Origin of the sequence: Ectopseudomonas alcaliphila (genome assembly GCF_900101755.1) — a bacterium.
GTDB classification, from domain to species: domain Bacteria; phylum Pseudomonadota; class Gammaproteobacteria; order Pseudomonadales; family Pseudomonadaceae; genus Aquipseudomonas; species Aquipseudomonas alcaliphila.
In genome coordinates this window covers 369,198-424,673 of sequence record NZ_FNAE01000003.1, presented here as the reverse complement: position 1 = coordinate 424,673, position 55,476 = coordinate 369,198, and the positions used below count along the sequence as shown (strand labels likewise).

Sequence of the window (55,476 nt, the reverse complement as noted above, 5' to 3'; positions counted from 1 at the left end):
CGCCTGCAACCGGAAGAAAAGCGTGTGGCGCGTATCGAGGTGGCGCAGGTCGAGGACATCGTGGCCAAGATCGCGCGGATTCCGCCGAAGCACGTGTCCAGTTCCGACAAGGAGCTGCTGCGTAATCTGGAGCGCGATCTGAAACTCACGGTATTCGGTCAGGACGCCGCCATCGACTCGCTGGCAACCGCGATCAAGCTGTCGCGTGCAGGCCTCAAGGCGCCGGACAAGCCGGTCGGCTCCTTCCTGTTCGCCGGTCCTACTGGTGTCGGCAAGACCGAGGCCGCACGGCAGTTGGCCAAGGCCATGGGTATCGAGCTGGTGCGTTTCGACATGTCCGAGTACATGGAGCGCCACACCGTGTCGCGCCTGATCGGTGCGCCGCCCGGTTACGTCGGTTTCGATCAGGGTGGCCTGCTGACCGAGGCGATCACCAAGCAGCCGCACTGCGTATTGCTGCTCGATGAAATCGAGAAAGCGCACCCGGAAGTCTTCAATCTGCTGTTGCAGGTCATGGACCACGGCACGCTGACTGACAACAACGGGCGCAAGGCGGACTTCCGCAATGTGATCCTGATCATGACCACCAACGCCGGTGCGGAAACCGCCTCGCGTGCGTCGATCGGCTTCACCCAGCAGGATCACTCCACCGATGCCATGGAAGTCATCAAGAAGAGCTTCACGCCGGAGTTCCGCAACCGCCTGGATACCATCATCCAGTTCGGCCGCCTGAGTCACGAGACCATCAAGAGCATTGTCGACAAGTTCCTCACCGAACTGCAGGCACAGCTGGAGGACAAGCGTGTCACGCTGGAAGTCAGTGATGCGGCGCGCGGCTGGCTGGCCGAGCGTGGTTACGATGTGATGATGGGCGCGCGGCCGATGGCGCGTTTGATTCAGGACAAGATCAAGCGTCCGCTGGCAGAGGAGATCCTCTTTGGCGAACTGGCCGAGCATGGCGGTGTGGTACACATCGACGTCAAGGATGGTGAGCCCAGCTTCGAGTTCGAGACGGCGGCAGAGGTCGCCTGATCGAATGGCCTCAGGTCACTGAAAGCCTTGATGGCTTTCGGTGAATCAACGAAAACGCCCGGCATATGCCGGGCGTTTTCGTTTGGTGCTTGGCTTAACGGGCGCGGTAGGTGATGCGGCCCTTGCTCAAGTCATAAGGTGTCAGCTCAACGCGCACCTTGTCACCAGTGAGAATGCGGATGTAGTTCTTGCGCATCTTGCCGGAGATGTGCGCGGTAACGACGTGCCCGTTTTCCAACTCCACGCGGAACATGGTGTTGGGCAGGGTGTCGACGACAGTGCCTTCCATTTCGAAGCTGTCTTCTTTCGACATGCAGTAAAGCCCTCGGTATCCAGGAAATGGCCCGGTGCAACTGGCGCCAGGCAAAAGCGGCGTGCATTGTGCCCGAAAACAGGGTGCTGCGCCAAGTGGCTTGGATTGTCGAGCTTGCCGGGTGGCTGGCAGAGGAGCTAGGTAAGCAGTGTCCAGCGCTGATTGACGAAGAGTTCGATCGGGCGGTACTGGGTCTTGTAGTTCATTTTTCGACAGTTTTTGATCCAGTAGCCGAGATAGACGGCCTCCAGTCCCAGGCGCTCGGCTTCGCCGATTTGCCAGAGGATGGCGAATCGCCCCAGGCTGCGGCGTTCTTCGGTGGGGTCATAGAAGGTATAAACCGCTGACAGGCCGTTTGGTAGAACGTCGGTGACCGCAATGGCGACCAATCTGCCCTGTAGGCGAAACTCGTAGAAGCGTGAGAATGGCAGGTCGCGAATCAGAAAGGTCGAGAACTGGTCGCGACTCGGTGGATACATGTCGCCGTCGGCGTGACGTTGCTCGATGTAACGCACATAGAGCGCGTAATACTCTTCAGTGAACGCCGGGCGCACGCAACGGACGACGATGTCTTCATTGCGCTTGAGAATGCGCCGTTGCTGGCGGTTCGGCGTGAAGCGCGCAGCCGGAATGCGGGCAGGGATGCAGGCGGTGCATTGCTGGCAATGTGGGCGGTAGAGGTGGTCGCCGCTGCGGCGAAAGCCCATTTCTGAAAGTTCTGCGTAGACCAATACATCCATGGGCTGACTGGGATCGAGAAACAGGGTGGTGGCCTGCTCCTCCGGCAGATAGCTGCATGGATGTGGTTGAGTGGCGTAGAACTTCAGGCGGGCCAGCTCGGTCATGGCGATGTCTCGGGAAAGCCTGCTAAAGAGTGTATGCCAGGCTGAGGCGCTCGACTAGGCGAGCCAATCTGCTCCGTTGGGCAGATCGAGATGGCGCTGCAGGTATTCGGCGAAGCTGGTGCGCGGTATGGCTCTGGCGCCGAAGCTGTGCAAGTGCTGCGTGGGCATCTGGCAATCGATGAGGACGAAGCCCCAGTCGCGCAGCTTGCCGACCAGTGTGGCGAAACCGACTTTGGAGGCATTGTCGGCGCGACTGAACATCGATTCGCCAAAAAACAGCTGTCCCATCGCCAGGCCGTAGAGCCCGCCGACCAGTTCGTCCCCGTGCCAGACTTCAATGGAATGGGCGATGCCGCGTTCATGCAGCTGCAGGTAGGCTTCCTGCATGCCGCGGGTAATCCAGGTCCCATCGGCATAAGCGCGTGGCTCGGCGCAGGCCTGTATGACGGCGGCAAAGTCCTCGTCGAAGGTGACGCGATAACGCTGCTGGCGCAGCAGTTTGGTCAGGCTGCGGGAAACATGCAGCTCATCAGGGAACAGTACCGTGCGCGGATCGGGCGACCACCAGAGAATCGGCTGGCCATCCTGAAACCAGGGAAAGCAGCCGTGGCGATAGGCACTGACCAGGCGGTCGGCGCTCAGGTCGCCGCCAGCAGCCAGCAGGCCGTTGGGTTCATGCATGGCTTTTGCCAGTGGCGGAAACTGCAGTGAGTCACGTTGCAGCCAGGTCAGCATGTGCGCTTGTCCAGCAGAGGAGGGGAGGGCGAGTGGTGGTGCTCGCCCTTGTCCATCAATTGCCGTCGAGAAATTTCTCGACATCCAGCGCGGCCATGCAGCCTGCGCCTGCTGAGGTGATGGCCTGGCGGTAGATGTGGTCGGCTACGTCACCGGCGGCGAACACACCTTCGATGCTGGTGGCAGTGGCATTGCCTTCGCTGCCGCCCTTGATCTTCAGGTAGCCGTCATGCATGTCCAACTGGCCGACGAACAGCTCGGTGTTGGGCTTGTGGCCGATTGCAATGAACACGCCAGCCAGATCCAGCTCCTTGGTGCTGCCGTCCAGGGTGCTTTTCAGGCGCATACCGGTCACGCCGGTCTGGTCGCCCAGCACTTCGTCCAGGGTGTGGTTCCAGTGCAGGCGCATGTTACCGTTCTCGACCTTGTCGAACAGTTTGTCCTGCAGGATCTTCTCCGAGCGCAGTTTGTCGCGACGGTGCACCAGGTGCACTTCCTTGGCGATGTTCGACAGGTACAGCGCCTCTTCCACGGCGGTGTTGCCGCCACCGATCACGGCGACCACCTGGTTGCGATAGAAGAAGCCATCGCAGGTGGCGCAGGCGGAGACGCCTTTGCCGGAGAAGGCCTCTTCCGACGGCAGGCCAAGGTACTGCGCGCTGGCGCCGGTAGCGATGATCAGGGCATCGCAGCTATAGGTGCCACTGTCGCCCTTGAGCACGAAGGGGCGGCTCTGCAACTCGGCGGTATGGATGTGGTCGTAGATGATCTCGGTGTCGAAGCGTTCTGCGTGCTTCTGCATGCGCTCCATCAGCGCCGGGCCGGTGAGGCCTTCGACGTCACCCGGCCAGTTGTCCACTTCGGTGGTGGTGGTGAGCTGACCGCCAGGCTGGATGCCGGTGATGACCACGGGCTTGAGATTGGCGCGCGCAGCATAAACGGCGGCGCTGTAACCGGCAGGGCCGGAACCCAGGATGATCAGGCGGGAATGCTTGACTTCGCTCATAAAAAAACCCCATAAGCCTTTGTCACAAAAGAGAATGCGTGCTCCAATTGAGCCGCATGGAAGCTGCTGGCGGCTATGCTACACCGAAGCGGGGTGGGTGCGGGAGCTTGGCAATTGGCCTGGGCGTCAGGCTGGCCCTACAATAGGCCGCTTCGCGGTTAACCATCAGATGGACGCGCCAAGGGCGCAGGAAATGGCTGTTTTGAAGAATTCCACCACCCAGATTACCGACTGGCGTCAGAAGCTTCAGTATCGACTGAAGGAAGGCGCATTGATCGCCCTGGGCGCTCTGTGCCTGTACCTGCTGATGGCACTGTTGACCTATAACGTCGCCGACCCGGCCTGGGACAACAGTGTGCAGGTCGAGCGCATCATCAACGCCGGCGGCAGCATTGGCGCCTGGCTCTCCAGCGCACTGTTCGGCGCGCTGGGTTACTTCGCCTACATCTTCCCGCTCCTGCTGGCCGCCAAGACCTGGCAGGTGTTTCGCACCCGCAATCAACCCTGGCACTGGAACGGCTGGCTGTTTTCCTGGCACAGCATCGGCCTGGTCTTCCTGATTCTTTCCGGTGCTGCGCTTGGCGATATTCATTTTGCAGCGGCCGCTGGCATGCAGGGCTCCGGTGGCGGCATGCTCGGTGCCAGCCTGGGCGATCTGGCCGTGCATGCGCTGAACGTACAGGGCAGTACGCTGTTATTCCTGGCGCTGTTCCTGTTCGGGTTGACCGTATTCACCGACCTGTCCTGGTTCCGCGTGATGGATCTGACCGGCAAGATCACCCTCGACCTGATCGAGCTGATTCATAGCGCCATCACTGGCTGGTGGAATGCCCGTAGCGAGCGCAAACAGATGAAGATTCAGCTGCGCGAGCTGGACGAACGGGTCACCGAGGTGGCTGCGCCAGTGGTGTCGGATCGTCGTGAGCAGGCCAAGGTCAAGGAGCGCCTGCTTGAACGCGAAGAGTCGCTGAGCAAGCACATGAGCGAGCGCGAGAAGCGTCCAGCGCCGGTAATTGCGCCGCCGCCAGTGGCCAAGGCGCCAGAGCCGAGCAAGCGTGTGCAGAAGGAAAAGCAGGCGCCACTGTTCGTCGACAGCGCGGTGGAAGGCACCTTGCCGCCGATTTCTCTGCTCGATCCAGCGGAAGCCAAGAAGGTCGAGTACTCGCCTGAGTCGCTCAAGGGCGTCGGCCACCTCCTGGAAATCAAGCTCAAGGAGTTCGGTGTCGAGGTCGCGGTGGACTCGATCCATCCGGGGCCGGTGATCACGCGCTACGAAATCCAGCCAGCCGCCGGGGTCAAGGTCAGCCGCATTGCCAACCTGGCCAAGGACCTGGCGCGTTCGCTGGCGGTGACCAGCGTGCGGGTCGTGGAGGTCATTCCGGGCAAGACCACTGTCGGTATCGAGATTCCCAACGAGAACCGTCAGATCGTGCGCTTCTCCGAAGTGCTGTCGACGCCCGAATATGACGATGCCAAGTCGCCAGTCACTCTGGCGCTGGGGCACGACATCGGCGGTAAACCGGTGATCACCGATCTGGCCAAGATGCCGCACCTACTGGTGGCTGGTACCACCGGTTCCGGTAAGTCGGTGGGCGTGAATGCGATGATTCTGTCGATTCTGTTCAAGTCGAGCCCGGAAGACGCCAAACTGATCATGATCGACCCGAAAATGCTCGAGTTGTCGATCTACGAAGGCATTCCGCACCTGCTTTGCCCGGTCGTCACCGATATGAAGGAAGCGGCCAACGCCCTGCGTTGGAGCGTTGCCGAGATGGAGCGCCGCTACAAGCTGATGTCGAAGATGGGCGTGCGCAACCTGGCGGGCTTCAACCGCAAGGTCAAGGACGCCATCGAGGCCGGTGAGCCGTTGACTGATCCGCTGTTCCGCCGCGAAAGCATGGACGACGAAGCACCGCTGCTCAAACCTCTGCCGACCATCGTCGTGGTGGTCGACGAATTCGCCGATATGATGATGATCGTCGGCAAGAAGGTCGAAGAGCTGATTGCCCGTATCGCCCAGAAGGCGCGTGCGGCGGGTATTCACCTGATTCTCGCCACCCAGCGCCCGTCCGTTGACGTGATCACGGGTCTGATCAAGGCCAATATCCCGACCCGTATGGCGTTCCAGGTGTCGAGCAAGATCGACTCGCGCACCATCATCGACCAGGGTGGGGCCGAACAGTTGCTCGGCCACGGTGACATGCTCTACATGCCGCCGGGCACCAGCTTGCCCATTCGTGTTCACGGCGCCTTCGTCTCGGACGACGAAGTGCATCGTGTGGTCGAAGCCTGGAAGCTGCGCGGTGCGCCGGATTACAACGAAGACATTCTCGCCGGCTCCGAAGAGGGTGGCGGCAGCTTCGAAGGTGGCAGTGGTGAAGGCGGCGAGGGCAGCGAGGAAGACCCGTTGTACGACGAAGCGGTCAACTTCGTGCTGGAAAGCCGTCGCGCTTCCATTTCCGCCGTACAGCGCAAGCTGAAGATCGGCTACAACCGTGCCGCGCGGATGATCGAGGCGATGGAAATGGCTGGCGTGGTCAGCTCGATGAATACCAACGGATCTCGCGAGGTGCTTGCACCCGGTTCATCTCGCGACTGAGTGTTACGCCTCGTGGATAAACCGCTGAATTCGCGGTCTACAGGATTCACGGCAGCCAAGGTGCTGCCGATCAGTGCGAGGTACGCAGTCGCCTCGCCATTCTCATACGGACTCAAGGGGTTTATATGCGTGTTATTCGCCTGCTGATGCTGGCTGCTTTGAGCTTTACCCTGCTGACCGCCCAGGCTGATGAAGAGGCGGCCACTAAGCGTTTGAGCGAATTGCTCAGCCAGGCGCAAACTATCAGTGCGCGTTTCTCTCAGCTGACCCTCGACGCCAGCGGCACTCAGCTGCAGGAAACCGCAGGGCAACTGGCACTCAAGCGTCCGGGCATGTTCCGTTGGCACACCGATCAGCCCATGGAGCAACTGCTGGTTTCAAATGGCGAGAAGGTCTGGCTTTACGATCCGGACCTGGAGCAGGTCACCATTCAGACGCTCGATCAGCGCTTGACCCACACCCCGGCGTTGTTGCTATCCGGCGATGTCTCGCAGATCCGCGAAAACTTCGAGATCGACTACAAAGAAGGCGGTAGCGTGGTCGACTTCATCCTCAAGCCCAAGGCCAAGGACAGCTTGTTCGACAGCCTGCGACTGTCCTTCCGCAACCGCGTGCTCAACGACATGCAACTGATCGACAGTATCGGCCAGCGCACCAACATCCTTTTCCTCAATGTGAAGATGAACGAGCCGGTCGAAGACCACCTGTTCACCTTCGACATTCCGGAAGGCGCTGACGTCATCCAGGAGTAAGGCGTGGATCTGTTCGGCCGCCAACCCGTCGCGCAGCCCCTGGCTGCGCGTTTGCGTGCTACTAGCCTGGACGAGTACGTCGGCCAGGAGCATGTACTGGCACCGGGCAAGCCGTTGCGCGAGGCGCTGGAGCAGGGCGCTTTGCACTCGATGATCTTTTGGGGGCCGCCCGGCGTAGGCAAGACCACCCTGGCGCGCCTGCTGGCCAAGGTCACCGACGCGCATTTCGAAACCATCTCCGCCGTGCTCTCCGGGGTCAAGGAAATTCGTCAGGCAGTCGAGGTCGCCCAGCAGCACGCGGCTCAGTACGGCCGTCGCACCATTCTCTTTGTCGACGAAGTGCACCGCTTCAACAAGAGTCAACAGGATGCCTTTTTGCCCTATGTGGAAGACGGCACACTGATCTTCATAGGTGCCACCACCGAGAATCCTTCGTTCGAACTGAATAATGCGCTGCTGTCGCGTGCGCGTGTCTATGTTCTCAAGAGCCTCGACGAGGCCGCGATGCGCAAGCTGGTCAATCGTGCGTTGAGCGACCCGAAAGGCCTGGGCGAACGCCATCTCAGCCTGCCAGACGAGGCCTTTCAGATTCTTCTGGCCGCTGCCGATGGCGACGGCCGGCGCTTGCTCAACTTTCTCGAGAACGCCGCCGATCTGGCCGAGGACAATGGCGAGATCGGCATGGAGTTGCTGCAGAACCTGCTGGGCGATAGCCGGCGTCGCTTCGACAAGGGTGGCGAGGCTTTCTACGACCAGATCTCCGCGTTGCACAAGTCAGTGCGCGGCTCCAGCCCGGACGGCGCAATGTACTGGTATGCGCGCATGCTCGACGGTGGCTGCGACCCGCTGTACATCGCCCGCCGTGTGGTGCGCATGGCCAGCGAGGACATCGGCAACGCCGATCCGCGCGCGCTGACCTTGTGCCTCAATGCCTGGGACGTGCAAGAACGGCTGGGCAGTCCGGAAGGCGAGTTGGCCGTCGCGCAGGCCATCGTCTATCTGGCCTGCGCACCGAAGAGCAACGCGGTGTACACGGCCTTCAAGGCTGCCATGCGCGATGCCGCTGAGCAGGGTTCGCAGGAAGTGCCGCTGCACCTGCGCAACGCGCCGACCAAACTGATGAAGCAACTCGGTTACGGCGATGAATACCGCTACGCCCATGATGAGCCGGATGCTTACGCCGCTGGTGAGGATTATTTTCCGGAGAATCTGCAACCGCGTCAGTATTACGATCCTGTGCCTCGCGGTCTGGAGCTGAAGATCCGCGACAAGCTGCAACATTTGCGCAATCTGGACGCCAGCAGTCCAAGGCAAAGGAGAAAATGATGATTCGTGTGGCGCTTGCCGTTGCCGTGGGCGGCGCGGCTGGTTCGGTTATGCGCTTTCTGGTTGCCAACTGGGTAGCGGGCAACTGGCCCCGGCATTTCTACCTGGGCACCTTTGCGGTAAACATCATCGGGTGCCTGCTGATTGGCTTGCTGTCCGGTCTGTTTCTCACGCGTACCGACCTGCCACTGGAGCTGCGCACCGGGCTGATCACGGGTGTGCTGGGCGGTTTCACCACCTTTTCATCCTTCAGCCTGGAAATCATGAAACTGGTGGAAGGTGGTCGCGCCCCTGAAGCCCTCGGTTACCTGGCGTTCAGCATCATCGGCGGCCTGCTGGCGGCCTGGGTCGGTTTGAGCCTGGCCCGATTGGCATCCTGACCCGCTAAGGCTTTACACTTCACAACCCGCGCCAGACTGCTGGTGACAACCATTTCGCCGTTGTATTGAGACCCAAACATGCTCGATTCCAAACTCGTCCGCACGCAACTCACCGAAATCGCCGAGCGCCTCGCTACTCGCGGCTTCGCTCTCGACGTCGCCCGTTTCGAGGCCCTGGAGAGTCAGCGCAAGTCGGTGCAGGTGCGCACCGAGCAACTGCAGGCCGAGCGTAACAGCCGTTCCAAGTCCATCGGCCAGGCCAAGGCCCGCGGCGAAGATATCGCGCCGCTGTTGGCAGAAGTCGACCAGATGGGCAGCGACCTGGAGGCTGGCAAGCGTGAGCTGGACGCCATCCAGAGCGAGCTGGACAACCTGCTGCTGAACATCCCCAATCTGCCGCACGAATCCGTGCCGCTCGGTGCCGACGAAGACGGCAACGTCGAGGTGGCGCGCTGGGGCACGCCACGCAGCTTCGATTTCGACATCAAGGACCACGTGGCTCTGGGCGAGCAACACGGCTGGCTGGACTTCGAGACCGCCGCCAAGCTGTCCGGGGCGCGTTTTGCTCTGCTGCGTGGCCCAATCGCCCGTCTGCATCGCGCCCTGGCGCAGTTCATGATCAATCTGCACACCGGCGAGCACGGTTACGAAGAGGCCTACACGCCGTATCTGGTACAGGCCCCGGCGCTGCAGGGCACCGGTCAGCTGCCGAAATTCGAAGAAGACCTGTTCAAGATTGGCCGTGAAGATCAGGCCGACCTGTACCTGATTCCGACTGCCGAAGTGTCGCTGACCAATATCGTCGCTGGCGAAATCCTCGACGCCAAACAGCTGCCGCTGAAGTTCGTCGCCCACACGCCATGCTTTCGCAGCGAGGCCGGCGCCTCGGGTCGCGATACACGCGGGATGATCCGCCAGCACCAGTTCGACAAGGTCGAGATGGTGCAGATCGTCGAGCCGTCCAAGTCCTTCGAGGCGCTGGAAGGCATGACCGCCAACGCCGAGCGTGTGCTGCAACTGCTGGAGCTGCCGTATCGCAAACTGGCCCTGTGCACCGGTGACATGGGCTTCTCCGCGGTGAAGACCTACGACCTGGAAGTGTGGGTGCCGAGCCAGGACAAATACCGCGAGATTTCCTCCTGCTCCAACTGCGGCGACTTCCAGGCGCGTCGCATGCAGGCGCGCTACCGCAACCCGGAAACCGGCAAGCCGGAGCTGCTGCATACGCTCAACGGCTCCGGCCTGGCGGTCGGTCGTACCCTGGTTGCAGTGTTGGAAAACTACCAGCAGGCCGACGGCAGCATTCGTGTGCCTGAGGTGCTGAAGCCCTATATGGGCGGCATCGAAGTGATCGGCTAAGCCGCGATCATTTGCATAATACGGGGTGGCAATGGCCGCCCCGTTTTTTAGGCGGCAGGCCTGGCGATGATCGCCACGCGTAGGGTGCGCCGTGCGCACCAGCATCGACGTCGATAGATGGTGCGTGGCGCACCCTACGAGCCAACCGTTCGCTTTCCCACCTCTTGCGAGGCTGATTCATGCAATTCCTTCCGCTGTTCCACAAGCTGCAGGGTCGCCCGGTACTGGTGATTGGCGGTGGTGAAGTCGCGCTGCGCAAGGCGCGCCTGCTGAGCGATGCCGGTGCTGTTTTGCGAGTTGTCGCTCCGCAGATTCGTAGCGAGTTGCAGGAGCTGGCCGGCCCTGACGGCATCTTCCTGCGCGGCTACGCGAGCAGCGACTTGCAGGGCGTTGCCCTGGTCATTGCCGCGACCGATGACGTGCCGCTCAATGCGCAGATTTCCGCCGAGGCCCAGGCGTTGGGCATTCCCGTCAACGTGGTGGATGCGCCGGCGCTGTGCAGCGTGATCTTCCCGGCCATCGTCGATCGCTCACCCCTGATTGTGGCGGTCAGCAGTGGCGGCGATGCGCCGGTGCTGGCGCGGCTGATCCGCGCCAAGATCGAAACCTGGATTCCGGCCACCTACGGCCAATTGGCCAATCTGGGCAAGCGCTTCCGGGAGCGGGTCAAGCAGCTGTTTCCCGATGTGCAGCAGCGCCGCGTGTTCTGGGAGGACGTCTTCCAGGGGCAGATCGCCGAGAGCGTGTTTGCCGGCAAGCCGGAAGAGGGCGAGCGCCTGTTGGAAGAGCGCATTGCCGGTGCCGCGCCGCGCGCGCTGGGTGAGGTGTATCTGGTCGGTGCCGGACCCGGTGACCCGGATCTGCTGACCTTTCGCGCCCTGCGCTTGATGCAGCAGGCCGACGTCGTGCTGTACGACCGCCTGGTAGCGCCTGCCATCATCGAGCTGTGTCGTCGTGATGCCGAGCGCATCTATGTCGGCAAGCGCCGCGCCGATCATGCCGTGCCGCAGGAGCAGATCAACCAGTTGCTGATCGATCTGGCCCGTCAGGGTAAGCGTGTGCTGCGCCTGAAAGGTGGCGATCCGTTCATCTTCGGCCGTGGTGGTGAGGAGATCGAGCAACTGGCGGCAGAAGATATTCCGTTTCAGGTGGTGCCGGGGATCACCGCTGCCTCCGGTTGCGCGGCTTACGCGGGCATTCCGCTGACCCACCGCGATCATGCGCAGTCGGTGCGGTTCGTCACCGGTCACCTCAAGGACGGCAGCAGCAACCTGCCGTGGCAGGATCTGGTAGCGCCAGGGCAAACCCTGGTGTTCTACATGGGCTTGGTCGGCCTACCGGGTATCTGTGAGCAGCTGATTGCTCACGGCCGTTCAGGCGCCACGCCTGCGGCTTTGGTGCAGCAGGGCACCACGCAGAACCAGCGGGTGTTTACCGGCACCCTGGAAACCTTGCCGCAACTGGTGGCCGAGCACGACGTGCACGCGCCCACGCTGGTCATAGTCGGGGAAGTGGTCACTCTGCGTGACAAGCTGGCCTGGTTCGAAGGCGCTCAGGGCGGCATCTGACGCTTTACGACTGAAGCCTCGCCATCGAGGCTTCAGTCATCATCTGCCGTCACTTTAACGCTGAAATACGCCTTTGCTTGGCAGGCGCTGGCGATCATGTGCGCGAGTGAAATCCTGCTGCGGCCCTTTGGGAACCACACCGGTAGGGTTGATGGTGGTGTGGCTGGCGTAGTAATGCGATTTGATGTGGGTGAAGTCCACGGTCTCGGCGATACCCGGCCACTGATACAGCTCGCGCAGCCAGTTGGGCAGGTTCGGGTAGTCCTCGATACGCTGCAGATTGCACTTGAAATGCCCATGGTAGACGGCATCGAAGCGAATCAGCGTAGTGAATAGGCGAATGTCCGCCTCGGTCAGGTATTCGCCGGCCAGGTAGCGGTTCTCGCCCAGAAGCGCTTCCAATTCATCGAGCATGGCAAACAGCTCGTCAAAGGCCTCTTCGTAGGCTTCCTGAGTGGTGGCGAAGCCTGCGCGATAAACACCGTTGTTCACCGCCGGGTAGATGCGCTCGTTGAGCTCGTCGATACGTTCGCGCAGCGGCTCGGGATAGAAGTCCAGGCCGTTGCCGGTCAGGCCGTCGAATGCGCTGTTGAACATGCGGATGATCTCCGCCGACTCGTTGCTGACGATGCCGCCGGTCTGCTTGTCCCACAGTGCGGGTACGGTGACCCGGCCGCTGTAGTGGCTGTCATCGGCGGTGTAGCGCTGATGCATGTAGCTGAGGTTATCGAGGGAGTCACCGCTGGAGCCGAAGTTGCGGTCGAACGTCCAGCCCTGTTCACGCATCAGCCAGCTCACCACGGATACGTCGATCAACGATTCGAGGCCTTTGAGTTTGCGCAGAATCAGGGTGCGATGAGCCCAGGGGCAGGCCAGCGAGACGTACAGGTGATAACGCCCGGCTTCAGCTTTGAAGCCCGCATCTCCACTTGGACCGGCGCTGCCGTCGGCGGTCACCCAGTTGCGCCGTTGTGCGCTTTCGCGCTGGAAGCGGCCACTGTTGCCGGTGTTGTACCACTGGTCGTGCCAGCGTCCATCGATCAACAAGCCCATAGCACTTGCCTCCGTTCTGAATGAATCTGGAGTCTAACGCTATGAACTTGATTGAACGGTGGAAAAAGCTGGCTTAAATAATCGATTGATTAGATTGGAGGCGCGTATCCCAGCGCTGCTTAGCTTGCTGGAACGCCTCTTCGCGGGCCAGGCCAAGACCACGCAAGGCGATTGCCATGGTGGCAATCACGGCAAGGCGACCGTATGCATCATCATGCTCACCGCGCCAGAAGGCGCCCAGCACGGCCGGCTCGAGTCGCTCGGGCTTGACGTGGCGCTGCGCCGAGAGTGCGGGCCATTCTTCGTCCCAGTTCTCGCCCTCGAGCGTGCCGTGGAGATGGCATGCACCGTCCGGATTGACCTCGATCTCGCCGCCTTCGCCCTTGATCACGATGGCGGGGTCACCCAGCAGTCGACTGGCCTCACGGTGCACGGCCTGGTAACCGGGATGGAAGATGCTCTGCAACCCGCAGCGGGCACCGAGCGGGTTGATCACGCGCGCCAGGGAGTGGATCGGCGAACGCAGGCCCAGGGTGTTTCGCAGGTCGATCATCCGTTGCAGCGCTGGCATCCAGTTGCCCAGATAGCTGTATGCCAGGCTCTGCTCGTCGAGCGCTTTTCCCACTGCCTGCCAGTCGTCGCAGTTGGGGATATCCAACTGCTCCAGCAGTTGCTCGGTATACATGCGGCCTGCGGTATGGGCGCCGCCGCCGTGCATGAAGATGCGCACGCCGCTGGCAGCCAGTGCCTTGGCGGCCAGCAGGTACCAGGGCAGGTGGCGTTTCTTGCCGGCGTAGCTGGGCCAGTCCAGGTCGACCTGGATGGCGGGCGCGGAGAGTCTCGGGCGGATGGCTTCGGTAAAGCCGGCGAGCTCCTCGGCGCTTTCTTCCTTGTGCCGCAGCAGCATCAGAAAGGCGCCGAGCTGGGTGTCCTCGACCTTGCCATCGAGCAGCAGGCCCATGGCTTCACGGGCTTCCTCGCGGGTCAGACCGCGTGCGCCACGCTTGCCCTTGCCAAGAATGCGCACGAACTGGGCGAAGGGGTGTTCGGTGGGCGTGATCAGGTTCATAGGCAATTGGTCGGTTTCGGCAGGCCGGCGAGCTTGGCGGCGAGTTTGGCGGGTGTGCCCTTGAACAGGCGATTGAGATGAAGGCTATTGCCTTTGTCCGGGCCCAGTTTCAGGGCCGCGTACTTGGTCAGCGGACGGTTGGCTGGCGATAGCTGAAACTCGGCGTAGAAGGCACGCAGCAGTTCGAGAATTTCCCAGTGTTCATCGCTCAGCTGCAACTCTTCCGCTGCGGCCAGTGCCTCGGCTACGGGGCGTGACCAATCCTGCAGGTCGACCAGGTAGCCGTCCTTGTCCAGGGCGATTTCGCGTCCGGCGACATTGAGCGTGTTCATAGCCAGCTGTTGACCTTGGTGTAGCGGGTGCACAGTTCGACGAACCCTGGATAGTCCACGACCTGCGCGCGCTCGGGCGCCTGCAGGCCGCGGGCGGCGAGGTCTTCCTCCAGTGCGTAGAGCGCGACGCTGGCGGGCATCAGTTGCAGCGCCTGCAGGTTGGCTGTATCGGGCTGCAGCGCGTAGACCGCATCACCGCTGAGCAACAAGGCATCGGCGGCGCCAAGCAGGCGCAGGCAGCTGGCCAGGCGGCTATCGGCAAACGGCGAATGGGAAAGAATGTGCATGGTGGCCATCAGAGGGTGATCACCTGGTCATAACGATCGAGGAGGGTGGTCAGCGCGCTGTCGTCCAGTCGCTGGACCGTCAGATTAAGTTCGGCATCGCTCAGGCCGCGCTCGTCCAGGCTGCGCTGGCTGGCGTACAGATCTTCCACACCGAACATCGGCAAGGCCTGCAGGTTCGCGCCAAGGTCTTTCTGCTGTAGTGCGCCTGGTTGCTGGGCTTTGCTCAGCTGGAATACGCCGTCATCGAGAAACAGCATGCCGATGGGCAGGTCGAAGGCGCCGCCGGCCAGGGCAATATCCAGCGCCTCGCGTGCGCCGGGGCCGCTCCAGGGGGCCTGACGGCTGATGATCAGCAGGGACTTGCTCACTATTGGCCTCCAAAGCAGATCAGTCGGTCGGCCTGTTGCGCGGCTTCATGCAGCTGTCCTAATCCGGATAGCTCCCAGGGTGCTTCCAGATTGGCAGCCGGCCTGGCATAGCGCTGTGCTTCTTCGGTGTTGAGCACACCGCGACGCAGGGCTGCGGCGATACAGACCACAGCGTCCAGCTTGTTTTCGCTGACGAATTCGCGCCATTCCTTGGGCAGATCCAGCTCGTCCTGCGGGCTGACCACGTTGCTGGCGGCACTGTGCACGCCGTCCTGATAGAAGAACAGGCGAACGATTTCGTGGCCGCCGGCCAATGCTGCCTGGGCAAAACGCAGTGCGCGTCGTGAGGCGGGCAGGTGAGGGGCGGCAAACAGGGCGATAGCAAACTTCATGGGGCGTCCGGCGAGGCAAAACTGGGCCAATGATAAGGCCAGGGTGCCCGGCAAACAAAGAATCACTGCAGTAGGGGCAGGCAGGCGCGCAAGAAAAAGCCCGCCGAAGCGGGCTTTGAGGAACAGGAACGCTATCAGTCGTCGCCGCCCATGATGCCGAAGATCTGCAGCAGGCTGATGAACAGGTTGTAGATCGACACGTACAGGCTGATGGTGGCCATGATGTAGTTACGCTCACCGCCATGGATGATGGCGCTGGTCTGGAACAGGATGCAGGCCGAGGAGAACAGTACGAAGCCTGCGCTGATCGCCAGTTGCAGGCCGCTGATCTGGAAGAAGAAGCTGGCAACCACGGCGCCCAACAGAACGAAGAAGCCGGCGGTGATGAAACCGCTGAGGAAGCTCATGTCCTTGCGGGTGGTCAGCACGTAGGCAGACAGGCCGAAGAACACCAGTGCAGTCATGGTAAAGGCGGAGCTGATGACTTCAGCGCCGTTGGCCATGCCCAGGTAACGGTTGAGGATCGGGCCCAGGGTGTAACCCATGAAACCGGTCAGCGCGAGGGTGGAAAGCAGGCCCCACGAAGAGTTGCGCAGCTTGGCGATAAGGAAGAACAGGCCGTAGAAACCGATCAGCACGACGAAGATGTTTGGATAAGGAACGTTGGCGCGCTGCGAAATGAAGGCAACCAGGCCGCTGAAGGCCAGGGTGATGGCCAGTAGGCCATAGGTATTGCGCAGAACGCTGCTGACTTCCTGTTGCTCAACCTGAGAATGGTTGAGTGCATAATCTCGCTCTTGCATGGCGACGCTCCTGTTGTACGAGGCTTTCAAATTCGAATGTACCGGATCATAACAGAGCAGGATTGCCTGCCAAGACTTAGAGTTTGACAGTGTGTTGCGTTCCGGTAAGATTGCCGCCCGCACAGCTGCGGAGGCAACAGTCTTGGCCTCCGCACTCAGAATCTGGAAGCGTGGCCGAGTGGTTTAAGGCAACGGTCTTGAAAACCGTCGATGGGCAACTATCCGTGAGTTCGAATCTCACCGCTTCCGCCAATTTTCTAAATTGCTACGGCGCAATTGCTGATCCTAATCTGGCGCTTGCTTTTTGACTTCCGTGCGCCAAGCTAGGTCATGCCCTGGCTTTTTGCTAAGGTAACCAGCAAGTTCAATCTCACCGTCGTTGCACGGTGGCTGACAAGGTGCAACGAGGTGGCGATTGATTAGGGTCCTGGTTGTCGACGATCACGATCTGGTTCGCACGGGCATCACCCGCATGCTGGCTGATATCGACGGTCTGCAAGTCGTGGGCGAAGCCTGCACCGGCGAAGAAGCCCTGCTCAAGGCTCGCGAACTCAAGCCCGACGTCGTCCTGATGGACGTCAAGATGCCTGGCATCGGCGGCCTGGAAGCCACCCGCAAGCTGATGCGCAGCCATCCCGACATCAAGGTCGTCGCCGTTACCGTATGCGAGGAAGATCCTTTCCCGACGCGTTTGCTGCAGGCTGGGGCCGCCGGTTACCTGACCAAGGGCGCGGCGCTGGATGAAATGGTGCAGGCCATTCGCCTCGTATTCGCCGGCCAGCGCTACATCGATCCGCAGATCGCTCAGCAATTGGCGCTGAAATCCTTCCAGCCGCAGACCAATGGCTCGCCATTCGATCTGTTGTCCGAGCGCGAAATTCAAATCGCCCTGATGATCGCCAACTGCCACAAGGTGCAGAACATCTCGGACAAGCTGTGCTTGTCGCCGAAGACGGTCAACACCTATCGCTACCGCATCTTCGAAAAGCTCTCCATCACCAGCGATGTCGAGCTGGCTCTGCTCGCGGTACGCCACGGCATGGTCGACGCCGTCAGCTGAAAATGTCCGCGCCATTCGATTCGAGTGCCTTCCTGGCGACCTGCAGTGGTCGCCCCGGTGTCTATCGCATGTTCGATGGCGAGGCCCGGCTGCTTTATGTCGGCAAGGCGAAAAACCTCAAGAAGCGTCTCTCCAGTTATTTTCGCAAGACCGGCCAGGCGCCCAAGACGGCAGCTCTGGTCGCACGCATCGCGCAGATCGAAACCACCATTACCGCCAACGAGACCGAGGCGCTGCTGCTCGAGCAGACCCTGATCAAGGAGTGGCGGCCGCCTTACAACATCCTGCTGCGCGACGATAAATCCTATCCCTACGTGTTTCTCTCCGACGGCGACTTTCCGCGCCTCGGCATTCACCGTGGCGCGAAGAAGGCCAAGGGCCGCTATTTCGGTCCTTATCCCAGCGCCCTGGCGATTCGCGAGAGTTTGAGTCTGTTGCAGAAGACCTTCCTAGTTCGCCAGTGCGAGGACAGTTACTACAAGAATCGCACGCGCCCCTGCCTGCAGTACCAGATCAAGCGCTGCAAAGGCCCCTGCGTTGGACTGGTCAGCCCGCAAGAGTACGCCGAGGACGTGCGTCACTCGGTGATGTTCCTCGATGGCCGCAGCAACGCGCTGAGTGAGGAGCTCTCTGCCAATATGGAGAAAGCCTCCATGGCGCTGGAGTTCGAGCGGGCTGCTGAGCTTCGCGATCAGATCGCCTTGCTGCGCCGCGTGCAGGATCAGCAGAGCATGGAAGGTGGCACCGGCGACGTTGACGTGGTTGCGGTGATGCTCACCCCGGGCGGCGCCTGCGTGCACCTGATCAGTGTGCGTGGTGGGCGTGTTCTGGGCAGCAAGAATTTCTTCCCGCAAGTCGCTATCGAAGAGGAGGGCGGCGATGTGCTGATGGCCTTCCTTGCCCAGTACTATCTGGGCAATGCCGAGCGCGACCTGCCGAGTGAGCTGATCGTCAATGTGCAGCATGAAGACTTCGCCACGCTGATCGAGGCCATCGAATCGCTACGCGGCCGTAGCCTCAGCATCAGCTTGCGTGTGCGCGGCACACGTGCGCGTTGGCAGCAGCTTGCCGTCACCAATGCCGAACAGGCGCTGGCCGCGCGCCTGGCCAATCGGCAGCATTTGGCCGAACGCTTCGAGGCGCTGGCCACCGTGCTGGAAATGGACGAGCCGCCGCAGCGCATGGAGTGTTTCGACATCAGCCACTCCAGTGGCGAGGCGACCGTGGCCTCCTGCGTGGTATTTGGCCCCGAAGGCCCGCTGAAATCCGATTATCGTCGCTTCAATATCGAGGGCGTGACCGCTGGTGATGACTACGCCGCGATGCATCAAGCGCTGACCCGGCGCTTCAGCAAGATCAAGGATGGTGAAGGCAAGTTGCCCGATGTGCTGCTGGTGGACGGTGGCAAGGGTCAGCTGGCCATGGCGCGCGAGGTGTTGCAGGAGTTGGCTGTGCCGGACCTTATCCTGCTCGGTGTGGCCAAGGGCACGACGCGCAAGCCCGGTCTGGAGGTGCTCTACCTGAACGACGCCGAGCATGAGTTCACCTTGCCCGGCAATTCGCCGGCGCTGCACCTGATCCAGCAGATCCGTGACGAGTCGCACCGTTTCGCGATTACCGGGCACCGCGCGCGCCGCGGCAAGACGCGGCGTACCTCGACGCTTGAAGAAGTAGCCGGGATAGGCCCGAAGCGGCGGCGTGAGTTACTCAATCACTTTGGCGGCCTGCAGGAACTGTCCCGTGCCAGCGCCGAAGAAATTGCCAAAGCGCCTGGAATCAGTAAAAAGCTCGCCGAGTTGATTTATGACACTCTGCACAGCGAGTAGAATGCCTGCTCACCTCGCAGCCTAGTTGTGCCGATGAATATCCCCAACTTGCTTACCGTGCTCCGCGTCGCACTGATCCCGGTTTTCATTCTTTTGTTCTATTTGCCGTTCTCCTGGAGCTATTGGGCTGCCAGCGGGGTGTTCGCGGTAGCCGCAGTGACCGACTGGCTCGACGGCTATCTGGCTCGCCGCTGGGAGCAGGGCACGCCATTCGGCGCCTTTCTCGATCCGGTAGCGGATAAATTGATGGTGGCGGTGGCATTGGTGCTGCTGGCTGCCGAACACTCCAATCTCTGGCTGACCCTGGCTGCTGCGACCATCATTGGCCGTGAGATCGTCGTATCCGCACTGCGTGAGTGGATGGCCGAGCTCGGTGCTCGTGCGCATGTTGCGGTGTCCAACCTCGGCAAGTGGAAAACTGCAGCGCAGATGCTGGCGTTGGTCATCCTGCTGGGCAATCCGCCGGTATTTACCTTCTGGGTCGTGTTCGGATACATCCTGCTGGTGATCGCAGCGGTGCTGACATTGTGGTCGATGCTGCAGTACCTGTTGGCCGCCTGGCCGCACCTCAGCACTACCTCGGAAAAGAAATAAGTATTTTTGAATCAAAGGGTTGACGGCGCGATTCGATTCTATAGAATGGCGCCCGTCGACAAGACAAGCGGGAATAGCTCAGTTGGTAGAGCACGACCTTGCCAAGGTCGGGGTCGCGAGTTCGAGTCTCGTTTCCCGCTCCAGTTTTACACGAGTCGCCAAGGCGGCTCGTTTGCTTCATGGCTGAGTTGCAGAGTGGTTATGCACCGGATTGCAAATCCGTGAACGCCGGTTCGATTCCGACCTCAGCCTCCAATCTAAAAGGCCTCGTAGATCCATGATTTACGGGGCCTTTTTCATTCTCCCTGATGTGCTTTTGCATAACTTGCGAGGACAGAGAGGGCTGTATATAGTCCGGTCCTTCGCACAGCGCTAGCGCCCGAATGGCGAAATCGGTAGGTGCAGGAAGCTTGAAATTACAGCGCTTTGGCTGCTGATGAGCTACGAAGACGTTGTAATCCAGCGCTGCCGCGTTGGGCGGGAAAGAGGTGAGACGGGGTGCAAAGCCCTGTAAATATAGGCCTGGGTGGTGAAATGGTATACACAGCGGACTTAAACTCCGCCGCCGCTAAAACGGCATACGGGTTCGAGTCCCGTCCCAGGCACCATCAATAAAACCGTCCAGCGACCGTCTGGGCTGTCGCTACCCCCTCAGGCTCAAGCCGTCTCTATTAAATTCGACTCTTCGGCACAATGCCAACTTGCATCCCAAATGGATTGAACACGCTATTCAGGGTCTGCACGGTTGGATTCGACTCATCATGTTCCAGTTGGCGAAGGGCGCGCAGGGATAGTTTGCACATCTGTGCGAAACGGGCCTGCTGCAATCCGGTGATTTCCTTCCGTAATTTGCGCACAGCCTGGCCGATGGTCAATTCGCCCGATGCCAGTTGGGTCTGTATTTCAGTCAGAATGCGGTTGCGCTCGATGATATCCATTCAGATGAGCTCCCATCGGTTGAGTCTTTGATGAAGGGTCCGCAGCGCAATACGCGGATGATTCATGGTGGAGTTTGGCAACCCCTGATCGCTCAGTAGGTCGGGAAGGGCTAGGAAGTTTTGTGCTGCGCCTCTGAGTCTTTCATAAAGAACATCGGTGTCGGTCCATTGCGCTAGTGCAGCACAGGCTTGGCGCCAGTTGACCTCGCCGGCAACCTCTATGGGTTGAGGCCATTTTGTGGTGCGAGTGATGCCTTCATCATCCATCACCATGGGGGCAAGGTCGTAGATTGGGGCGAGTTTCAGGCCTGTGCTGTTGCGCAAAATTGAAGTATTGCGGCCATGGTTGTCTGAGTTGCCAAGGATCTGGTTGAGCAAGTCTCGCTGTAGATACTCAAAGATCATGTCGCCAACTTGCGCGCCTTGCCCCGTCTGCTGCCACAGCCTGACCAAGTGATTCAGGGCGTCGGTATGCAGTAGGTAGCTGCCCGGCACCGTTACTCCTGCGAGTGAGTACAGGGACTCCATGGCGCTGCGCTCTACGCCTGCGGCGCTAAGGTGACGATCAAAACGATGCATCCACAGGCTAGGCTTGCGGCCTTCCTCTAGCGCCAGGCCTTCTGCGGGTACGGTATCCAGACCAAGCCGCTGAATGGCCCTGTAGTAGCAGAACTCGCTACGCAGGATGTCTTGGTCGGTCTGCCTGGCCTGGTTTCGCGCGAACTTTACAAACCAGTGGCGGGTTGCAGACTCATCCGGCAACGCCGCATCCGGGTGCAGGGCGCCTTCTCGGTCTTCAGTCAGTAACAGTTTGGGCGCTTCGCCACCTGCGCCTGTGGCGCCACCGATAGCTGCACCCTGCTCGTAGGCGTATTCGAGAAAGCGGGCATCGCGATTGATTACATCCTCGCGAGAGAAACCTAGCAGCGGATTTCCTTGAAGTGCTAATGCCGCCTCCTTGATACGCAGGTTTCCCACCGGCGCCGGTGCGCACCGACTTAGCAAAAATAGATCCAGTCCAAGATTCTCGGACTTTTGGTGACCCAGGCGCTGGAGGAGGAAGCGCCTTGCTGCTCCAGCGGGCAGTATGTCGTGAAGGAAGGCAGGTGCCTCGCTGGCTCGATAGGATTCCCAGTCCAGCGGCACTGTGGCGCTAGCTGCATGCTCAAGGCGACTGCCGATGTGCTCCAGCGTCTCAAGCAGATATGTCTGCGCATAGCCAAAAGAACACACGCCTGCCAGCCCAGCCTCGGGCTGTTCGAAGCTGAAGTGCATGGCATCGTGCCAGGCATGGCCACTGTACAGTTGCAGGGTGAGAGAGTGCATATGGGCTCCGGCACTTTAATGCCTTTAAAGCTACTGGCTGTTGTAAGTAAAGGCAATAAAATGCCTTAAATTACTCCAGGCACACGCTTAAAGGGTACTTTAGTGCCTATTTTTTGGGGCTGATCAATGGCAATTTCCATGCCTGATCGCAATGGCTGGCTGCGACAAAGCCTTCAACTGCAATGAAGTGGACTCCGTGGTTGCCCTCCTGAACACCAGGTCCCTCGCCATGAAGGCCACCAGCATGTGGGGGCGCGTCAGGGCATCGACTTCTTCACCATAGGTTTGCGAGTGCAGCGCCGCATAGCACTCGAGGTCGGCCTTCAGGCTGGCGGGGCAGGTTTCAATTTCGGCTGCGGGCCAGGTCGCAGCTTGGTTGTGCTCATCGTGCCTGGCGAGGTTGTACCCAGAATCATGGGGGCAGTTTGAGCGTCACCGGTGGATGCGATGCTCAATCTCCTCGTGCTACCGGTCTGAAAAAACACCGAGGACAGTGCCGCCTCTTCGGTTTCCTTACCGTAAGGCGCTGAGCGTGATTTGACCGGGATGATCTTCTCCGGCTTGACCGCTTCGGGACGCTTAGGCAGGGAAATCTCCAAGGCGCCTTTGCTGAAGCTGGCTTCGATGTTGTCCACGTCGATGCCCTTGGGCAGGCTGAAGGTGCGCGCGAACGATCCGTGATGCCTCTCCGAGAGGTGGTAGTTCTTGCGCGTTTCTTCTCGCTCATCCTTCTTCTTGCCGCTGATGGACAGGTTGCCATTGGCGAGCCTGATCTGAATGTCTTTTCCTCCATTTCGGGCAGTTCGGCGGTGATTTCGAACGACTTATCCTTCTCTGCGATATCCAATGCCGGGATGTCGTGCCCGATCATGCCGCGCTTCCAGAACGGCTCGATGTCGAGCGAAGTGCGGCCGAAGGAGCAGTGCAGCGGCGTCCGGGTGAAATCCTCGAATGGGCGATCCACCTGATTGCGCAGATTCTCGAGCGGTCGCCACGCTTCGTTGAGCGCGGGAGGTGCGCTGGGTTCTGTCGCGGGTTTGTCGAGTATTTGCTTGCCTCCTTAACGGATTGATCAGGATCAATTTGCCGATAGGCATCGCCTGCCTGTGTCACCAGTGAAGGTGACGCAGGTATGCCTGGCTGAGGTGCGATGGCCAACGTCTAGATAGACGCTACACCTGCAGTCTTTCCCTGCCGGCACAGCGCCCGAATATCCAGTAACTGCACCTCGTGCCCGTGTCCGGCAATCAGGTTCAGATCACGAAAACGCGTAAAGAGCCGGCTGACCGTCTCGGTAGTCAGCCCCAAGTAGTTGGCGATGTCTCGGCGGCTCATCGGCAGGGCGAAGTTGGAAGCGGAAAGTCCGCGCCTGCTGTAACGCACCGAGAGATTGAGCAGAAAGGCAACCAGGCGTTCTTCGGCACTTTCGCGCACGTGGCCATGATGCTCGTGTTCCTCATGGATTTCCCGACCAAGGGTTCGCAGCAACTGTTTGCGCAGCCCTGGCATTTGCCCGGTCAGTTCTTCCAGTTTATTGCTAGGAATGGCGCAGATCATCGAGGTTTCCAGTGCCACCGCGTAGCTGGGATGCCGCTGTCCACCCAGCGCGTCCAGGCCTATCAGCTCACCAGGGAAATGAAAGCCTGTGACCTGGTCGGTGCCATCCGGGCTCAGCAGATAGCTCTTCAAGGCTCCGGAGCGCAACGCATAGACGTTCTGTACCGGATCGCCTGCACGGATCAGGTACTCGTGCTTGTGCAGCGGTCGGGCTCGCTTGACGATGCCGTCGAAGCGGCCGAGCTCGTTCTCGTCGAGATGGAATGGGAGACATTGGTGGGCCAGGGAGCAGTCCTGGCAGGTAATGCGAGCGGCGCGCGAAGTAATGGCGCTGTCAATCTGACTGTCAACCATCACAGAAGCCTTTCTGAAGACGGAGGACGCTAAATGTATAAGAAAATGTTGCATGCGTCTTGGTATTTCGTCGGAACCATGACGCTTACGCCATGGCTGCTTTTTTTACTTACATAAGCTGTTGTAAATATTAATTTTTTGTTTGAAATCATATTGCCATCAATGCGCCAAATTCACGTCATGTGACAAGGAGGGTACATATCGATTTGCTCAGGCTGCCTGGTCTCAGTCTCTGCGCGAAGAAGCTTGACCGGGCCATGACTGGCATTGGGTTTAGAAGAGCCCTCTGGTCGACCATAGCGCTCAGCCAGGTTTGCTGCGTTCCACAGGCCTGATATTGGCGATGACGCTTGCTCTCTTGCAATCGGGGGCTTGGGCGAGCGCCCACCCTGAGCTATTGGCTTGATCAGCGAGATAGAGGAGCGAATACCTCTTTGTCATGTTGGCCAGGAATCTTGTGCCAAAAATGATGCAAATCAATTTCCGGGAGCCCTTTCAGTCGCAGGCTTCGCTGCATGACTGCGCCCTGAGACCGTCCATCACCATCCAAACGCATTAAGAAGTATCTGGCGTGGCGCAAGCGTGACAGGTGTTCGATCCCATCGCCGGAATAGGCCCCGCGGTTACCAGTCGCGCAGGAGATAGGTTCACCCCAAAACGACGCTTTTCAGATCGTGCATCTGCAGTTTCGAACGAATCATTGGCAACACGCCGGAGAAGGCGTGAAGGACATATCCATGTTGGAAACATTGGCGCGCAGTGAAAGAAAGCTCCTTATCGTGGACCCCTGCAGCGAATGCGAAGAGATTCTCCCCACCCTCGGCAGGGCCGGATGGTCGATAGAGTTGAGCAAGCTGTCCAACGCTCGCGAACACCGCTGTGACGTCGGCCTGATCCGCCTGCAGGCGTCCCATCTGGATCATCCCGAACCGATCAAACAACTGATTCAGGCAAGCGGCACGGAATGGGTGGCCGCAGTCGATCACGACCTGATGCGCAGCGCAGGTGGCAGCGAATTGATCGGACAATGGTTCTTCGACTTCCATACTTTGCCATTCGACTCCGAACGTTTGCGTGTTGCCCTTGGTCGTGCATTGGGCATGGCGCGCATCAGGCGTCACGGCAGCATGCATGCACCCGCCGAAGAGCCTGACCTGATGATCGGGCAGAGCCCCGATATCCGCGCCTTACGTGGCCTACTGGCGAAGCTGGCGCCTACCACCTCGCCGGTGCTGATCCAGGGTGAGAGCGGCACGGGCAAGGAACTGGTGGCGCGTACGCTGCATCGTCTGTCGAAGCGCAGCAAGGGGCCTTTTGTCGCCATCAACTGCGGCGCGGTGGCCCTGAGCCTGATCCAGTCGGAGCTGTTCGGTCATGAGAAAGGCGCCTTCACCGGTGCGCACCAGCGCAAGATCGGGCGGATCGAGGCCGCCGACGGCGGCACCCTGTTCCTCGATGAGATCGGCGACCTGCCACTAGAGATGCAGACCAACCTACTGCGTTTCATGCAGGAAATGACCATCGAGAGAGTGGGGGGGCATGTACCCATCAAGGTTAACGTGAGGGTACTGGCAGCCACCCACATCGACCTGGAAAAAGCGGTGGCGGAGGGCCGCTTCCGGGAAGACCTCTACTACCGCCTGAACGTGCTTCAGGTTCAGACCACGCCGCTACGCCGTCGCCCCCAGGACATAGCCAAACTGGCAGAGCATTTCTCCTCGATCTACGCCAGCGAGGTAGGCCGTCGCCCACGTCGGTTCAGCGAGGCGGCGATCACCGCGATGCTGGGGTACCCCTGGCCAGGTAACGTGAGGGAGCTGGCCAACCGCGTCAGACGCGGGCAGGTGCTGGCCGAAGGCCGGGTGATCGAGGCGGCGGACCTGGGGCTGGGGAGCCTGCTGGAGGACGACAGCCAGGCCATGACGCTGTACGACTGTCTGTTCCAGGCGGAGCGCAAAGCCATCGATGCGGCGTTGATCCGCTGCTCCCGGCACATGACCAAGGCCGCCAAGACCCTGGGCGTGTCCCGCCCGACCTTCTACAGGCTGCTGCACAAGCACCACATTCTGGAGGACGACCCAAGTAGTGCTTGAGCGCCTCAGAAGTAGTAGGGAAACTTGACGCTGAACGAAAAATCCGGGGCGTCCGGCGTCAGTCCGATGGACAGATTGGGGACGATGGTCAGATCGTTGCTGACGGCGTAGGTCATGCCGATATTGAAGTAGGCTGCGTTGGCGTCGCTGCCGGTCACAGTCTGCCAGTCTTCTCCTTCGGGCCTGATCTTGCTGCTCTGGCTGATCAGCTCGGAGAAGGACATCGACATGCTGGCACGCTCGTTCAGAGCGAAGGCCACGCCCACACCGAACTGGAACCAGTTGCCGAGTCGTACTTCGCCCGGCACCTTCACGCCGCGCTGCGGGCTTATGTCGTCGAAGCTTTCCTTGAGGTTGTAGGTATAGGAAAGATTGCCGAAGACCACCGCAGGATCCATGGTCTTGACCAGGGCGATACCGGGTGTCACCGACCAGACACCGTTGCCGGTGGGCAGGTCTTCGGGCACGTTGAGGTTGTTGTTGCCCGGAACCGGATCGAGTTTGATGCCATAGGGTTCCACTCCGGTCGGCGCCTTGATTCTCAGGCTGAGCACGGCGTCAGGGCGCCCGGGGCCTTCGTCGAGGAACTTGTAGGAAACACCGGCGCTGACATCTCCCAGGCGTGGCCCGGTATTTACCGTGGCTTCGCTGATCTGCGCTGTGGAGCCACCTGCGCCGGCCGATTGGTAGGTGGTTTCGCGATAGATCCAGGGGGTGTTGACGTCCAGCTGCCAGCGATTGCCCCAGTTGTAGCGACCAGTGAGATCGAAGGTATAGGTGTCGGCATTGATCTGATCCACCCCCAGGTTGCCCAGGAAGATCGCGTCCAGGGCGAGGAAACCGTTCAGGAAAAGCTGGCGTGAGTCGTAATGGCTATAGGTGATACCCGGTTCGATGCTGAAGGTGCCACTGCCGAAGAAACCACTGGCCTCCTGATACAGAGCCTCGACACTCGCAGGCGGCTCGGCGTTTTCCCGCAGCTGGGTGCCGTAGCCGCTGCCGGCACTGCCAGCCTGGGCGATCTGCGTGCCGGCTGCGCCGCTCTGGCCTCGCTCCTCGATCTGTCGCAGGCGTTGCTCCATCACCATCAGCGCGTTCTGCTGCACCTGATAGCGCTCCTTGAGCATGCGCAGCTCATCGAGCAGGGCCTGCACCTGTGGATCGTTGGAGGCACCCAGCGCCGGCAGGCTCAGGGCGACAGCCAGTGGAAGCAATGCGAGGTTTCTGCATGGAACCATGTGCCTTGTACTCCTCATGAACCCTCAGCGGGTTGGATTCAGGACCCGAAGTTGGTCCAGGCAACCGCGCAGGTCGACCGAGCGGGACAGGTCACGCAGCCGGATATCGAGGCTGGCGAGGTTGCGTACGGTGTTCAGATTGCCGCCGATGGCGCTGTGCTGCCCCATGCCGCCGGCTCCGAGCTGCTGGTTGGCGATGCCCTGGCCATTGCTTGCCTGGATGGCGATGGCCAGGCCGCCGTTCTGGCTGGAAAGACGCACGGTTCCGGCGCCGTTGCTCCACACCTGACCGTTGCTCCAGGCCTGGGCGCCGCTGGGCATATCGCCGCTGGGGCCGCTGGAGATACGGATTTCCATGCCGTTCTCGCCCTGGTTGCCATCGCCGGCCACGCGTACGCTCTGGACGATGCCGCGTACGCTATCCAGGCCGGCCCCACCCAGAATCTGGCCGTTGCCGGCAGTCACCGTCCCACCGTTGCCAGCTCCCTCGATGGGCATGGCATAGAGCACCGGTTGTGGCTGGCCGGCGGACATGCTCATGCCCACCTGAGCGCCGATGACCTGGCCGGCGGCGTTTTCCCAGGTGGAGGTCATCACCACGCCGAAACTGATGATGCGGTCGGGTAGAACGTAGCGGCCGCGCAACTGCGCCAGCTCGCTATCGCTCAGCTCGGTTGGTCTGAATATCTCACTGGCACTGAGTGGCAGGCTGAGTGCCAGAAGTGCCGGTAGGCACCAGGTTCGCTTTTTCATTACCGCCTGCCTTGGGGCAGTCTTGCCCGTCGTGATCTAGAAGAAATCGCTCTGGATGAAGCCGAAATCCATCAGCTCGGCATCTCTGACCGGGCTGAAGGTGTGAATCCGGGTTTTCGTCGTCAACGGTTCCGGCGGCGAGAGCAGGGCGTTGTTGCGGTCGTAGCCAGGGCCGATGAGAGCGAAGATGATGCCGTTCCAGCCCCTGGTGAATTCCTCGAGTGGCATTTTCTTGTGCCCGAGCACCGAATCGCCGAGATAGACGTAGCCCTTGAAGGTCCGCTGCAGAATGACGAAGTGCTTGTAGCCGCGTACGTCGAGCAGAACGATGCTGGGCACTTTGAGGCTCTCCAGCTTGTCCGGCTCGATACGGTAACCACGGGCGCGCAGGCCGAGGCTTTCGGCATAGCGCTTCATGTCGAGCATGGAGAAACCCTGGGTGCGCACGACCTCCGGGTCGGCGGTGGCGAGCATGCCCCGGATGACATCGTCTTCTTCCAGGTTCCAGCCGTAGGCCTTGTTGAGGATGGTGGCCATGGCAGCTGCACCGCAGGAGAAGTCGGTCTTCTGTTCCACCAGGTCCTGGAAGCGGCGTTCGCGGATGCTCACCACTTGCTTGTAGGCGAGGTTACCGCCGGGTAGCGCGGCGAAGCGGATTTCCGCGGCGTACGTACCGTCTACGCCGATCAGCAGGAGGGTGATGCTCAATAGCCAGGCCAGGCTCTTCATGGCGATGATCTCGAAAGATGGACGGGACTCGGCCACGCCGGCCCCGTCCGTTTCAACCGCTGCTTAGCGACAGGCATTGCATCCTGCGGCGATCGCCAGAGCGTTGCTCTGCTGGTTGCCACCACCGGCCGCTACGTTCACGCCGACGTTGCCGGAAGCGTTGTTGAGCGAGGCAGTGATGGAGGCGGTGTTGACCACCGGGGTCTGCGGTTTTTGCGGGACAGGGAACCAGCCCAGGCCGCTGGAGACGCCATTGAGGCCAGCTGCGACCTCGTAAACGTCGCCGATCTTGTTCTCGGTGAAGTTGCCGTGGGAGTCCTGCAGCATGTTCACCGATGCGGTGGCGGTGGTGGCCTGCTCGGAGGAGGCGATCGACAGGTCGTTCTTCTGCTGGTTGAAGTTGCCAGCAGCCACGTTCATCCCGACGTTGCCCTGCGCGCCATTACCCGAGTCGTTCACGCTGGCCGAGTTGGGGTTGCCATAGTTGACCAGATCGTTGTCGTGGGCCTTCTGGGTCACGCTGATGCTGGCGCTGGCTTCCTGCCCCAGGTACTGGCCGAAGACGAACAGGGCGTCAGCGGTGGCGATCGCCGCAGCGTTGGCCTGCTGGTTGTTGTCGCCAGCAGCCACGTTCGCACCCACGTTGCCGGTGGCGCCGTTGAGCGAACCATCGATGGACGCGGTGTTCTTGGTCTCCTTGTTGATCACCTGGTTGTTGTAGTTGTACTGCGTGTCGTTCACGCTGGCGGACGAGCCGCTGGCATGGGCGCCGGGCAAGCCGGCGGCGTATGCACCGGAGGCCATTACTGCTGCCATCGCCAAGGCGAGAGGGCTGAAGATCATCGATGTTTTCATGGTCTTTCTCCTATCGGATTGTGAGGTATCGTCTACATGAGGGTCAGTCCGTGACCCGTATGCTCAGGCTGTTGGTCGTTCTATTACCAACGCCGGCACTCTGGTTCAGCTGCACCACGCCACGGCTTCCCGAGAAGGCCTGGTCGCTGATCTCGACGATTCTTTCCCCGTCCACCGTGGCGCCGCCGAGCGTTGCCGAGGTGATTGCCGTGCTCTGGGAAAGAACGGCGTCGTCGAGGCTTTCCGGGATGACGCCGACCGCCATTCGGAAAGCATTGATGTTCTGGTTGCCGATGCCGGCGCTCTGGTTGATGCCGCTGATTCCACTGGCCTGGCTGAAGGCCGCTCCCTGGATACGGGCAGCGGCATCGATACCTTCGGGTAGGGCGATGGTGCCGCGGACCTGCTCGACCCGCAGGCTGGTGGCCGGTTGATCGCCGATGCTGATCACCCGCACATTGGTTTGCTGGTGGCCATTGCCGGCTGCCTGGTTGAGGCTGGCGTTGCCGCTGAAGTACTTGAAGCTGTCGTTCAGTTGCACCTGCGACCGGGCGCCGGGTTCGGCGGCGAGCAGCGGCCCGCAGGCGAGCAGCAGCAAGAGTGCGAAGCTGCGCATGTCAGCGTCCTCCCAGCTGTTGCAGTGGACGCAGCCCTTGCTGCAGTGACCGGTTCACCTGACCGGATATTCCGCCGTCCGCACCCCGGGCACCGCCATGCACGGCGCTCATGCCTGGCAGGTTCTGAGAGGGCATGCGTTCGATCTGCCGTTGGCCGCCGGTCTGCGGGCTACCGACCACGAGTCCCGGCAGGACCGAGCCGGTGGATACGTCGGCGAAGTCGCCATCGCTCAGCTCGACCATTGCGCCTGTGGTGATGGCGCCCGGGTTCACGGTTTTTGGATTGGGATCGGGAACGACCGCTGGCCGGGTGGCGCTGCGCGGCTGCACGTCGCGAGTGATGATGATCTGTCCCGGCTCGGCCATGGCCAGCGGCGCTGACAGCGCGACGGCCGTGCACACGAGAAGCACCTTGCTGCTGTAGCGAGTGTAAAGGCGCATGACCTACCTCCCCCGAGACCTGTGAGCCTGCTTCAAGCGCTGGCACTGCGGTAATGCGCTTCGCGTGCCAGAACTGAAAAATTCTTTTATTTCAATGAGTAAGGGATTATTGCGGGGTGCGAGAGGGGAAGATTTGTTGCAGTCTTGAGACAATTACTGGACAGAGTCTGCGCTCGTACTATCGGGGGAGGCCTTGGCCTGCGGGGCTTTGCAGCCCGCTGCGCGACAGTCTCTGGACTGAGACAGCGGGGCGAGATGCCGAGAGAGGAGGGCGGTGCAGGTGGCGCGGCCCTGCTCAACGCCCGCCTGGTTTCCCAACTATGTGACCAGTGCCCCATCAACAGGATTGGCAGACTGCCGCTCCCGAAATATTCTCCGGTCTCTGGGCTAACGAAGTGTGAACAGGCAGGATGCTGACTCTGCACTCCGTTAGCTCAGAAACCTTACTTCCTGGCCTGTTTTAACAGGCCACTTCATTGGCATTTGCAATGGCTCAGGTCAGCCCTGACAGCTCGCTCTGGCGAGCGTCAGGGTCTTTTTGCGCTCGGCGATCATCACTGCCCAGAGCCATCCGCTGCGAGCATTATCGAGCTAGGTCTGGGCCAGCTTCACGCCTTGGTTGAACGCCTCCCTGCAGTCGGCAGCCCAGGCGATCTCCATGCCTGGATGGCCGTTGTGAGGCGGAAGGTAGGTCATCACACCCTTGCTCACGCGTGAAGCACAGTAATGTGCGCGTTTCGATTGATACGCCTAGGAGTATCCAGATCCTGAGGGGGGAGCTGATCTACTCGTAGCGTCGTACTCGGAATAACAACCCAAAGCAGCCCCTTATCCTTGATCAATCAAAAGCTGCTATATACCTATGCCACTCCATTACTTGTTGATGAGCAACAGGGATGTCGCGCTCACTTTGCATGGGATCCAGCTTCGTTCATTGTGCTTGGCGCTGGCGTGCCAATCACTCGATTCGCCTGATTGCTAACGTCACGATGTAAATGATGTGATCTAGTATGTGACTACGACTCAGCACACTGGATTCATTTGTTCTTGGAGTACCCGTTGTGGCCCCGATGACATTTATCTACCTGATAGCCGGCCTAGTGCTTCTTGTTGCTGGCGCCGAAGTGTTGGTGCGGGGCGCGGCCAAGCTGGCGTCGCAGTTTGGCATATCTCCGCTGATCATTGGGTTGACGGTGGTTGCCTTCGGCACTAGTGCGCCTGAGACCGCAGTAAGCGTGCAGGCAGCACTTAAAGGCAGCGGTGATATCGCAATCGGCAACGTGGTCGGTAGCAATATCGCTAACGTCTTGTTCATTCTAGGCCTGACTGCACTCATTGCCCCCCTAGTCGTGTCTCGTCAATTGATCCGCCTCGATGTACCGATAATGATTGCGGCCAGTCTAGTCACCTATGCATTGGCATGGAATGGCACGCTAAGCCGTCTGGATGGAGCCTTGCTGTTTGCAGCGATAATCGGCTACACGCTGTTCCTGATCCAGAACAGTCGTCGCGCAAATGCCGAAGCCATTGCAAATGATGAGTTCGCCAAAGAGTTTTCTGCCGACGCGCAACCGAAGCCTTACTCCAGTTACATAAATGCAGGTCTGGTTGTTTTGGGTCTGGTATTGCTTGTGGTCGGCTCTAATTTTCTGGTTGAGGGGGCCGTATCGCTGGCGCGTGCGTTGGGGTTGTCAGAGCTGGTGATCGGCTTGACGGTAATTGCCGTTGGAACGTCGCTGCCAGAGCTGGCTACCTCGATACTTGCCGCTATTCGCGGGGAAAGGGACATCGCGGTTGGCAACATCGTTGGCAGCAACATTTTCAACTTGCTGTGCGTGCTGGGGCTGTCGGCTCTGGTCGCACCGCAAGCCGTTGCAGTGTCGGCCAGTGCCCTGGCATTCGATTTTCCGGTGATGATTGCGGTAGCGCTGGCTTGTCTGCCCATATTTTTCACCGGCTACAGCATCAGCCGCTGGGAGGGGCTGTTGTTCCTGGTCTATTACATCGCCTATACGGCTTACTTGGTGATGACTAGCTCCAGCGAGCCGTTTGCCGAAACCTTCGCCCATGCGATGCTCGGCTATGTACTACCGCTCACTGCGGTGACGTTGCTGGTAATTGCCATCAATGCCTGGAAAAGGCAGCGGTTTTAAGCGGAATGGGCACTCCGCTTAGCCTGGTCAAGGCGAGCACATACCATGCCTGTAGTAGTCAACCCAGTCCGGATGGTGGTTAAGTTTTTTCGGTCACCGCGGTTTGTAGCCCATGGTTGTATTGATGCGGCCTGATCCAGTTGTAGCGATGAATCAGGTAATGGCTGATATCCCGATGAGTTTCCAGGGCTGTCATTTAACCGGTCGTCGTATCCCCCTTGAAATCCAGGGACTGCAGCGAACCTGAGCTGTGCCGTTTGTGGAACAAAATCGACGTTAAGCAACTGTTTTTATGAGAGTCATTCTGAGAGCTTCTAAGAACTGAGTGTTGCAAGGCTGCCAACGATCAGTGCGTGCATGCCCTGGCTCAGCTCGGTTTCCATCTCTGCCTCCTCGGAGGCGCGTTGTGTCTCGTCTGCAGAGTCGCGGCCAGCAACCGAATACACCGTGTCTGCTACAGCGAAGCAGTGAAAAGCTACCGTCGCTAACAGTTGCCGGGCCTCCTGATCAGATATCGAGTAGCAGCGGGCGATGTGCATCTGATGTTCGACGATTTTCGTCAGCATCGATTCTGTCGCGACTGAGCGACGGATTACGTAAGGCGTCAGGCCGGGGTGTGCCTTTACAAAAGCCTGAATCGAGTCGGAGAAACGCAACAGGTAGTCCTTGAGTTCAATGCGCTCGCCTTCATCGGCTCGAGGGATCTGCCAACGGTTGAAGATTTCCTCGGCCACAAGAATCTTCAGTGCCTCCAGGTTCGCCACATGCTTGTACAGCGCCATGTGGCTCACCCCAATCGCAGCTGCGAGCCCGACGAAGGTGATGTTCGGCAGGCCTATGGATATTCCCGCGTCGGCGATTCGTTCGCGTGTGATGGTGCGGGGCCTTCCGCGAGTAGCGGGTTTTTGCGGCGCTTTCATTCCAGTTCCTTCCTTCTGCGGGAAGTGTCTTGTAGCTGCCTCATTGGCTTTTCGCAAATTAGTTTATAGCCATGCAACTAAATGTGATTATAATTCTCATGCGCAGTGGCATCTCGCCTTGCTCGTTCACTCGCTGTCTTGGATTCCTCTATTTATGAGCGCTGATCAACAGGCTTCTGCCACACCCAGGGAGCCCGGCTCGATAAGCCGATTGCTTGAACCCATACGTGGGCGTTTGTTGCTGGCAGGTGCTTTAACTGCCTTTGGGGCGATGCTCACGCTGCTGCCATTGGCCGGTATCGCTCATGTTGCCGCCTTGGTGTTTGCCGGCAGCGATACTGCCTCGGCAGGCCTGTCACGCGAGATTCTTTGGGGACTGGGGATATGCCTGATCGGTCTGCTCACAGGCATGGCGCTGATCTTTGCGGGTGAATTAGTGGCGCACAGGGCTGACAATCACTTCACTCATCATCTGCGCATGGCGATCACGCAGCGCTTGGTGCGAGTGCCGCTGGGTTGGTTCGATAGTCGCGCCTCGGCAGAGGTCAAGCAGGCAATGCAGGATGACGTCGCTACTCTGCACAGCCTGACGGCGCATTTCTTTACCACAGTTGGGCGTGCGCTAGGCGTCATCGTGATCTCGGTGATCTACTTGTTCGCCATGGACTGGCGCCTGGCCATCCTCGCGCTGCTGCCATTCCCAGGGTTCTTCCTGTTTTTCGGCAGGGCCATGAAAGCCAGTGGGGCGAACATTCAGACGTTCGTGGCCGGCATGGCGCGTATTGACAACGCAGTGATCGAGTTCGTCAACGGAATGCCGGTGGTAAAGGCGTTCGGCAGCACCGGCAAAGCCCATGCAAGTTACCGGAGCGCTGTCGACGATTTCGCCAACACTTTTACTGAGTTCACCCGCCCGTTGGTGGGCTCGATGGCGAGTGCAAATGCGTTCATTGCACCGGTTTCTGTGCTTGGTGTGGTTCTGCTCGCGGGGGCGTGCTTCGTCACGCTTGGCTGGATGACCCCCGTTGAGGTATTGCCGTTCGTTCTGGTGACGCCAGGGCTCTGCGCACCCTTGATGCTGCTGCACACCGTTAGTCATGATCTGAGCAACGCCACGGCTGCTGCTCAGCGAATTCAGGCTCTGCTGAAAACGCCGCTGCTTGCGGAACCGGCACCATCCGCTATAGAGCGCCCGAGGGACAGCGAGGTACGTCTGGAGCAGCTCAGCTATGCGTATGGCGAGCACCGCGTCCTCTGCGATCTAAGTTTCATCCTGAAGCCTGGAACCACTACGGCCATTGTCGGGCCATCCGGGGCGGGTAAGTCGACAGTGGCGCGCTTGTTGCTCCGGTTCTTCGATCCTAGTGAGGGACGTATCACCCTGGGGGGTGTTGATCTGCGCCGGATCGAGACTGCTCAGCTCTACCAGCATATCGGTTTCGTACTGCAGGACGTGCGGTTGATCCACGCGTCCGTACGCGAAAACATTGCTCTGGGGCGCCCAGATGCCAGTCAGTTGGAAATTGAAGATGCCGCGAGGGTCGCGAACATTCATCAGCGCATCCTTCGATTGCCACGCGGCTACGACTCGGTTGTCGGTGAGGACGCACAGTTTTCGGGTGGCGAACAGCAACGCTTGAGTATCGCCCGTGCCGTACTGCTCGATCCTCCTGTGCTGGTACTTGATGAGGCCACTGCTGCCGTCGACGCCGAGAGTGAGGCAGCGATTCAGGATGCGCTGTCGATATTTGCCACAGACCGTACTTTGCTGGTGATCGCACACCGCCTTGAAACCGTGATCAATGCAGAGCAGATCATCGTACTCGACGAGGGGCGTATCTGTGAGCAGGGCAGGCATGACGAACTGCTTCTGCGAGGAGGCCTCTATGCGAGGCTCTGGGCTTTGGGTGGTTGCGACCAACCTGAGGCGGTGCCGGCATGCTGAAGGACATGAAGCGATTGCTTGGCGAGGAAACCGCCGTGCTGAGCCGCTATCTGTACATGGCTGTGTCTTACGCTCTGCTCAGTGGGCTGACCATCATTACTCTGATACCGGCGTTGGGTAGGCTGCTTGCCGGCGATGCCCAAAGTGCCATGTCGTGGTTCGCCGTGCTACTGGCCGGCGTACTGGTTTGCTGGATATTGCGGCGACAGGTGGAGCAGGCCGGGATTGCGGTGGGTGTGGCGGTACTGCGTGGTGGGCGGCAGCGTATCGGTGACCATGTGGCGACGCTGCCGCTGGGCTGGTTCGACGCCACGAACAAGGCGCAGCTTGGTCACGTTATCAGTCAGGGAATGATGACAGTGGCGCAGCTTCCTGCTCACGTTTTCACTCCACTGATCAGCAGCCTATTAACTCCACTGGTGATTGTGGGGGCGCTGTTCGTGCTGCAGTGGCAGCTGGGGCTTATCGCATTGCTGGCATTGCCGTTTCTGGCCGGCATCCTAGGGTTCACCTCAGGGTTGGGTGCTTCGGTCGATGCTGCATTCCAACGTGATTTTGCTGCGACCAGCCAGCGCGTGGTCGAATTCGCCCAATCGCAGTCCGTGCTACGTGCCTTCAACGGCGAAGGCGGCGGCACCCGGCTGCTCGAAGAGGCTATCGAACAGCAGCGGCAGTCGGCCGCGCGCCTGATCTTCCGCTCGTCATTGTCGGCAGTGCTCAATGCTTGGGCGGTGCAGATGATTTTTGCCGTGTTGCTGCTCGTAGCGGGCCTCCTGCTCGCTGAGCAGATCAATGCCCAGGTAGAAACGTCGTCAATGATTGTGATGGTCGTCGCTTTGCTTTTGATCGGCCGCTATATCGACTCGTTGCTGGAGGTCGCCAGCTACGGCGAAATCCTGCGTAGCGCAAAGGGCCAGCTTGCTGCCGCGATGGAGATACTCGCGGCGCAAGCCCTGCCGGAAACTGGTCAGCCACAAACGCCGGCTGATAGCTCCATCGAGCTACGACATGTCAGCTTTGCATACGCACCGGGACAGGATGCGGTTCTCAACGATATCAATCTGCGGGTGGCGCCGGGCAGCATGGTGGCGCTGATCGGTGCATCCGGTTCCGGCAAGACCACTCTGGTAAGGCTGATCGCCCGCTTTTTTGACGTCAGCCAGGGCAGCCTGCTGGTCGGCGGGGTGGATGTGCGGCATATGGGCAGTGAACAGTTGGCCGGGCAGATCAGCCAGATTTTCCAGGACAGCTACCTCTTCCAAGGCACCATCGCCGACAACATTCGCATTGGCAGAACCAACGCCAGTGATGACGACATCCTCCAGGCTGCACGGCAGGCTGGTGTGACCAGCATTCTTGCGCGTATGCCTGATGGAATAAATACGCGGGTCGGCGAGGGTGGGGCACGTCTTTCCGGAGGTGAACGGCAGCGTATCGCCGTTGCCAGGGCGCTGCTCAAGGATGCACCGATTCTTCTGGTCGATGAAGCCACTGCGGCGCTGGATACCGAGAACCAGGCTGTGATCGCCGAGACACTGGCCAGAATGCGTGGTCGCCGTACTCTGGTGGTTATCGCGCATCAGCTGTCCACGGTTGCCTTGGCCGATCACATCGTGGTGTTGGAAAACGGTTGTATTGTCGAGCAGGGTGCTCCCGATACGCTGCGTGCTGCCGGTGATCGTTATGCGCTATTTCTGCATCAACGACAGATGGCCAAAGGTCGGCGTATTGCTGTTGGCGACAAGCAGGAGCAGGCGTGATGCGTGCAGGCTATCTGGGCTGCTTCACGGCGCTCTGCATGCTGTCGTTGATGATCGGCGCTGGTCAGTTGCACTGGTCTCAGCTGGTAGCGAATGAAAGCAGTGCCTGGCTAACCCTGACGGCGAGCCGTTTGCCTCGGCTTGCGGCACTGGTGCTGACGGGCGTTGGCTTGGCTGTTTGTGGCGTAATCCTGCAGCACATCGTGCGCAACAAGTTTGTCGAGCCGGCCACGACGGGCAGCCTCGACGCGGCAAAGTTGGGCATTCTACTGGCGATGGTGTTGATGCCAGATGCAGGAAGTTCTGGCCGCATGATTTTCGCGCTGATTTTCAGCTTTGCAGCCGGGTTGATATTCGTCGCGATTATCCGGCGAACACGCTTGCGCAGTAGCGCGTTGGTGCCGGTGATCGGCCTGATGTACGGCGGTGTGCTGAGCGCGCTTGCCGAGTTCTATGCCTACCAGCACAACATTCTGCAGAGCATGCAGGGCTGGCTTCTCGGTGATTTCTCCAAGGTCGTGCAAGGCAACTACGAGATCGTCTACCTGATCCTGCCCGTTGTGGTGCTTGTCTATCTATATGCCCAGCGTTTTACCGTGCTCGGAATGGGGGAGGGCATGGCCAGCAGCCTGGGTATGAACTATGCCGCCACGGTAGTGCTCGGATTGATGCTGGTGGCGGTGACGGTAGCCGTCACGGTAATCACCGTCGGCGCTATTCCCTTTGTTGGCCTGGTAATCCCCAATCTGGTCGCCCTGCTTTATGGCGACAACCTGCGACGCACATTGCCGATCGTGGCGTTGGGTGGTGCTTCGCTATTGGTGATCTGCGACATCCTTGGTCGCGTACTGATCTATCCGTTCGAGGTACCTATCGGTCTCACTGCCGGCAGCGTCGGTGGCGCGCTTTTGCTCTCCCTGATCATCCGGAGGGTCAGGTGATGGTGCGCCTCCATAGTTACGCGGCCTGGCTGCTGGTTTGTGTGCTGGCGTTGGTTTTCCTGTTCCTGGGTTCCGGGATGGATTTTGATTACCTCATTCCCAAGCGACTGGCCCGGTTGGCGGCGATGTTTATCGGCGGCGTTTGCGTGGCTTGCTCATCCATCGTTTTCCAGACAATTACAGGTAATCGCATCCTGACGCCGGCCATCATGGGTTACGAAGCGGTGTACCTGTTATGGCAGGCGCTTCTGGTGCTAGCCATGGGCACCTACAGCTTGGTCGCGCTGAGCAGTAGCGGCAACTTCGCATTGTCTGTGCTGCTGTTGCTTGGCTATTCCTGGATGATTCATCGCTGGTTATTCCGCGACAGCTCCAACAATGTCTATGTCCTGCTTCTGGTGGGCTTGGTGCTGACTATAGTGATCAGCACCTTTACCCAGTTCGTGCAGCTTCGGGTCAGCCCCGGCGAATTTTCTGTGCTGCTCGGCTTCAGCCAGGCCTCGTTTAATCGTGCGCAACCCGAGCAACTGTTGTACTCGGCGGCAGCGGTCATCGGCGTCCTGCTGATCGGTCGGCAGGCGTTGCCAGCCCTCGATGTACTGTCTCTGGGGCGTGATCAAGCGACTTCGCTAGGGGTGGATTACGCGCGCGAGGTACGCCTTTATCTGGCGCTGATTGCTACGCTGGTGGCGGTATCCACCAGCCTGCTCGGGCCAACAGCATTCATGGGGATCTTCGTCGCGAACGCGACTTATGCCCTGGCCCGCACCTTTCGCCATCGCATTACGTTACCCATGGGCAGCGCGATTGCCATCGCCATCTTCATCAGCGCTCAACTGCTGGTCGAGCACCTGTTCAACTACAAAACCACCGTCGGGATCCTGGTCAACCTGTTATGTGGCGGGTACTTCCTAGTACTGATGGTGCGCACCCGAGGTGCCCCATGATTACTGTCCACGATCTGCACAAGACCTATGCTGCCAAGGCCGTGCTGAATGCGGTGAGCGTCGAGTTTCCAGCGCGTCGCCTGACCTCGCTGATCGGGCCTAACGGTGCAGGAAAGACAACATTGCTGATGAGCATGGCGCGGCTACTAGAGCCAAGCCGAGGCGAGATACTTATCGGCCGTCAGCGCATTGCAGAGATCCCAACTCGCGAGTATGCCAAGCGCGTTGCCACCTTACGTCAGGCGCCGGACTTCAACTTGCGGCTGACCGTCGAGGAGCTGGTTGCCTTTGGCCGTTTCCCCTACAGCCGTGGAACCTTGACCGAGCAAGACCGGCAGGCCGTCGATGACGCTATCGCGTTCTTGGAGTTACAGCCATTACGCCAGGCCTACCTCGATGAACTGAGTGGCGGACAGCGGCAGATGTCCTTTTTGGCCATGACCATCGCCCAGCAAACCGACCTGCTGTTGCTTGATGAACCGCTCAACAACCTGGATATCAAGCACGCCGTACAGATCATGCGCGCACTGCGCCGGCTCTGCGACGAACAGGGTCGAACGGTGATCCTGGTGGTGCATGACATCAATTTCGCCGCCAGCTACTCCGACTACATCGTCGCCATGAAGCGGGGCGCTGTGCAGTACACCGGCAGCGTGGCCGAGGTGGTGACCGAGGCGCGGATGAGCGAGCTATATGGCTTGAACTTCGAGATCACCCAAGGACGCCACGGGCGCTTATGCAACTACTTCAATCCACTATGAGAACGGCGATGATCAACAACCAGCGAAACAGCGGGTGGGCCCTAGCCCTGATGGTGATGACAATATGTGTGCTGTCAGGCTGTAACGAGCAAACCGCCAGTGCGCCGGCGAACACTAGCGGGGCAGAGTTGGCGCCTTACACTCCGGTAAATGTGCAGCATCAACTCGGCACTACCGTTGTAGAGAAGCTGCCGCAGCGGGTAGCAGCGCTGGACATGAACGAGGTCGACTTTCTTGACCAGCTAAACGTGCCAGTGACCGGCATGCCCAAAGATTTCATCCCGCACTTCCTGGGCAAATACAGAGACTTGGCCGATGTCGAGGATCTCGGTTCCATCGTTCAGCCCAACCTGGAGCGCGTGCATGCGAGCAAACCGGATCTGATCCTGATTACCTCGCTGCAGGCAAACCACTATGGTGAGCTGAGCAAAATGGCACCAACCATCCAGTTCGACGTGGACTATCGCGACAGTGAGGCTGGCCATATCGACATCATCAAGGGACACCTGAAGGTGTTGGGAGAGATCTTTGGCAAACAGCAGCTGGCTGACGACAAGGCTCGCGAACTCGATGCCAAGGTCGTGCAGGCTCGGCAAGTGACAGCCGATCGCCCTGAGCGTGCTCTGGTGGTGCTTCACAACAACGGCGCCTTCAGTTCCTTCGGCGTGAAATCACGCTATGGCTTCGTATTCGAAGCACTGGGGGTAAAACCGGCAGGGCCAATGGTCGAGGCAGGCCTGCATGGCCAGCCGATTTCCAGCGAGTTCATCCAGCAGGCCAATCCCGACATCATCTATGTGGTGGATCGCACTGCCGTGATGGAGCGCCGTTCCACCATGAACGCTGAGAGCATGGGCAACCCGTTGTTGCGACAGACCAGCGCTTGGAAGAACCACCGGGTGATCTTCGTCGATCCCGAGGCCTGGTACGTAACAGCCGCCAGCCCCACCTCGCTGAGGTTGATCATCGATGACGTGATCAAGGGCTACCAGCTCTGATACACCCCCTGAGTTAACCCTGAGCTTTTGATTCGTGAGCCTGTGATGCGCATGGGCTCCGTCGCTTTAGCTCGCCCTGAGAAAAGTACTGCTACACCACATGGAGCCCTAGCGTGAATATCATCGATCAGTACAGCGCACGACCTCTTGCAGCTTTCTCCCGTAATCCCGTCGCCATTGCCGTGCAAGCCGTGTTGCTGGGAATTGCACTGAGCAGCCCGGCCCTGGCCAATGACCCGCCAGGCGCAGCAGAGTCCGAGTTGATAGAGCCAGACGACGTCTCGGTGCTGCCGGCCACGCTGATTCAGGGCAAGAGCCCGGAGCGGGAGCTACTGCCTGCCGAGTACGCAGGTGGGCAGGTGGCCTACGGCAGCCGGGTTGGGCTGCTGGGCAACAAGGACTTCATGGAAACACCGTTCAGCACCATCAGTTACACCGAAAAATTCATCGCCGATACCCAGGCGCAGAACATCACAGATGTGATCGCTGCCACTGATCCATCGGTGTTCAGCAACGGCCTTACCGGCACCTACAGCGAGAACTATCTGATCCGTGGGCTCGCTTCGAGCAGCAGCGACATGAGTTTCGGCGGGCTGTTTGGCATCGCGCCTTACTACCGCACCTCGCCGGAAATGTTCGAGCGCATCGAGGTACTGAAGGGGCCGTCAGCCTTACTTAATGGTATGCCGCCAAACGGATCCGTCGCCGGTACCGTCAACCTCGTACCCAAGCGCGCGGGCGAGATGCCACTCACACGCCTGACCGCCAACTACATGTCAGACGCCCAGTTCGGAGGCCATCTCGATGTGGGGCGGCGATTTGGCGAAGAGCAGCAGTTCGGCATCCGCTTCAATCAGGTGTATCGAGATGGCGACACTTCGGTCGACGATCAGCAGATGAAGGTCGGGGTTTCTTCGCTTGCTCTGGACTGGCGCGGCGAGCGCGCCCGGCTGTCGCTGGATCTGTACAGCGCCGAAGACCGGGTCAAGGGCCAGAACCGAGGAATCAGCCTCGCGCCAAACGTGGCGGTGCCCAAACCGCCAAAATCCGACACCCTGTTGAACCCGGACTGGGCTTACGTCGAAACGAAGGACAAAGGGGCGATCATCGCTGGTGACTTCGACTTCAATGAGCAGTTGCAGGCTTACGCCGCCATTGGAGCAAGCAAGACCGATTACGCTTACAGCGGCACCATGTCTGCCCAGGTAATCAATAACGCAGGCGACTACACCACCACCATGGGGCAGTTGAAGATGGAGCTGGATAAAACGTCCGGCGAGGCCGGCTTGCGAGGTAGATTCCAGACGGCGGGCATCCAACATCAGATGACAGTCAACGCCACCCATTATGGCGACGAGCAGAAAGACTTTGGACGTCGCTCAGTGCCCGGCGCCAACTGGACGACCAACATCTACAACCCGGTCTGGGGTCCAGCGGCCCCAGAGGCGTGGCCTGCGGTGCAACATCTGGAAAATCGCCTCGCCAGCTATGGAGCAGCTGACACGTTATCAGTCTTGGATGATCGCTTGCAGCTAACCCTGGGGATGCGTCGCCAGCAGGTGGTGACCGACACCTACAGCACAAGTACCGGTGCGCGCAGTACCCACTACAACGAAAGTGCTACGACGCCGGCAGCTGCTCTGCTAATCAAGCTCAGCGATGATTTGTCCGTCTATGCCAACTACATCGAGGGGCTTAGCAAGGGAGGCGTGGCCCCCATTACGTCCAGCAACTCGGGCGAGGTATTCGAGCCCTACAAATCGAAACAGAAGGAAGTCGGGTTGAAGCTGGACCTCGGCGATTTCACCCATACGCTTGCCCTTTATCAGATCGAACGACCAAGCAGTTATATCGATCCGGTTACCAATGTTTATTCATTTGGCGGTGAGCAGCGTAACCGCGGTGTCGAATGGGGCTTCTTCGGTTCGCCATTGAGCGACGTGCGGCTGATGGGCGGCGTCGCTTATGTCGAAGCCGAGGTACTCAAGAGTGCGAGGGCTGCCAACGAAGGTAAACAGGCAACCGGGATGCCTAAATTACAAGGCAAGTTAGGGGTGGAGTGGGATGCGCCGGTTGTTGATGGCCTGACACTGACGGCCAATGCCACGTCGGTCTCCAAACAGTACATCAGCGCCGATAACTCCTTGTCGATACCGGGTTACACGCTCTTCGACGTGGGTGCTCGCTATGCCACGCAGGTCGCAAGTCGCCCGGTAACCTTGCGGGGGGCAGTGACCAATCTGACCAACAAGGCATACTGGGGAATGCCGCTGACTTCCAGCCTGGGTCTGGGGGAGCCTCGCACGGTACAACTCTCGGCCACGGTGGATTTCTAGAACCGTTAATGGCGGCGCGATAACGCGCCGCCATTGCTGCGGAAAGATGCTGCGTGCTGACTCAAGCTCATCAGCTATTCGTTCGCATTGATGTGGAGTGGATCATAGCGAGCCCAGCCTTTTTTCAGTCTTTTCAGCAAGGACTGAAACGCTCAAAGCAGTGTCAGTCACTCCACTAGAAGCAGAAGGTTTAGCTCCGATAACGCCATCAGGATCATCCGCTACTGGTCTGTCCCGGAACTCACGGATAATTGGTTAAGTGCAGATGTTCGACTTTCGCCAGATGGTTGCACTCCGGTTCTGCAACTGCCAAATGTAAAATGCAAGCTGAAGACCGTTCCTGTAGCGTCGCTTTTGACACTGGCCTCACCCATATGAATACGCATGATCGATTGGACAATCGCCAGCCCGAGTCCGCCGGAGTCATCGGGTTGATTACGTGAGGCATCACAGCGATAGAAACGCTCGAACAGGTGAGGCAGGTGCCTTGCCTCGATGGGGATGCCCAGGTTGTGGACCATGATTTCCAGGGTATTCGCCTCCATCTTTGTACTGATTGTGACTGGGCTATCAGCGGCACCATAACGAAGAGCGTTAGCGGTGAGGTTGGCCAAAGCTCGACGCAGGAGTTCCGGTTCTGCGTCGAGCGTGCCTTTGCTGCGGTTGACTAGGTGTATGCCGCGGTCTTCCGCCATGCCTTCGAAATACTCACACAGTTGTTCGACAAGAACGTATAGGTCGACCGGTTCGCGCTTTAGTGTGGCCTTGGGCTGCTCGCACCTGGCCAGAAACAGCATGCTGTCGATCATCCGCGCCAGTCGCTCATACTCTTCCAGATTGGAGGCCAGCACGTTCTGGTATTCCTCGGGTGAGCGGCTGCGGCCGAGCAATTGCTGGCTTTGGCCCATCAGGTTAGTCAAAGGCGTGCGCATCTCGTGAGCCAGGTCTTCGGAAAAACGCGACAGTTGCGCGAAGCCCTGTTCCAGCCTGTCCAGCATCTGGTTGAGCGCCTGACTCAGCACTTCAAGCTCGACGGTATCGGCGAAGTCATCAAGGCGCATGTGAAGATGGCGAGCGTCGATGCCTGCTGCCTGAGTCGCGAGCGTTCTGACGGGCCGCAGACCTCTCCGACTGACCAGCCAGCCCAGCGCAAAGGCCAGTAATGCACCTGCTACAAGCGCCACCCAGATCCTGGTCCGATAGGCGCTGAGCATCTGGTTGCGCTCATCTGAATGCTTGCCGGCGATCAGTTTCAGACGCCCTCCGGCGCGCGATACGTCCAGCCAGGCCAGGCGCAGGGAGGTGTTGTGAGGATCATTGCCCAGCTTGGGTGAAGAGGCATCCGGTAATTTGGGTAACGGCAGCGACGCCGGGTTTACCTCGATCAGCATGTGATCGGCAGCATCGACTATCCACAGGAAATTGTCCCTGTTGCCCAGCATGTTTTCGTAAAGCTGGGGGCGACTGCGTAAGGCTTCGATGCTCTCGGTGTCATCCAGAAGAGCCTGCATGCGTTGCAGGCGACCGAGCAGAGCCTGGTCATCTCGCCAGAGGATTTCCCGCTCAAGAGAGTGATACAGGTAGGTCGCCACGGCACCGAGCAGCACGCAACTCGAAAGCGCGAACATCAGCGCCAGGCGCAGACTGAGCGTTCTGGGCCACAGTTTCATGCCTGAAGATCCAGCATGTAGCCCATGCCCCTCACGGTGTGAATCAGTTTTAGTGGGTAGGGATCGTCAACTTTTGCGCGCAGCCGTCGAATGGCCACGTCCACCACGTTGGTGTCGCTGTCGAAATTCATTTGCCAGACGTGCGAGGCGATCAGAGCCCTCGACAGGACTTCACCCTGTCTGCTGAGCAAAAGGTGGAGCAGTGCGAACTCCTTGTTCGTCAGGTTGAGACGATCACCTGCGCGGCTGACCTTGCGCTTGAGCAGATCGAGCGCAAGGTCCGCTACCTGGAAGTGTTCTATTTCGCGGGGCGGCCCTCTTCTCAGAAGCGTGCGAACCCTGGCGAGCAACTCGGCATAGGAAAAGGGCTTTATCAGGTAATCGTCGGCGCCCAGCTCCAGCCCCTTGACCCGATCCTCCACTGCGTCGCGAGCGGTCAGAAACAGCACCGGGGTGTCATGCCTGCGCCGAATGATCTGCAGCAACTGCCAACCATCGAGTCCCGGCAGCATGACGTCGAGAATGATCAGGTCGAATTCGAACTCCTGTACGAGATGCTGACCATCCAGGCCATTCAACGCGACCTCGACCATGAAGCCTGATTCGCTCAACCCCTTTCTCAGGTAGTCAGCTGTTTTGACTTCGTCTTCCACCACCAGAATGCGCATTTCTATCTCCCGAGCCTGTGCATAGCCTAGGCGCAACCGCTGCTGACTCCCATTACAAATTCGTAATCCTGACGCAATCCATCTGCCGGTCGCAGGTGGGCAAGATTGCCGGCATCCGCTCAGCAGAGCCTAACCAGGAGAACGGCATGCCCAAGCTTCACATCACCCTGTCCGCACTGACGCTGTCGATCCTCGCATCCAGCTCATGGGCCAACGAGCAAGTTGCGATGCGTCAGGACGTCACGTTGCCGCTGGCCAATCAGCTACTGGATGCAACCCTGTCTGCCTGCCACGCCGAAGGCCGCAGCGCGGTCGTAGCGGTCGTCGATCGCGGCGGCAATCTGGTCGCTCTGCAGCGCGACGACAACGTCGGCCCACATAACACGCTGGCCGCGCAGCGCAAGGCCTTTACCGCCTTGTCGACGAAAACACCAACCCGCTTGTTGGCCGAGCGAGCCCGCAGCACCCCCGACGCCGAGAACCTCAACACGCTCGATGAGCTTCTGCTGTTGGGCGGCGGTGTACCACTGAAAGTCGGTGATCAGGTAGTCGGTGCCATTGGCGTCGCGGGGGCGGGCGGTGCTGCCAATGATGAGGCCTGCGCACTCAAGGCCATCGAACAGATTCTTTCCATCCATCAATAAATCGGAGATACAGCATGAAAGCTCTCAAAACCCTTCTGGCTGGCGCCATTCTGAGCGGCCTTTCTTCCCTGGCGTTGGCAGATGCCAACCCACTCAGTGTTCATGTGCTGAACCTGCAGGACGGGCTGCCGTCGCCAGCTGTGACCGTCACGTTGGAGAAGAAGAATGGCCAGAACTGGCAGGCGCTCAATGACGGCGTTACCAACGAGCAGGGGCGTATCACTGCCCTGTATCCAGAAGGCAAGGCACTTGAGAAGGGCACCTATCGCGTGACGTTCAAGACCGGAGAGTGGTTCGCGAAGCACGACATGAAAAGCTTCTTCCCCGAGGTGCCCGTGATCTTTGAAATCGATGGTACCGTGCCGCATTACCACATTCCGCTGCTGCTCAGCCCCTATGGTTTTTAGACGTACCGTGGCAATTGAGTTGGTGCAAGTGTGATCGCACCATCTGGCCGCATGGTTGAAATGGACGGTATCCCTCTGCTCTGGCCAATTCGCTAGAGCCGATGCCCTCACCCAGCAAGATGTGCCGGTGATTCGGGCCTGCTTTATCGGCCCGAATTATGGTTCGAACTCAAGTGAGGTGGATGATACCGGCCAGCAACCGCTATAGGCCTGCATCAGTTGCAGGTGACTCTTTCAAGCAACATGACGTTAAGTGGCAAATCGAGGGCGCGTTTATCGTTTGGCAGGATTACAGGCTTAGTAGAGTTGGGCTGTTGCAGAAAAAATGCAGCATGCGAAGTCTTTTGGCACAGCGCTATGCCTGCTTTCCTGAGAGGCTAGGAGCCAACTAGCCCGACATGGTCATCTGCAGTTTGGGAGCGGCCATTTCTCGACTCCATACACCATGCTCTGACCTGCGGCTGTAAATTCCAGCGCCGCATAAGGTGTTCAGCCATGCGTTTAAATGCTGCGATTGTGGTGTTGTTGACCAGCCTGGTGGCGGCCAGTTACGGCTTCGGGATATACCTGTTTGCACAACTCGTACCCGACATGCAGGCGTCTTTGGGGTTTGGCTTCTCCTTCGTCGGCGCTGTAACTGCATCAGCGCAGTTTGGATTTTTGGTGTGCGCAATGCTTGCGGTCTGGCTTACACCAAGGGTGGGAGGCGGTAATGTGATAGTGGCTTCCGGAGCAGTGTGTGCGCTGGCGCTACTGCTGATGCCATTGTCGAACAACATTGCTGTACTAGGCATGTTGCTGGTCGTGCTGGCGGGCACCGCTGCGACCGTTTTCGTGCCGATGGTTGATGTCATTTCCAAGGTGGTTGCCTACCGTTACCGAGGCTTAGCCATGGGGCTTGTATCAAGCGGTACAAGCTACGGTGTCGCTATTAACAGCCTGTTGGTACCTATCTATGCCCCGCAAGGCGAGTGGCGCAGCGTTTGGTGGGTGGTTGGTCTGCTCACGTTGGTGATGGCTGTGGCAGTGCTTCTAGTATTCAAGAGGGCAGGGTTGCTTAGTTGGAACGTGGCACCCGCGCCGACAGGAAGTTTAGGCGAGATAGCCCTACCCAGTTTGCGCTCCGAGTTGATCAGGCCATGGGTACTAATGGTCTGGTCGATGAACTTGTTGATAGGCTTCTCCACCTTTCCTTTTCAGACCTACCTCTCTTCTTATCTGCGTACTGAGCTTGGATTTGATGTGCAATATACCGCTCAGGTCTGGGCCGTAATCGGTTTTGTAGGTATGTTCGCCGGTCTTGCAATCGGCTGGCTTTCTGACCTAATCGGTTTACGTGCTGCGATGATCTTTGTGTATTGTTGCGTGGTGATAGCAGCACTTATATTTGTGGTGCAGCCATCCGGTCACTGGCCTCTAGTGGCAGCAGTATTGTTCTCCACCGCTTTCTACCCCATTTTTGGGCTTATTCCGGCTTACGTTTCCAAATTGGCATCTTCCAGCGCTATGGCAATTTCCGTCTTTGGTATTGCCAACGTGATGCAAGGTTCTGGCGGCATCCTTGGTAACTATGGAGCGGGGCTATTGGCCAATCACAGTGGCAGCTTCGCTGGGGTCTATACCGTGATTAGTGTTGTTGGTGTGCTACTTATTGTGCTTACTCTAAAATTACCCAGAGAGGCGCCAGAGCCCGCTGCTGCTGGGGTAACTATACGAGGGTAGGGGATAGAGAGTTGGTACGGCTCTATAACCAAGAAGTGTGTCCTCTGAAACTGGGCCGATTTTTCGTATAACTACTAGTGCGTGGCATGCACCCTACTGCAGGACTCATCCGCTTGGGCGACTTGCCTCGAAGCTGATGATTTGATCGCTCTTGCATGGTTGGCGCCCATGCTGGTAACCACCCGACACCACTACGTCCACAAAGCCAGCCTCGCGCAACGCAAATGCCAACTCGTCGATACCCCACCAGCGCAAATGGAATAGATCAAGCTCTGCGGATTGCAAAATGCCATCTCGCCAGTGTTGATAGTGCAGATGAGAGAGAGTCGTTTGTTTGACGTAATCAACCTCGGCTCGATGACAAGTCAGTGTGAGCAAACTATCGCCACCCACCGGCCAACTGCGTGCAAAATTCGCTTCTCTGACGATGCTTTCGATGGGGTCAATGTCCAAGATTAACCTTCCACCGGGCTGCAGATGATCCCAGAACTTCCTGAGCACGCTCATTGCTGTGGCGGTCTCCGTAATTAACTGAAATGATCCAGCAGGCATGATGATCGCCGCGAAACGTCGGTCGTAGCTGAATTGCTCGAATGTCTGGCAGGTAAGGGTAGTGAGAAGCCCCCGGCTCATGCATTCCTGTCGACAATATTCGAGCATGTCTTGTGAGGCGTCGAAGCCTTCGATGGCCAAGCCCATCTCAAGCATTGGTATAATGATGCGGCCATTACCGACCGCAGGCTCTAATATTGGACCACCACACCCTGTCAGACGCTGCTGGTAGTACTCCAGATCGCCAAATGAGTGGCCAACGGGTTTATCTAAGTGATAGACCCAAGAGGCGAGTTTTCCGTACCTGTTTTGCACTTTCATTCTCCATGCCAATTTGAGAATGCTATCTCATCTGGCTTGGACATGAATAAAAAATGATGCCTCTTTGAGTATTTAGGCATCTTCATAAATGCTTTCGAAGAATTCAGACATTGTGCTGAGCCGTTCATGAAGACCTTTGGCTAGCATGCTGACAGTTCCGTTGCCATGAGTCAGAGGCGACACCCGGATTGGATCGAAGAGCTAAGAGGGTGAAGTTTTCGAGACGTGCTGTTTTCCGGGTTCCCGCCTTCGCGAGAATGACGAGCATCTGGTTGTGCTTCTGAGCCCTCAGGCTTTACGGCCTTGAGGGCTTCTTTCTTTTCGTAGCCACTCTTGCCTGTCAGCTGCATGGGCGCGGTCTGTGCCGGCGCCTGTGCTTCTGCTATTGGCAATGTACATGGTCACTATCGAGAGCACTGATTTCTGTCTGGTGAGGCATCGGCCTAATGTTGAGCCCAACAGAGATTGAGTTGGCTTGGAGGTCATGATGTCCCGTATCGATGTGGTTTCCCTGGTTGGTAGTGCCGTACCGGCTGAGCTCAGGGCCGACGGTCACATGGCGTGCTGGCTGGTGATGGTCGATGGCCAGCCCAAGGCCGGCCCCTTTGCTTCCCGTGAGGCTGCGCTGGCTTGCCAGGCGGTCTGGCTGCTCAGCAGCGCTATTCGTCGTGAGGGCGATTCGCTGCTGGCCTGATTCACTGTTTTACCCCGCGCTCGCTCCAGCGCTCCCTTTGGCCCGCCTCTGGCGGGCTTTTTCTTGTTCGCCGGTTAGAATGGCGATCATTTTCTAAGGGGGCGCAGCGTGGCCAGGTGGGACATCTTCTGCAGCGTGGTGGACAACTACGGTGATATTGGCGTGACCTGGCGGTTGGCCCGACAGCTGGCGGCCGAGCAGGGGCATGTTGTGCGCCTGTGGATCGACGAGTTGGGCGCCTTCGTACGCCTGTGCCCCGAGGCCAGTGTTGATGCTGAATGCCAACGCTGGAGCGGTGTCGAGGTGCGCCAGTGGCGTGAGCCGTTCCCTGCGGTTGAGCCTGCGCAGGTGGTGATCGAGGCCTTCGCCTGTCAGTTGCCGTCTGCTTATATCGAGGCGATGGCGGCCAGCGGCACGCGCCGCTTGTGGTTGAACCTGGAATACCTCAGTGCCGAAGACTGGGTGGCAGGCTGTCATGGCCTGCCATCGCCGCAGCCAAGCGGTTTGCAGAAGTTCTTCTTCTTTCCTGGATTCGTGGAGGGCACGGGCGGTTTGCTGCGCGAGGCCGATTTGCTGGCGCGGCGGCGCGCCTTTCAGGCAGACGCACAGGCGCAGCAGGCGTACCTGCAGTCGCTTGGCGTGATAAGGGAAGCCGGGGCGCGACTGATTTCGTTGTTCGCTTATGAAAATGCGGGCCTGGCGGGCTGGCTTGATGCGCTGGCAGCCGATTCGCAGCCGACGCAGTTGCTGGTGCCGCAGAGCAAGATTCTTGCTGACTTGCAGGTCTGGCTTGGCGAGGCGCAGTTGACGCCGGGAGATTGCTGCCGGCGCGGTAATCTGCTGATCCATGTGCTGCCTTTCGTGGCCCAGGATGACTACGACCGCCTGCTGTGGTGCTGCGACTTCAATGCGGTGCGTGGCGAGGACTCCTTCATCCGTGCGCAATGGGCGGGGCGGCCGTTGCTCTGGCACATCTACCCGCAGGATGAGGGGGCGCACTGGGACAAACTGCAAGCGTTTCTGGCGATTTATAACGCGGATCTGATGCCTGAAGCGGCCGCCGTGCAGACTGAATTCTGGCGAGCCTGGAATGCCGGCGAAGGGATGGAAGCGGCCTGGCCTGCGCTTCGCGAGGTATTGCCGGTACTGCAGCGACACGCCGAGCAGTGGTGCGAGCAGCAGGCCGCTCGGGCCGATCTTGCCAGGACGCTGGAACAGTTTTACCTAAATTGGCTATCATACGCGGCCTAGATTTCTGTACCTCCCGCATATTTCGGATATCCGCATGAAAACTGCACAAGAAATGAGAGTCAACAGCGTGGCCCTGATCGATGGCCAGCCGTGGCTGATCCAGAAGGCCGAGTTCACCAAGTCCGGTCGTAACAGCGCCATCGTCAAGATGAAGCTGAAGAACCTGCTCAACGGTTCCAAGACCGAGACCGTTTACAAAGCCGACGACAAGATGGAACCGGTGATTCTCGAGCGCAAGGAAGTGAACCTGTCCTACATCAGCGGTGAGGACTACGTGTTCATGGATCCGGAGTACAACTCCTACGAGCTGCGTGCCGAAGATCTGGAAAGCGTTCTGCCGTTCATCGAAGAAGGCATGAGCGACGTCTGCGAAGCCGTGTTCTTCGAAGGCAAGGTAATCTCCGTTGACCTGCCGACCACCATCGTGCGTCAGGTCGTTTACACCGAGAACGCTGCTCGTGGCGACACTTCCGGCAAGGTGATGAAGCCTGCCAAGCTGCGCAACGGTACCGAGATCAAGGTTGCCGAGTTCGTCGATATCGACGACTGGATCGAGATCGATACCCGTGACGGTTCCTACAAGGGCCGCACCCAGGCGCCAGCCTGAGCTTGAGCTGCATGAAAAACCCGGCCTAAGTGCCGGGTTTTTTGTGGCCGTCACGCGGCGGTTTTCGTGGTGCGCGCGGCGCACCCTACGGTCATGATCTTACTGCTGCGGGATGGCCAGGCTGGTTTGCAGTGCCTGGTCCCAGGGGGGCGGGAAGCCGAAGCGCTGCTTGAGGAAGCTCAGCAGCAGGCGTGTGCGCGGGCTGGCTTCGCGCTCCAGGCGCAGGGCGTAGATGCTCACGGGTTCGGCGGCCGGCAGACCCTGTTCGCAGAACAGTGGGATCAGCTCGCCGCGCTGCAGGTGCTCGCTGCTCATCCAGGTGGGCAGGTGCGCCACGCCAAGGCCGGCGAGGGCGCTGAACAGCAGGGTTTCGGCGTTGTTGCTGGTCTGGCGCAGGCGCTTGGGTTTGCACAGCTGCAGCTTGCCGTCGACTTCGAAGCGCCAGGCGTAGGGCGGCGCCAGGCTGTCCCAGTCGAGGCCGTCGTGCTGTTCCAGCTCCAGCGGGCTGCGTGGGATACCGCGTCGGCGCAGGTAGTCCGGGCTGGCGCAGACGATGCGGGTCATCGACGCCAGAGGCGTGGCGACCAGGCGGCTATCCGGCAGCGGGCCGATGCGCACGACGATATCCACCTCGCCCAGGTGCTCGCCCTGCAGGTCGATGAAGCTGTCGATCAGGCGTAGTTGTACGTCCAGGCCGGGGTTGGCGCGCAGGAACTCGGCAATGGCCGGTGCCAGGTGACGCCTGCCAAAGGGCGAGGGGGCATCGATGCGAATCAGGCCCTCCGGTGCGCTGCTCAATGACACTGCCTCGGCGCGTGCCAGGTGCAGTTCGGCAAGGATGCGCCGGGCGCGTTCGGCGAACGCCAAACCCGCCGGGGTGACGCGCACGGCGTGAGTGTTGCGGCTGAACAGGTTACTGCCCATGGCGCGCTCCAGGGCGTCGATGCGTCGCGCCACTGCCGAAGGCGTGAGCGGATGGCGTCTGGCCGCAGCAGAAAAGCTGCCGGTCTCCAGCACATCGAGAAAGAGTTCCAGTTGGTCGGTCAGGGCATCGGGGTTCATGGCAACCTGCTTGTGCGAAATAGGCAAAGCCATTGTGCGTTGCTGTGCGTTTCCGCGCTAGCCACGACGGATTAACATGCGCCCACTGTCTGGAGGTGCCATGAATCTGTTCGACCTGTTGCTGAATCTGTTGCTGGGCCTGGGTCTGGGAACGTTGGGCGGCTTGTTCGGCATTGGAGGCGGGCTGATCGCCATTCCGGTGCTGGGTATCGTCTTCGGGCTGGATCAGCAGCTTGCCCAAGGGACTGCGCTGGTCATGGTGGTGCCGAACGTGATGCTGGCGATCTGGCGTTACCATCAGCGAAATCGTATCGACCTGCGGCATGCCCTGCTGCTCGGTGTCACCAGTTTCTTCTGCGCCTGGTTGGCCTCGCTGTATGCGGTCGAGCTGGATTCGCGCACGATGCGCTGGGCCTTCGTCGGCTTCCTGCTGGCACTGGCAGCCTACAACCTGGTGCGCATGCTGATGGCTCAGCTGCCAACCACTGGCGAGCTGCGCCATCCCTGGGGTTGGCTGGGCGTGCTGGGCGGTGTGTCCGGCGCCATGGGGGGGCTGTTCGGGGTCGGTGGCGCAGTGGTGGCGACGCCGGTACTGACCAGTGTGTTCGGCACTACTCAGGTGGTGGCGCAGGGGCTTTCGCTGTCGCTGGCGCTGCCCAGCACTGGGGTAACGCTATTCACTTACGCGCTGCATGATCACGTCAACTGGTGGATGGGCGTGCCGCTGGCCATTGGCGGCCTGCTCAGCATCAGTTGGGGCGTGCGCCTGGCGCATTCGCTGCCGGAGCGTCTGCTGCGCAGCCTGTTCTGTGGTTTCCTGCTGCTCTGCGCGCTGCTGCTCGCGCTGGAGTCGGGCGGTCGCCTATAGACGGAAACCTTCGACGATATGCTCTGCCAGGCATTCGGTGACGGGTGATTGGCTGCTCTCGTTGCGCAGCAGCACGATGCTGGTCAGTGGCAGCAGGGGCAGGCCTTCGGCCTCGCCGAGAATACGCAGGTCCGGGGTGATCAGGCTTTGCAGTTGCGCGGTGACGGCCAGGCCGGCGCGTACTACGGCGAAGATTGCCGACAGGCTGGGGCTGGTGTAGGCGATGCGGTAGGGGCGACTCATCGCATCCAGTGCGTTGCAGGCCCATTCGCGGCAGAAGCAGTCGGCGTTGAACATGGCCAGCGGCATGGGGTTCTGTTCATGCGGACAGAAACCCTGAGCCACGGCCCAGGCGAAGCGCTCCTGGCGCAGCAGTTGGCCAATCTCCTTGCCGGGCTGGCGGGTGACGATGGTCAGATCCAGATCCTGGCGCAGCAGCAACTGGCCAGAGGGTTCGCAGTGCACCTCCACCTGCACCAGCGGATAGGCCTGGGCGAATCGCGAGAGGATCTCCGGCAGAAAGCGCATCACGTAGTCGTCCGGCGTACCGATGCGCACGGCGCCGACCATATGCGGTTCGCGTAGCGTATTGAGCACTTCGCCATGCAGCTTGAGAATGCGCCGCGCATAGCCCAGCAGTACCTGGCCTTCAGGCGTCAGGCGCACTTGGCGGCCGTCACGCTCGAACAGCGGGCGCTGCACCACGTCTTCCTCCAGCCGCTTCATCTGCATGCTCACGGCCGATTGGGTGCGATTGACCGCTTCTGCGGCGCGGGTGAAACCACCGGTGTCGGCAATGGCAACGAAGCTGCGCAGCAATTCGGTATCAATACTGGGGTGGAAGGCCATTCATCAATCCTCGAGATGGATTCCATAAGAAACATTCGTTGGATTGATCATAAGCGCGGTCCGACACTGACGCCAACCCCACAGGGAGGGCGAGAAGATGAAAGGTCAGAAAGGTTATGCGGTGGCTCAGGCCATCCACTTCGAACGTCTGCCATCACTGGCGAGTGTATGGCGTATGCTGCGGCGCTGGCGGCAACTGGCACGTGAGCGTGGGCAACTGGCGCGGTTGAACGACGCTGCGCTGAAGGATCTGGGGCTGTCACGCGCCGATGCATTGCAGGAGGCCGAGCGGCCGTTCTGGGATGACCCGTTGAAAAAATGAGTGGTAGGAGTTGTTGAATGACTGCGGTACGCAAGGGCGCCGATTTTTTCCTGTTCCAGCTGATGCTGTTGCTGTGCGCCATCTGGGGTAGCCAGCAGGTGGCGATCAAACTGGCGGCGGACGATATCGCGCCCATGTTGCAGGTGGCGTTGCGCTCCGGTGTCGCTGCGCTGCTGGTCGGCCTGCTGTTGCTATGGCAGCGGGGTTGGCGCGAGTGGGTCAGCGCGACCTGGCTGGCTGGACTGTTGGCGGGCGTACTGTTCGCGCTGGAGTTCTTTTTCATCGCCCTGGGCCTGCGCTACACCACGGCCTCGCACATGGCGGTGTTTCTCTATACGGCGCCGATCTTCTCGGCGCTGGGCCTGCATCTGCTGCTGCCCAGTGAGCGTTTGCGTCGCCTGCAATGGTTGGGTATCGCGCTGTGTTTCGGCGGGGTGGTGATGGCGTTCGGTGTTGGCGGCAACTGGAGCGAGATCGA

Annotated in this window: 54 protein-coding genes, 4 tRNA genes and 3 pseudogenes (2 of these 61 running past the window's edge); 32 read left to right on the top strand and 29 right to left on the bottom strand. The window is 59.6% G+C overall.

From position 1 onward, the window contains the following. A protein-coding gene (gene clpA / locus BLR77_RS13685; protein WP_074678625.1) for an ATP-dependent Clp protease ATP-binding subunit ClpA crosses the window boundary here: on the top strand, positions 1-1,032 show its 3' end. It extends 1,239 nt beyond the left edge of the window; only the last 1,032 of its 2,271 coding nucleotides appear in the window; its start codon lies beyond the left edge, outside the window; it ends in the stop codon at positions 1,030-1,032. A 94-nt stretch (positions 1,033-1,126) separates the two neighbouring features. Here the strand turns inward: clpA and infA are convergent, their stop codons facing one another. The 4 genes from infA to trxB form a co-directional block, all read right to left on the bottom strand. Then, complete coding sequence (gene infA / locus BLR77_RS13680; protein ID WP_002553999.1) at positions 1,127-1,345, bottom strand: translation initiation factor IF-1; 219 nt, start codon at positions 1,343-1,345, stop codon at positions 1,127-1,129. Positions 1,346-1,482: 137 nt separating this feature from the next. After that, a complete protein-coding gene (locus BLR77_RS13675) occupies positions 1,483-2,190 on the bottom strand; it encodes an arginyltransferase (protein WP_074678623.1) in 708 nt (235 codons plus the stop codon). Positions 2,191-2,244: 54 nt separating this feature from the next. Further along, complete coding sequence (gene aat / locus BLR77_RS13670; RefSeq protein WP_074678621.1) at positions 2,245-2,925, bottom strand: leucyl/phenylalanyl-tRNA--protein transferase; 681 nt, start codon at positions 2,923-2,925, stop codon at positions 2,245-2,247. A 55-nt stretch (positions 2,926-2,980) separates the two neighbouring features. Further along, positions 2,981-3,931 (bottom strand): thioredoxin-disulfide reductase, encoded by a 951-nt coding sequence (trxB, locus tag BLR77_RS13665; protein WP_074678619.1) that lies wholly within the window; start codon positions 3,929-3,931, stop codon positions 2,981-2,983. A gap of 193 nt (positions 3,932-4,124) precedes the next feature. Between trxB and ftsK the strand changes: the two genes are divergently transcribed. The 6 genes from ftsK to cysG all read left to right on the top strand — a co-directional run bounded on the left by ftsK (position 4,125) and on the right by cysG (position 11,915). After that, entirely contained in the window at positions 4,125-6,530 is a 2,406-nt protein-coding gene (gene ftsK, locus BLR77_RS13660) for a DNA translocase FtsK (protein WP_394328055.1), read from the top strand. A gap of 125 nt (positions 6,531-6,655) precedes the next feature. Then, positions 6,656-7,282 (top strand): outer membrane lipoprotein periplasmic chaperone LolA, encoded by a 627-nt coding sequence (gene lolA, locus BLR77_RS13655; RefSeq protein WP_017677060.1) that lies wholly within the window; start codon positions 6,656-6,658, stop codon positions 7,280-7,282. 3 nt (positions 7,283-7,285) lie between these two features. Beyond that, positions 7,286-8,608: a replication-associated recombination protein A gene (locus BLR77_RS13650; protein ID WP_074678615.1), complete on the top strand. Its 1,323-nt coding sequence runs from the start codon at positions 7,286-7,288 to the stop codon at positions 8,606-8,608. Then, positions 8,608-8,988 (top strand): fluoride efflux transporter CrcB, encoded by a 381-nt coding sequence (crcB, locus tag BLR77_RS13645; protein WP_074678613.1) that lies wholly within the window; start codon positions 8,608-8,610, stop codon positions 8,986-8,988. Before BLR77_RS13650 ends, crcB begins: the two co-directional genes overlap by 1 nt. 78 nt (positions 8,989-9,066) lie before the next feature. Further along, positions 9,067-10,347 carry a serine--tRNA ligase gene (gene serS / locus BLR77_RS13640; RefSeq protein ID WP_074678611.1) on the top strand — a complete coding sequence of 427 codons (1,281 nt, stop codon included), beginning with the start codon at positions 9,067-9,069 and terminating at the stop codon, positions 10,345-10,347. A 179-nt stretch (positions 10,348-10,526) separates the two neighbouring features. Beyond that, positions 10,527-11,915 (top strand): siroheme synthase CysG, encoded by a 1,389-nt coding sequence (cysG, locus tag BLR77_RS13635; protein ID WP_074678609.1) that lies wholly within the window; start codon positions 10,527-10,529, stop codon positions 11,913-11,915. A 54-nt stretch (positions 11,916-11,969) separates the two neighbouring features. Here cysG and BLR77_RS13630 read toward each other — a convergent pair whose 3' ends face one another. The 7 genes from BLR77_RS13630 to BLR77_RS13600 form a co-directional block, all read right to left on the bottom strand. Then, entirely contained in the window at positions 11,970-12,968 is a 999-nt protein-coding gene (locus BLR77_RS13630; protein ID WP_074678607.1) for a glutathione S-transferase family protein, read from the bottom strand. A gap of 73 nt (positions 12,969-13,041) precedes the next feature. Then, a complete protein-coding gene (locus BLR77_RS13625; RefSeq protein WP_074678605.1) occupies positions 13,042-14,037 on the bottom strand; it encodes a glycosyl transferase family protein in 996 nt (331 codons plus the stop codon). Further along, positions 14,034-14,369 (bottom strand): TusE/DsrC/DsvC family sulfur relay protein, encoded by a 336-nt coding sequence (locus BLR77_RS13620; RefSeq protein WP_074678603.1) that lies wholly within the window; start codon positions 14,367-14,369, stop codon positions 14,034-14,036. Before BLR77_RS13620 ends, BLR77_RS13625 begins: the two co-directional genes overlap by 4 nt. Next, positions 14,366-14,665: a sulfurtransferase complex subunit TusB gene (tusB, locus tag BLR77_RS13615; RefSeq protein ID WP_074678601.1), complete on the bottom strand. Its 300-nt coding sequence runs from the start codon at positions 14,663-14,665 to the stop codon at positions 14,366-14,368. Before tusB ends, BLR77_RS13620 begins: the two co-directional genes overlap by 4 nt. Next, positions 14,665-15,024 carry a sulfurtransferase complex subunit TusC gene (gene tusC, locus BLR77_RS13610; RefSeq protein ID WP_074678599.1) on the bottom strand — a complete coding sequence of 120 codons (360 nt, stop codon included), beginning with the start codon at positions 15,022-15,024 and terminating at the stop codon, positions 14,665-14,667. Before tusC ends, tusB begins: the two co-directional genes overlap by 1 nt. Continuing rightward, a complete protein-coding gene (gene tusD / locus BLR77_RS13605) occupies positions 15,024-15,416 on the bottom strand; it encodes a sulfurtransferase complex subunit TusD (protein WP_074678597.1) in 393 nt (130 codons plus the stop codon). The genes tusC and tusD overlap by 1 nt, the downstream gene beginning before the upstream one ends. A gap of 134 nt (positions 15,417-15,550) precedes the next feature. Next, positions 15,551-16,219, bottom strand: a complete 669-nt coding sequence (locus BLR77_RS13600) for a Bax inhibitor-1/YccA family protein (RefSeq protein WP_074678595.1) — start codon at positions 16,217-16,219, stop codon at positions 15,551-15,553. 164 nt (positions 16,220-16,383) lie between these two features. On the opposite strand from BLR77_RS13600, the gene BLR77_RS13595 reads away from it, so the two are divergent. The 7 genes from BLR77_RS13595 (at position 16,384) to BLR77_RS13565 (ending at position 20,307) form a co-directional block, all read left to right on the top strand. After that, positions 16,384-16,471 (top strand) — tRNA-Ser (locus BLR77_RS13595). A 163-nt stretch (positions 16,472-16,634) separates the two neighbouring features. Then, positions 16,635-17,279 (top strand): response regulator transcription factor GacA, encoded by a 645-nt coding sequence (gene gacA / locus BLR77_RS13590; RefSeq protein WP_074678593.1) that lies wholly within the window; start codon positions 16,635-16,637, stop codon positions 17,277-17,279. Between the two features lie 2 nt (positions 17,280-17,281). Then, positions 17,282-19,105: an excinuclease ABC subunit UvrC gene (uvrC, locus tag BLR77_RS13585; protein WP_074678591.1), complete on the top strand. Its 1,824-nt coding sequence runs from the start codon at positions 17,282-17,284 to the stop codon at positions 19,103-19,105. 33 nt (positions 19,106-19,138) lie between these two features. Then, positions 19,139-19,699: a CDP-diacylglycerol--glycerol-3-phosphate 3-phosphatidyltransferase gene (gene pgsA, locus BLR77_RS13580; protein WP_074678589.1), complete on the top strand. Its 561-nt coding sequence runs from the start codon at positions 19,139-19,141 to the stop codon at positions 19,697-19,699. 67 nt (positions 19,700-19,766) lie between these two features. Beyond that, positions 19,767-19,842, top strand: a tRNA-Gly gene (locus BLR77_RS13575). A gap of 38 nt (positions 19,843-19,880) precedes the next feature. Then, positions 19,881-19,954 (top strand) — tRNA-Cys (locus tag BLR77_RS13570). Between the two features lie 265 nt (positions 19,955-20,219). After that, positions 20,220-20,307 (top strand) — tRNA-Leu (locus BLR77_RS13565). 63 nt (positions 20,308-20,370) lie between these two features. On the opposite strand, the gene BLR77_RS13560 is transcribed toward BLR77_RS13565, so the two are convergent. The 5 genes and pseudogenes from BLR77_RS13560 to fnr all read right to left on the bottom strand — a co-directional run bounded on the left by BLR77_RS13560 (position 20,371) and on the right by fnr (position 23,874). Then, positions 20,371-20,637 (bottom strand): helix-turn-helix domain-containing protein, encoded by a 267-nt coding sequence (locus BLR77_RS13560; protein WP_074678587.1) that lies wholly within the window; start codon positions 20,635-20,637, stop codon positions 20,371-20,373. Beyond that, complete coding sequence (locus BLR77_RS13555; protein WP_074678585.1) at positions 20,638-21,963, bottom strand: HipA domain-containing protein; 1,326 nt, start codon at positions 21,961-21,963, stop codon at positions 20,638-20,640. 123 nt (positions 21,964-22,086) lie between these two features. Next, positions 22,087-22,349: pseudogene (locus BLR77_RS13550) on the bottom strand (DUF2274 domain-containing protein). 147 nt (positions 22,350-22,496) lie between these two features. Next, positions 22,497-23,011, bottom strand: a pseudogene (locus BLR77_RS24880) (Hsp20/alpha crystallin family protein); the annotation flags it as partial. Positions 23,012-23,124: 113 nt separating this feature from the next. After that, positions 23,125-23,874 (bottom strand): fumarate/nitrate reduction transcriptional regulator Fnr, encoded by a 750-nt coding sequence (gene fnr, locus BLR77_RS13535; RefSeq protein WP_074678581.1) that lies wholly within the window; start codon positions 23,872-23,874, stop codon positions 23,125-23,127. Positions 23,875-24,611: 737 nt separating this feature from the next. Here fnr and BLR77_RS13530 point away from each other — a divergent pair. Next, positions 24,612-25,967, top strand: coding sequence for a sigma-54 dependent transcriptional regulator (locus BLR77_RS13530; protein ID WP_074678579.1), 1,356 nt, complete (start codon positions 24,612-24,614; stop codon positions 25,965-25,967). 5 nt (positions 25,968-25,972) lie between these two features. On the opposite strand, the gene BLR77_RS13525 is transcribed toward BLR77_RS13530, so the two are convergent. The 7 genes and pseudogenes from BLR77_RS13525 to BLR77_RS25895 form a co-directional block, all read right to left on the bottom strand. Beyond that, complete coding sequence (locus tag BLR77_RS13525; protein ID WP_074678577.1) at positions 25,973-27,205, bottom strand: transporter family protein; 1,233 nt, start codon at positions 27,203-27,205, stop codon at positions 25,973-25,975. A gap of 24 nt (positions 27,206-27,229) precedes the next feature. Next, positions 27,230-27,958, bottom strand: coding sequence for a hypothetical protein (locus BLR77_RS13520; protein ID WP_074678575.1), 729 nt, complete (start codon positions 27,956-27,958; stop codon positions 27,230-27,232). Between the two features lie 36 nt (positions 27,959-27,994). Beyond that, complete coding sequence (locus BLR77_RS13515) at positions 27,995-28,687, bottom strand: C39 family peptidase (protein ID WP_074678931.1); 693 nt, start codon at positions 28,685-28,687, stop codon at positions 27,995-27,997. A 63-nt stretch (positions 28,688-28,750) separates the two neighbouring features. Continuing rightward, entirely contained in the window at positions 28,751-29,542 is a 792-nt protein-coding gene (locus BLR77_RS13510) for a hypothetical protein (RefSeq protein WP_074678573.1), read from the bottom strand. A gap of 43 nt (positions 29,543-29,585) precedes the next feature. Then, positions 29,586-30,158 (bottom strand): hypothetical protein, encoded by a 573-nt coding sequence (locus BLR77_RS13505; RefSeq protein ID WP_074678571.1) that lies wholly within the window; start codon positions 30,156-30,158, stop codon positions 29,586-29,588. 1 nt (position 30,159) lies between these two features. Further along, positions 30,160-30,600 carry a hypothetical protein gene (locus BLR77_RS13500; protein WP_074678569.1) on the bottom strand — a complete coding sequence of 147 codons (441 nt, stop codon included), beginning with the start codon at positions 30,598-30,600 and terminating at the stop codon, positions 30,160-30,162. A gap of 498 nt (positions 30,601-31,098) precedes the next feature. Then, positions 31,099-31,296, bottom strand: a pseudogene (locus tag BLR77_RS25895) (LasR-specific antiactivator QslA). Positions 31,297-31,661: 365 nt separating this feature from the next. On the opposite strand from BLR77_RS25895, the gene BLR77_RS13495 reads away from it, so the two are divergent. Continuing rightward, complete coding sequence (locus BLR77_RS13495; RefSeq protein WP_139202979.1) at positions 31,662-32,753, top strand: calcium/sodium antiporter; 1,092 nt, start codon at positions 31,662-31,664, stop codon at positions 32,751-32,753. Positions 32,754-33,067: 314 nt separating this feature from the next. Here the strand turns inward: BLR77_RS13495 and BLR77_RS13490 are convergent, their stop codons facing one another. Continuing rightward, positions 33,068-33,673, bottom strand: a complete 606-nt coding sequence (locus BLR77_RS13490; RefSeq protein WP_074678565.1) for a TetR/AcrR family transcriptional regulator — start codon at positions 33,671-33,673, stop codon at positions 33,068-33,070. A 154-nt stretch (positions 33,674-33,827) separates the two neighbouring features. On the opposite strand from BLR77_RS13490, the gene BLR77_RS13485 reads away from it, so the two are divergent. The 7 genes from BLR77_RS13485 (at position 33,828) to BLR77_RS13455 (ending at position 43,361) form a co-directional block, all read left to right on the top strand. Next, a complete protein-coding gene (locus tag BLR77_RS13485) occupies positions 33,828-35,618 on the top strand; it encodes an ABC transporter ATP-binding protein (protein WP_074678563.1) in 1,791 nt (596 codons plus the stop codon). Continuing rightward, a complete protein-coding gene (locus tag BLR77_RS13480; protein ID WP_074678561.1) occupies positions 35,612-37,378 on the top strand; it encodes an ABC transporter ATP-binding protein in 1,767 nt (588 codons plus the stop codon). Before BLR77_RS13485 ends, BLR77_RS13480 begins: the two co-directional genes overlap by 7 nt. Further along, positions 37,378-38,319, top strand: coding sequence for an ABC transporter permease (locus BLR77_RS13475; RefSeq protein WP_074678559.1), 942 nt, complete (start codon positions 37,378-37,380; stop codon positions 38,317-38,319). The genes BLR77_RS13480 and BLR77_RS13475 overlap by 1 nt, the downstream gene beginning before the upstream one ends. Beyond that, positions 38,319-39,266: an iron chelate uptake ABC transporter family permease subunit gene (locus BLR77_RS13470; RefSeq protein WP_074678557.1), complete on the top strand. Its 948-nt coding sequence runs from the start codon at positions 38,319-38,321 to the stop codon at positions 39,264-39,266. Before BLR77_RS13475 ends, BLR77_RS13470 begins: the two co-directional genes overlap by 1 nt. Beyond that, on the top strand, positions 39,263-40,027 hold the full coding sequence (locus BLR77_RS13465) for an iron ABC transporter ATP-binding protein (RefSeq protein ID WP_074678556.1): 765 nt from the start codon (positions 39,263-39,265) through the stop codon (positions 40,025-40,027). Before BLR77_RS13470 ends, BLR77_RS13465 begins: the two co-directional genes overlap by 4 nt. Before the next feature lie 8 nt (positions 40,028-40,035). Then, on the top strand, positions 40,036-41,025 hold the full coding sequence (locus BLR77_RS13460) for a siderophore ABC transporter substrate-binding protein (protein WP_074678554.1): 990 nt from the start codon (positions 40,036-40,038) through the stop codon (positions 41,023-41,025). Positions 41,026-41,138: 113 nt separating this feature from the next. Next, a complete protein-coding gene (locus BLR77_RS13455; protein WP_139202977.1) occupies positions 41,139-43,361 on the top strand; it encodes a TonB-dependent receptor in 2,223 nt (740 codons plus the stop codon). 221 nt (positions 43,362-43,582) lie between these two features. On the opposite strand, the gene BLR77_RS13450 is transcribed toward BLR77_RS13455, so the two are convergent. Together BLR77_RS13450 and BLR77_RS13445 are read right to left on the bottom strand one after the other, a co-directional pair. Next, positions 43,583-45,031, bottom strand: coding sequence for a heavy metal sensor histidine kinase (locus BLR77_RS13450; protein ID WP_083366071.1), 1,449 nt, complete (start codon positions 45,029-45,031; stop codon positions 43,583-43,585). Continuing rightward, positions 45,028-45,699 (bottom strand): heavy metal response regulator transcription factor, encoded by a 672-nt coding sequence (locus BLR77_RS13445; protein WP_074678552.1) that lies wholly within the window; start codon positions 45,697-45,699, stop codon positions 45,028-45,030. The genes BLR77_RS13450 and BLR77_RS13445 overlap by 4 nt, the downstream gene beginning before the upstream one ends. A gap of 146 nt (positions 45,700-45,845) precedes the next feature. On the opposite strand from BLR77_RS13445, the gene BLR77_RS13440 reads away from it, so the two are divergent. The 3 genes from BLR77_RS13440 (at position 45,846) to BLR77_RS13430 (ending at position 48,472) form a co-directional block, all read left to right on the top strand. Further along, the gene (locus BLR77_RS13440) at positions 45,846-46,343 is read left to right on the top strand and encodes a GlcG/HbpS family heme-binding protein (RefSeq protein WP_074678550.1); all 498 of its coding nucleotides are present in this window, start codon (positions 45,846-45,848) and stop codon (positions 46,341-46,343) included. Positions 46,344-46,357: 14 nt separating this feature from the next. Continuing rightward, positions 46,358-46,750 carry a hydroxyisourate hydrolase gene (uraH, locus tag BLR77_RS13435; RefSeq protein ID WP_074678548.1) on the top strand — a complete coding sequence of 131 codons (393 nt, stop codon included), beginning with the start codon at positions 46,358-46,360 and terminating at the stop codon, positions 46,748-46,750. A 495-nt stretch (positions 46,751-47,245) separates the two neighbouring features. Next, positions 47,246-48,472 carry an MFS transporter gene (locus tag BLR77_RS13430; RefSeq protein WP_074678546.1) on the top strand — a complete coding sequence of 409 codons (1,227 nt, stop codon included), beginning with the start codon at positions 47,246-47,248 and terminating at the stop codon, positions 48,470-48,472. Positions 48,473-48,577: 105 nt separating this feature from the next. Here the strand turns inward: BLR77_RS13430 and BLR77_RS13425 are convergent, their stop codons facing one another. Next, positions 48,578-49,345: a class I SAM-dependent methyltransferase gene (locus tag BLR77_RS13425; RefSeq protein ID WP_238380570.1), complete on the bottom strand. Its 768-nt coding sequence runs from the start codon at positions 49,343-49,345 to the stop codon at positions 48,578-48,580. Positions 49,346-49,832: 487 nt separating this feature from the next. Between BLR77_RS13425 and BLR77_RS13420 the strand changes: the two genes are divergently transcribed. From BLR77_RS13420 to efp, 3 genes are all read left to right on the top strand, one after another. Beyond that, a complete protein-coding gene (locus BLR77_RS13420) occupies positions 49,833-50,039 on the top strand; it encodes a hypothetical protein (RefSeq protein ID WP_074678544.1) in 207 nt (68 codons plus the stop codon). A 108-nt stretch (positions 50,040-50,147) separates the two neighbouring features. Beyond that, entirely contained in the window at positions 50,148-51,290 is a 1,143-nt protein-coding gene (gene earP, locus BLR77_RS13415; RefSeq protein ID WP_074678542.1) for an elongation factor P maturation arginine rhamnosyltransferase EarP, read from the top strand. A 34-nt stretch (positions 51,291-51,324) separates the two neighbouring features. Next, positions 51,325-51,897, top strand: a complete 573-nt coding sequence (gene efp, locus BLR77_RS13410; protein ID WP_074678540.1) for an elongation factor P — start codon at positions 51,325-51,327, stop codon at positions 51,895-51,897. Between the two features lie 99 nt (positions 51,898-51,996). Here the strand turns inward: efp and BLR77_RS13405 are convergent, their stop codons facing one another. Next, entirely contained in the window at positions 51,997-52,959 is a 963-nt protein-coding gene (locus tag BLR77_RS13405; protein WP_074678539.1) for a LysR family transcriptional regulator, read from the bottom strand. A 100-nt stretch (positions 52,960-53,059) separates the two neighbouring features. Between BLR77_RS13405 and BLR77_RS13400 the strand changes: the two genes are divergently transcribed. Next, complete coding sequence (locus BLR77_RS13400) at positions 53,060-53,827, top strand: sulfite exporter TauE/SafE family protein (protein ID WP_074678537.1); 768 nt, start codon at positions 53,060-53,062, stop codon at positions 53,825-53,827. Here BLR77_RS13400 and BLR77_RS13395 read toward each other — a convergent pair. Beyond that, positions 53,822-54,676: a LysR family transcriptional regulator gene (locus BLR77_RS13395; RefSeq protein WP_074678535.1), complete on the bottom strand. Its 855-nt coding sequence runs from the start codon at positions 54,674-54,676 to the stop codon at positions 53,822-53,824. The genes BLR77_RS13400 and BLR77_RS13395 overlap by 6 nt on opposite strands. Before the next feature lie 97 nt (positions 54,677-54,773). Between BLR77_RS13395 and BLR77_RS13390 the strand changes: the two genes are divergently transcribed. Continuing rightward, positions 54,774-54,998 (top strand): DUF1127 domain-containing protein, encoded by a 225-nt coding sequence (locus tag BLR77_RS13390; RefSeq protein ID WP_074678533.1) that lies wholly within the window; start codon positions 54,774-54,776, stop codon positions 54,996-54,998. A gap of 17 nt (positions 54,999-55,015) precedes the next feature. Then, a protein-coding gene (locus BLR77_RS13385) for a DMT family transporter (RefSeq protein ID WP_074678531.1) crosses the window boundary here: on the top strand, positions 55,016-55,476 show its start. 484 nt of this gene lie beyond the right edge of the window; the window shows 461 of its 945 coding nt (coding positions 1-461); the start codon lies at positions 55,016-55,018; the stop codon falls past the right edge of the window.

Bases quoted from the DNA above. Each gene is read 5' to 3' on its own strand.
- infA (WP_002553999.1), bottom strand. From the start codon at position 1,345: ATGTCGAAAGAAGACAGCTTCGAAATGGAAGGCACTGTCGTCGACACC.
- BLR77_RS13675 (WP_074678623.1), bottom strand. From the start codon at position 2,190: ATGACCGAGCTGGCCCGCCTGAAGTTCTACGCCACTCAACCACATCCA.
- aat (WP_074678621.1), bottom strand. From the start codon at position 2,925: ATGCTGACCTGGCTGCAACGTGACTCACTGCAGTTTCCGCCACTGGCA.
- trxB (WP_074678619.1), bottom strand. From the start codon at position 3,931: ATGAGCGAAGTCAAGCATTCCCGCCTGATCATCCTGGGTTCCGGCCCT.
- ftsK (WP_394328055.1), top strand. From the start codon at position 4,125: ATGGCTGTTTTGAAGAATTCCACCACCCAGATTACCGACTGGCGTCAG.
- lolA (WP_017677060.1), top strand. From the start codon at position 6,656: ATGCGTGTTATTCGCCTGCTGATGCTGGCTGCTTTGAGCTTTACCCTG.
- crcB (WP_074678613.1), top strand. From the start codon at position 8,608: ATGATTCGTGTGGCGCTTGCCGTTGCCGTGGGCGGCGCGGCTGGTTCG.
- serS (WP_074678611.1), top strand. From the start codon at position 9,067: ATGCTCGATTCCAAACTCGTCCGCACGCAACTCACCGAAATCGCCGAG.
- cysG (WP_074678609.1), top strand. From the start codon at position 10,527: ATGCAATTCCTTCCGCTGTTCCACAAGCTGCAGGGTCGCCCGGTACTG.
- BLR77_RS13630 (WP_074678607.1), bottom strand. From the start codon at position 12,968: ATGGGCTTGTTGATCGATGGACGCTGGCACGACCAGTGGTACAACACC.
- BLR77_RS13625 (WP_074678605.1), bottom strand. From the start codon at position 14,037: ATGAACCTGATCACGCCCACCGAACACCCCTTCGCCCAGTTCGTGCGC.
- BLR77_RS13620 (WP_074678603.1), bottom strand. From the start codon at position 14,369: ATGAACACGCTCAATGTCGCCGGACGCGAAATCGCCCTGGACAAGGAC.
- tusB (WP_074678601.1), bottom strand. From the start codon at position 14,665: ATGGCCACCATGCACATTCTTTCCCATTCGCCGTTTGCCGATAGCCGC.
- tusD (WP_074678597.1), bottom strand. From the start codon at position 15,416: ATGAAGTTTGCTATCGCCCTGTTTGCCGCCCCTCACCTGCCCGCCTCA.
- BLR77_RS13600 (WP_074678595.1), bottom strand. From the start codon at position 16,219: ATGCAAGAGCGAGATTATGCACTCAACCATTCTCAGGTTGAGCAACAG.
- uvrC (WP_074678591.1), top strand. From the start codon at position 17,282: ATGTCCGCGCCATTCGATTCGAGTGCCTTCCTGGCGACCTGCAGTGGT.
- pgsA (WP_074678589.1), top strand. From the start codon at position 19,139: ATGAATATCCCCAACTTGCTTACCGTGCTCCGCGTCGCACTGATCCCG.
- BLR77_RS13560 (WP_074678587.1), bottom strand. From the start codon at position 20,637: ATGGATATCATCGAGCGCAACCGCATTCTGACTGAAATACAGACCCAA.
- BLR77_RS13555 (WP_074678585.1), bottom strand. From the start codon at position 21,963: ATGCACTCTCTCACCCTGCAACTGTACAGTGGCCATGCCTGGCACGAT.
- fnr (WP_074678581.1), bottom strand. From the start codon at position 23,874: ATGGTTGACAGTCAGATTGACAGCGCCATTACTTCGCGCGCCGCTCGC.
- BLR77_RS13530 (WP_074678579.1), top strand. From the start codon at position 24,612: ATGTTGGAAACATTGGCGCGCAGTGAAAGAAAGCTCCTTATCGTGGAC.
- BLR77_RS13525 (WP_074678577.1), bottom strand. From the start codon at position 27,205: ATGGTTCCATGCAGAAACCTCGCATTGCTTCCACTGGCTGTCGCCCTG.
- BLR77_RS13520 (WP_074678575.1), bottom strand. From the start codon at position 27,958: ATGAAAAAGCGAACCTGGTGCCTACCGGCACTTCTGGCACTCAGCCTG.
- BLR77_RS13515 (WP_074678931.1), bottom strand. From the start codon at position 28,687: ATGAAGAGCCTGGCCTGGCTATTGAGCATCACCCTCCTGCTGATCGGC.
- BLR77_RS13510 (WP_074678573.1), bottom strand. From the start codon at position 29,542: ATGAAAACATCGATGATCTTCAGCCCTCTCGCCTTGGCGATGGCAGCA.
- BLR77_RS13505 (WP_074678571.1), bottom strand. From the start codon at position 30,158: ATGCGCAGCTTCGCACTCTTGCTGCTGCTCGCCTGCGGGCCGCTGCTC.
- BLR77_RS13500 (WP_074678569.1), bottom strand. From the start codon at position 30,600: ATGCGCCTTTACACTCGCTACAGCAGCAAGGTGCTTCTCGTGTGCACG.
- BLR77_RS13490 (WP_074678565.1), bottom strand. From the start codon at position 33,673: ATGAAAGCGCCGCAAAAACCCGCTACTCGCGGAAGGCCCCGCACCATC.
- BLR77_RS13485 (WP_074678563.1), top strand. From the start codon at position 33,828: ATGAGCGCTGATCAACAGGCTTCTGCCACACCCAGGGAGCCCGGCTCG.
- BLR77_RS13480 (WP_074678561.1), top strand. From the start codon at position 35,612: ATGCTGAAGGACATGAAGCGATTGCTTGGCGAGGAAACCGCCGTGCTG.
- BLR77_RS13475 (WP_074678559.1), top strand. From the start codon at position 37,378: ATGCGTGCAGGCTATCTGGGCTGCTTCACGGCGCTCTGCATGCTGTCG.
- BLR77_RS13470 (WP_074678557.1), top strand. From the start codon at position 38,319: ATGGTGCGCCTCCATAGTTACGCGGCCTGGCTGCTGGTTTGTGTGCTG.
- BLR77_RS13465 (WP_074678556.1), top strand. From the start codon at position 39,263: ATGATTACTGTCCACGATCTGCACAAGACCTATGCTGCCAAGGCCGTG.
- BLR77_RS13460 (WP_074678554.1), top strand. From the start codon at position 40,036: ATGATCAACAACCAGCGAAACAGCGGGTGGGCCCTAGCCCTGATGGTG.
- BLR77_RS13450 (WP_083366071.1), bottom strand. From the start codon at position 45,031: ATGAAACTGTGGCCCAGAACGCTCAGTCTGCGCCTGGCGCTGATGTTC.
- BLR77_RS13445 (WP_074678552.1), bottom strand. From the start codon at position 45,699: ATGCGCATTCTGGTGGTGGAAGACGAAGTCAAAACAGCTGACTACCTG.
- BLR77_RS13440 (WP_074678550.1), top strand. From the start codon at position 45,846: ATGCCCAAGCTTCACATCACCCTGTCCGCACTGACGCTGTCGATCCTC.
- uraH (WP_074678548.1), top strand. From the start codon at position 46,358: ATGAAAGCTCTCAAAACCCTTCTGGCTGGCGCCATTCTGAGCGGCCTT.
- BLR77_RS13430 (WP_074678546.1), top strand. From the start codon at position 47,246: ATGCGTTTAAATGCTGCGATTGTGGTGTTGTTGACCAGCCTGGTGGCG.
- BLR77_RS13425 (WP_238380570.1), bottom strand. From the start codon at position 49,345: ATGAAAGTGCAAAACAGGTACGGAAAACTCGCCTCTTGGGTCTATCAC.
- BLR77_RS13420 (WP_074678544.1), top strand. From the start codon at position 49,833: ATGTCCCGTATCGATGTGGTTTCCCTGGTTGGTAGTGCCGTACCGGCT.
- efp (WP_074678540.1), top strand. From the start codon at position 51,325: ATGAAAACTGCACAAGAAATGAGAGTCAACAGCGTGGCCCTGATCGAT.
- BLR77_RS13405 (WP_074678539.1), bottom strand. From the start codon at position 52,959: ATGAACCCCGATGCCCTGACCGACCAACTGGAACTCTTTCTCGATGTG.
- BLR77_RS13400 (WP_074678537.1), top strand. From the start codon at position 53,060: ATGAATCTGTTCGACCTGTTGCTGAATCTGTTGCTGGGCCTGGGTCTG.
- BLR77_RS13395 (WP_074678535.1), bottom strand. From the start codon at position 54,676: ATGGCCTTCCACCCCAGTATTGATACCGAATTGCTGCGCAGCTTCGTT.
- BLR77_RS13390 (WP_074678533.1), top strand. From the start codon at position 54,774: ATGAAAGGTCAGAAAGGTTATGCGGTGGCTCAGGCCATCCACTTCGAA.